Here is a 55,547-nt window from a genome sequence, read left to right on the forward strand (position 1 = left end):
AGGAGCGGCGGGATGTCCAGGACAAGGCCCCCGTCGTTGAAGGACGTCGCCCGCGAGGCGGGCGTCTCGTTCCAGACGGTCTCCCGTGTGGTCAACCACGGGCCGAGGGTCTCCGTCGCCACCCGGGACCGCGTGCTCGCGGTGATCGACGAGCTGGGCTACCGCCGCAACGAAGCGGCGCGGGCCCTCAAGACGAACCGCTCTCGCACGATCGGGGTCATCGCCGACGCCTCACCTCGGTTCGGGCCCGTGAGCACCCTCGCCGCCGTGGAGTCCGCGGCCCGTCGCGCGGGCTACACCGCGCTCGTCGCCACGATGAGCAACCCCGGCCCGCAGCTGGTCACCGACTCCTTCCGCGACTTCACGGAGCGCGGCGTCGAGGGGGTGGTCGTCATCGCCCCGCGCGTGTCGATGGCCCAGGTCGCCCAGGAGACCTCGCCGGACATCCCGCTGGTGATGCTGGCACCGGGGGCGGACACGCTGCCCGGCATCACGGTGTTCTACGAGGACCAGGAGCTGGGCGCCCGGCTCGCCGTACGCCACCTGCACCAGCTGGGTCACCGAGAAGTCGCCCACCTCGCCGGAAGCCAGGAATGGCTCGACGGGCGTGTCCGCCTGCGGGGCTGGCAGACCGAGCTCGAGGCCAGGGACCTCCCGGCCGGGCCGGTGCGGTTCGGGGACTGGTCGGGGGACAGCGCCTACCGGATCGGTCAGGAGATGCTGGCCGAGGGCCTCCCCACCGCGATCTTCGTCGCCTCCGATCTCATGGCCCTCGGCTTCGTGCGCGCGCTGAGCGAGGCCGGCGCCTCGGTGCCCCGGGACATCTCGGTGGTGGGTTTCGACGACAACGAGTTCGCGCCCCACACGAACCCGCCGCTGACGACCGTCCGGCAGTCCTTCGCGACCGTCGGGACCCGGTGCATGGAGATCCTCCTCGGCCTCATCGAAGGGCACGAGGTCGACACCACCCCGGCCGCGCCCCAGCTGATTGTGCGTCAGAGCACCGCGCCCCGCTGACTGCGGCGCCGCCCTGAGCCCTGCCTCGCCGTCAGCGAGGAGCGCGGAGGACCATCGACCGCAGGTGGAGGACGCAACTCTCGGCGAACGTTCTCGCAAACCCTTGACGCGGGTAGGGCGAACGTTCACTCTAGGGAAACACCCGGCGTTGCCGGTGGAGCAGGAACCCGGAGAGCCCCCGGCTAGGCGCGCTGATGCGACTGCCCCGTCCCCCTCCTCGGCGCACGGACGTCCCTCGGCACAGCAGCCGCGGGACACGCAGCAGCAGCAACCATGAGGAAGGGACGTGACGATGCGAGTCGCCTGCCACACCATCACCTGGGGCGGGGTCTTGGGAGCCCCGACCGGGGTCACCAGCATCAAGGACCTCCACTACCTCTCGCACGGCTCGATCACCGAGGCCGTCCGCGAGATCGGCGCCGTCGGTTACGAGGGCGCGGAGGTGTTCGACGGCAACCTCGCCGCGATCGCCGACGACCCGCAGCCGTTCCTCGACACGCTCGCCGCCAGCGGCGTCGAGCTCGTCAGCGTCTACTCCGGCGCCAACTTCGTCTACGCCGACGTCCTTCCGGACGAGATGGCCCGGCTGCGCCGCGCGTGCGTGCTGGCCCGCCGGTTCGGGGCCTCACGCCTCGTCGTCGGCGGTGGCGCCCGACGCGCCGCAGGCACCCCGGACGAGGACTACGACCGTCTCGGAGCCGCGCTCGACCAGGTCGCCGACCTCGCCGAGGAGCACGGGCTCGAGGCCAGCTATCACCCCCACCTGTCGACGATCGTCGAGTCCCCGGACGAGCTCGACCGGATCATGGCCCGCACCCGGATCGGCTTCTGCCCCGACACCGCCCACCTCGCCGCCGGTGGCGGTGACCCCGCCGCGCTGATCCGTCGGTACCCCGGGCGTCTCGCCCACGTCCACCTCAAGGACATCGACCTGGCCACCGGGGCCTTCCTGCCCCTCGGGCAGGGCGACCTCGACCTCGAGGACGTCGTGCGCGCGGTCGTCGAGTCCGGCTACGACAGCTGGCTCGTCGTCGAGCTCGACTCCACCGACGGCACGCCGGCGGACGCCGCCGCCCTCAGCCACGCGTACCTCACCGACCTGCTCTCCCGCGTCACGTCCTGACCCACCCGCGCAGCCGCCCCCATCCATCGGCACCACCCGTCGAAAGGCCCACACCATGCCCAGACCAGCCTCGCCCGGCCCCCTCACCGCCGGCATCCGGTCGCTCGCGGTCCCCGCTGCGCTCTGCCTGGCCCTCACCTCCTGCACCGCCGCGGGCGGAGGCGCCTCCGACCCCGGCGGCGACGTCGACCAGGCGTTCCTCGACCAGGTCGACGCGGCGCTCGCCGAGGTGGAGTCGCAGGTGCTGAGCACCGGCCCGAACGGGGAGGAGCCCGAGTCCGCGGACGCCGCCGAGCTCACCGACGAGCAGGTCGAGGAGGTGAAGGCGCTGGGCGCCAGCGCCGCCGTGGTCATGCACTACGCGGGCGACGACTGGTCCACCTCCCAGATCAAGGGGCTCGAGGACGAGTTCGGACGCCTCGGCATCGAGGTCGTCGCCGTCACCGACGCCGACTTCGACCCGGCCCAGCAGGTGTCCGACATCGAGAACGTGATGACCCAGCAGCCCGACGTCATCGTCTCCCTGCCCACCGACCCGGTGGCGACCGCCGGCGCCTACCGTGCGGCCGCGGAGGCCGGCGTGGAGCTCGTCTTCATGGACAACGTCCCGGAGGGCTTCGTCGCCGGCGAGGACTACGCCTCCGCGGTCTCGGCCGATAACTTCGGCAACGGCGTCATCTCGGCGCACCTGATGGCCCGCTCCCTCGGCGGCGAGGGCACGATCGGCGTGGTCTTCCACGAGGCCGACTTCTTCGTGACCCAGCAGCGCTACGACGGCTTCCGCCAGACCATCGAGGAGGTCTACCCGGACATCGAGATCGTCGAGGAGCAGGGCATCGCCGGCCCCGACTTCGCCGGCGACGCCCAGACGGCGGCGAACGCCATGCTCAGCCAGAACCCGACGCTGGACGGGCTGTGGGCGGTGTGGGACGTGCCGGCCGAGGGCGTGCTGGCCGCCGCCCGGGCCGCCGGCCGCGACGACCTCAAGGTCGCGACCCAGGACCTCGGGCTGAACGTCGGCATCTCCCTGGCCCAGGACGAGAACGTCATCGGGCTCGGCGCCCAGCGGCCCTACGAGCAGGGCGTCACCGAGGCACGCCTGGCCGCGCTCGCCCTTCTCGGCGAGGCCACCCCCGCCTACGTCGCCCTGCCCTCGCTCGGCGTCACCCACGAGAACGTCCTCGAGGCGTGGGAGACGGTCTATGCGGAGGAGGCACCCTCCGACCTCGCCGACTCCTACGTCGACTGACAGCCCCCCTACCGAGGCACGGCACAGACGCGAAGGAGCGACATGAGCCAGGTCGACGAGAGCGGGACGGCACACGACGGCACGGCCACCGAGGCACCCGCGGTCCGCATGCACGGGATCCACAAGTCCTTCGACGGGGTCCGGGTCCTGACCGACGTGGACCTCGAGGTGAGGCGGGGCGAGATCCACGCCCTCGCCGGCGGGAACGGCGCCGGCAAGTCCACCCTCATGAAGATCCTCCAGGGGGTCTACAGCAGGGACGGCGGCGAGATCGAGGTCGGCGGGCACCCGGTGCAGCTGAGCAGCACCCACGACGCCCGCGCCGTCGGCATCGGCATGGTCTTCCAGGAGTTCAGCCTCGTCCCGACCCTGACGGTGGCCCAGAACATCTTCCTCGGCGTCGAGCCGCTGGCCTCCGGCCTCATCCGGGACCGGGAGGCCGTCGCCCGGGCGCGAGAGGTCTTCGCCCGGATGGAGGTCGACGTCGACCCGACGGCCACGGTCGGCCGGCTCGGCACGGCCTACTGGCAGCTCACCGAGATCGCCAAGGCGCTGGCCCAGGACGCCCAGGTCCTCATCATGGACGAGCCCACGGCGAGCCTGGCCAAGCACGAGGCGGACAACCTGTTCGAGCTCGTCGGGCGGCTCAAGGCGCGAGGCATCTCCGTCATCTACATCTCGCACCGGATGGACGAGGTCTTCCGGATCGCCGACCGGATCACCATCCTGCGCGACGGCCGACGCCTGCTCACCGAGAGCCTGGGCGACCTCACCCCGGCCCAGGTGGTCGAAGGCATCGTCGGCCAGGCGATGGAAGGCGAGATGGCGTACCAGCAGCGCACGTCGCACCCGGCCCCCGCGGGCGGGGACGCCGTGGTCCCGGTGCTCGAGCTGCGCGGCGTCACCGCCGGCCCGCGGGTGCAGGACATCTCCTTCTCCATCGCCCCGGGGGAGATCGTCGGCCTCGCGGGGCTCATGGGCAGCGGCCGCACCGAGCTGGCCCGGGCCCTGTTCGGCATCGACCGCATCGAGGTCGGTGAGGTGCGGGTCCGCGGCGAGGCGGTGCGGCTCAGCAGCCCCCGGCACGCCATCGCCGCCGGGATCGCGATGATCCCTGAGGACCGCCGCGCCCAGGGCCTCGTCCTGGACCACTCGGTACGGGACAACCTGCTGCTCCCGGTGCTGGGCCGGTTCCGGCGGGGTCCGCTCGTCGACGACCGTGCCGCCCGCCGGACGGCCCGCGACCTCATCCAACGTTTCCGGGTCAAGGTGGCCGACGACTCCAAGGCGGTGCGCCGCCTGTCCGGCGGCAACCAGCAAAAGGTCGTCATCGCCAAGTGGCTAGGGACCGACCCAGCAGTCCTGATCATGGACGAACCCACCGCAGGGGTCGACATCGGCACCAAGACCGAGATCCTCGACACCATCCGCGCCCTCGCCGACGAGGGCATGGGCGTCCTCGTCATCTCCTCCGAGTACCCCGAGCTGCTCGCCGTGAGCGACAGGGTCGTCGTGCTGCGCGAGGGCCGCGTGCACCGCGTCCTGGCGCGGGCCGACATCCCCGACGAGCAGTCCCTCCAACTCTCCGTCCAAGGAGCCTGACCATGGCCACCACCACGTCCCCCACAACGCCGGCCGCCGCCCCCGGGAGCCGGAGCCGCAGCCCCCTGCTCGAGAAGCTCGACTGGCGCCGCTACATCATCTACATCGGCTTCGTCCTGGTGTTCCTCGTGTTCGCCGTCACCTTGAACGACAACGGCTTCCTCACGACCAACAACCTGCTCAATATCGTCCGCCAGTCCGCGATCATCGCGATCATCGCCGTGGGCATGACCTACGTGATCGCGTGCGCGGAGATCGACCTGTCCGTGGGGTCGACGGCCGGACTGGCCAGCGTGATCACGGCGATGGCGATCTCCGACTACGGACTCCTTGCCGGCGTGGCCGCAGGCCTCCTGGTGGGGGTCGTGGTGGGGTCGATCAACGGCGCGCTCGTCAGCATGCTCAACATCCCGTCGTTCCTGGTGACGCTCGGCATGCTCGGCATCGCCGTCGGCGTGGCGCAGTGGATCACCGACTCCGCCCCCCAGCCGATCCTGGACCCGACCTACAACCTCGTCTTCGGCGGCGGCAATTTCGGACCGGTACCCGGCCTGCTCGTGTGGATGGCGATCGTCGTCGCCCTCGGCGCTGTCGGCCTGGCCAAGACCCGCTTCGGGCGCCAGGTCCTGGCCACCGGTGGCAACCGGATGGCAGCGGACTTCACCGGGATCAACACCCGTCGGGTCAAGTTCCAGGTTCTGGTGATCTCCTCCGTGCTGGCCGCCCTGGCGGGCATGCTCTACGCGGGTCGGCTCGAGTCGGGACGCTTCCAGTGGGGCACCGGCGACGAGCTGTCGGCGATCGCCGCGGTCATCCTCGGCGGCACCAGCCTGTTCGGCGGGGCCGGCTCGGTCGTCGGCACGCTCGTCGGGGCCCTGCTGATCGGCCTCATCAACAACGGGCTCGTGCTCGCCGGGCTGGACACCAGCCAGCAGCAGGTCGTCCGCGGCGTCATCATCATCCTCGCCGTGGCGCTGGCGAGGCGGAAGTGAACGCCCCGCCGCTGCGTCACGGCATCATCGGTACCGGGTTCATGGCGACCGTCCACTCCCGCGCGGTCCGACGTAGCAGCGGGGTCCTCTCCCTGGTGGCCGGCGCCACCCCCGAGAGCGGCCAGGCCGCCGCGGTGTCCCTGGGCGCCCGTGCGGGAGCGGCGGACGCGGCCGAGCTCGTGGCCTCCCCGGAGGTCGACGTCGTGCACGTCTGCACGCCTAACAACACCCACGCGCCCCTGGTGCGCCTGGCGCTGCAGGCCGGGAAGCACGTGGTCTGCGAGAAGCCGCTGGCGACCTGCCCGGACGAGGCGGCCGAGCTCGCCGGGCTCGCGGCAGCAGCGGGCGTGGTGGCCGCCGTCCCGTTCGTCTACCGCTTCTACCCCACGGTCCGCCACGCCGCGGCCATGGTGGCCCGCGGCGAGGCGGGGCCCCTGTGGCTGCTGCACGGCTCCTACCTGCAGGACTGGCTATCCACTCCCGGCCGGAGCAACTGGCGGGTGGACGCCGCGCAGGGCGGGGCGTCGCGGGCGTTCGGTGACATCGGCATCCACTGGTGCGACCTCATGGAGTTCGTCACCGGGCACCGCATCACCGCGCTCGTGGCCCGGACGGCGGTCGCGCACCCCGAGCGGGCAGGCTCCGTGGTCACCACCGAGGACGGCGCCTCGGTCGTCTTCGAGACCGACCGGGGAGCCACCGGCTCCCTCGTGGTCTCGCAGGCCTCGCCCGGCCGCAAGAACCGTCTGGAGTTCTCCTTCGACGGGACGCTCGCCTCCCTGGCCTTCGACCAGGAACGACCGGAGGAGCTGTGGGTCGGCGGCACGAACGGCAACCGCACCGTGCTGCGCGACCCCGCCGCGCTCGACCCCGCGGCCGCCGGCTACGCCGTGCTGCCGGCCGGGCACCCGCAGGGCTACCAGGACAGCTTCGATGCCTTCGTCGCCGACGTCTCGCGCCAGGTACGCGGCGACCAGGTGCCCGGCCTGCCGTCCTTCGCCGACGGCGCACGCGCCGCTCGGATCACTGATGCGGTGCTGCGCTCGGCGCGCACCCGGACCTGGGTGGAGGTACCCGCATGACCGACGACACGTTCTTCGACCCGCACCAGCGGGCGACCATCGCCGCGGCTATGGCCCGCATGATCCCTACCGACGACGTGCCCGGCGCGGCCGAGGCCGGGACGATCGACTTCCTCGACCGGTACCTGTCCGGCCCCGGGTACGTCTACGCGGCGCCCGACGGCGACGGCTTCGAGACGCTGACCGGGCGACGGCTCGAGGCCTGGACCCGCCGCATCGCCGTGGTCCGCGAACGGTACGTCGCCGGCGTCGAGCTGCTGGACGCCGCCGCCCGCAGGCGCGGCGCGGACTTCGTCGACCTCGGCCCCGAGGCCCAGGACCAGGTCCTGCGCGAGGTCGAGCGCCCCGAGGGGCGCGAGGAGGAGGCGGACCTCGCCCGCAGCCAGGTCACCCTCTACGGCGCGCCCGTGGAGGTGGCCCTGCAGCAGACCAGCGCCGAGGTCGACCTCGGGTTCCTCCCGCTGCTCGCGCTGCACACGCGCCAAGGCTTCTACGCCGACCCGGTCTACGGCGGCAACCGGGACCACGTCGGCTGGCAGGTGATCGGCTTCCCGGGGCCGGCGAGCCTCGCCGAGGTCCACCAGGGCCTCTACACCACCATCGACTACTTCGCCGACAACCGGGTCCACCCCGGCACGGAGGACTGACATGACCACGACCCGTCACGACCGCACGGACGTCCTGATCATCGGCGCAGGGGCCTCCGGCGCCACGGCGGCGAAGGTCCTCACCGAGCGCGGGCTGCGTGTCGTCGCCCTGGAGAAGGGGCCCTGGCGCACCAAGGAGACCTTCAGCGGCGACGAGCTCGCCAGCATCAACCGCTACGACCTGTGGCCCGACCCGCTCCTCAACCCCCGTACGCACCGCACGGGGGCGGACCAGCCGGCCACCGAGCAGCTGTTCTGCCCCGTCCCGCAGATGGTCGGCGGGGGCACCGTGCACTGGCAGGGCTGGCTGCCCCGGTTCACCGAGGACGACTTCCGCTTCCACAGCGTCGTGGGGGGCGTCCCGGGGGCCTCCCTGGCCGACTGGCCCATCACCTACGCCGAGCTCGAGCCCTACTACACCGCGGTCGAGTGGGCCTTCGGTGTCTCGGGCCAGGCCGGGGCCAACGCCTTCGAGTCCTTCCGCTCCAAGGGCTATCCCTGCCCACCGATGCCCATGTCGCGGTACGCGGAGAAGTACCACGCCGGTGCGTCCGCGCTCGGCTGGAACTCCTTCCCGACCCCGCAGGCCGCCCTGTCCCAGCCCTTCGACGGCCGGCCCGCGACGGTCCTCAGCGCCTTCGCGCAGCAGCACGGCGACCCCACGGGGACCCGGTCGAGCGCTCTCAACGTGTTCGTGCCCCACGCGGTGGCGACCGGACGGTACGACCTGCGCCCGGACAGCTACGTCCGGGAGATCACCGTCGACGAGCGCGGGCGCGCCCGGGGCGCGGTCTACGAGGACGCGCAGGGCACCCTGCACGAGCAGCGGGCCGACGTCGTCGTCCTGGCCTGCGGGGCGGTCGAGACGGCCCGGCTGATGCTGCTCTCCACGTCGGCCCGGCACCCGCACGGCCTGGCCAACGACAACGACCTGGTGGGCCGCAACGTCACCTTCCACGAGTTCAGCTCGGCCGTGGCCACCTTCGACGACCCGGTCTACGCGTGGGCCGGCGGGGGCTACGTCAGCGCGAGCTCGTTCCAGTTCTACGCCCACGACGACGACCGCGGGTTCGCCGGCGGCGGGCACATGGCCTCGTCGGGGGTCGGCATCCCGCTGCCGATCAACTGGACCATGCCGGACCGGCCGGCCTGGGGCGCAGAGGCCAAGCGCATCGACCGCGAGCTCTTCAACCACTCGATGGCGGCGTCGATGGTGGTGCACGACCTGCCGCAGCACGACAACCGCGTCGACCTGGATGACACCGTCGTGGACGACTGGGGCCTGCCGGTCGCGCGGATCACCCTGACCCCGCACGAGAACGACCTCGCCATGGGCCGGTTCCTCATCGACCGCAGCGCCGAGATCATGGAGGCGGCAGGGGCGACCAGCGTCCAGCGGGTCTACCCCGAGCGGGTCACCGGCAACTGCTCCCACCAGCACGGCACGACGCGCATGGGCGACGACCCCGCCACCTCGGTGCTCGACCGGGACTGCCGGGCGCACACCGTCGACAACCTCTTCGTGGTCGACGGCGGCTCGTTCCCGACCGGCACCGGCGCCAACCCGACCCTCACCATCATGGCGAACGCGTGGCGGGTGGCCGACCGCATCGCCGACGGGCGCGACGCACGAACCACCAGCTGACTCAGGTCCGACCACCCGAGATCTTCGCAGGACGAGACAGGAGCCGCGCGGAGCTCGGCGGCCCGGCGTCGCGGGACAGCCCGGGCCGGCTCACCCGCCACCGAGGGGCCACGACGCACAGGTGCTGAGGCTGATCCACTTCTCAGGCGTCACCGGTGCCTGAGGGCTGCGCGGCACTCGGCAGCCCGCGACGGACCATGAACTCCACCGGGCCGGTCATGCCGACCGGCGTCACCAGCGTTCCTTCATGCTTCCGCGGCCAGACGCGCAGCACCTCGTCGACGAACCCCTGACCGACCTCTTCGACGCCCGTGAAGTCGAGGGTGACCTCCTTGAAGCGGTCGAGCCCACGCATGAGTCGCTTCGCTTCGGAGCGACTGACGAAGCGGACACCGATCCCGAACAGGCGCACGACCGTTCGAGTACGGGAGAACTGGTGGTCCTCGTCCGTGTAGGCGCCGAAGACATCGGCGATCGGAGTCGTGGTAGCGGGATCCATCTCCCAACGCACCCGGGTGCCCACATCGATGTCGCTCGCGCCGACCGCCTGGTCCTGGCGGACGTTGTCCACGGTCCACCTGAGGCCGGCCGATTCCAGGGTGAAGACGTCCACCGCCTTGGAGGTGAAGAAGATGCCTTCACCGGAGTGGTGCTCCGGGTCTGTCGTCGTCTTGCCCTTGGTGAGCTCCCCCAGCGCGTCGTACGCGTCTTCGAGGCCCAGTCGCTGCTGCAGATGGTGCAGGGCACCGCGACCGTCGTCCGACACCTCGAAGCGGATCTCCAAGCGCGAGGCCCACACAGCCACACGGACGTCGGCCGCACCAGAGTGGTCGATCGCGTTGTTGAGCATCTCGGTGAATGCGTAGCCGGCGGTCGAACGACCCTCGGGGCTCAGCCGGTCCTGCAGGACGTCGACGACGACGTCACGCCAGACGGCGTCCTCCTGCAGGCCTGCCAGCGGCAGAAGTCGCTCCCACGTGGGTTCCGTCCATCGGGGTTGCGTGAAGTCGGAACTCGACCGCCGTGCGAGGGCACTGCGAACTGCACCTGGGTCGAACACGCGGTGCCCGCCAGGCGACCTCTCGGACGGGACGACGCCGCTGTCCGCAAGCTGGCGGAGCCTGGCAGGCGTCACACCGAGCTCGCGTGCGACTTCGCCGACGCGGACCAGCCTGCTCATGCGGGGAATCTATGGGATCCAACAAGATCTTCGCACCGTTGAGGCATGGAACTTACGTGCTGGGTCAAGTTCTCAGACGGAGAGATGACCGTAACGGTGCCTGCAGGGAAGGTTGCCCCTGGCGGGGAGGCCCGCGGCCCCCCTCAGGCAGCGGACGCCACGGCGCGCTCCAAGGAGCAGAACCCGAGGTGGCCGGCCTGCGGCATCGTCGTGGTCAAGGTCAGCAGCACCGGGCCAGTCTGCCCGGCGCGGCTTTCGAGCAAGGTGACACGGCGGTCTCAGTCTCCTGCTGGCGCAGTGAGGGCGAGCCTCCGTCCAGCTGGGGCACTCCTGCAGAGGGCCTCATGACGGCCATCCCCAGGGCACGCTCAGGGCACCGGCTCAGAATCGTGTCGCCGCGGAGCAGCACGACCAGGCACGGTCGGTGACAGCCGGACCCCGTCGCGGTACGGCCGCCTGTGGTTAACCGCAAGCAGCACGTTGACGACTCCACACCAGGGCGACACAAGTGTTCGCAGCGGAGGGCGTGGGATTCGAACCCACGAGACGGGTGGTGACCCGCCCAACGGTTTTCAAGACCGTCCGCTGTACCGCCTCTAACCTGCACGTTCGCGGCCAACGGCGGCGTCGATGGCACTGGTCAGGCACGGGGTCAGGAACGCGCTACTCGCGGGGCCGTCAAGGCACGCGCAGCAGCGACAGCCGACGAGTGCCACCGGCTGTCAGTGACCGCCGGACTCTCGAAGCACCCGCAGACCCAGTGACGCGGTGGACACAGATGGCTACCACCTGTTGATCGACACCTCGGCCCTCACTCAGAGGGCCCCCAACGCCAAGCGTGACCCGCGCGCGACCATCACCATCTGCGACGCCAACCGTCGTAGCTGCGACGGGTGCCCGCCGCCCGACTCCGATGGGTCGTCGGCGTCTGCCGTGGTTGCCTACTGCTTGGTCGCCAGGAGGGCACGCGCGGCGGCCTTGCCGCTGGTGCCGGCGATCCCGCCGACGGGCGCCGTCGATGCGCCGCAGGTGTAGAGGCCCTCGACGCCTGGGACGCGGTGCTTGGACAGACGGCGGGTGGGGCGTAGGAACGACAGCTGATCGAGGCTGATGTCGAGGTACATGGGGTGCACGCCGGGCCACCTCAGCTGTTCCGACATGCGGGCCGGGGTCCAGATGTCGCGTCCGAGGATGGTGCTGCGGAAGCCGGGTGCGTGCTCCTCGACCTGGTCGATCATCTTCTCGGTGAACGCCTCGGCGTGCTGTTCCCAGCCTCCCTCGACCTCGTAGGGGGTGCTGGGGCAGGCGAGGTAGACGGTGTGCTTCCCGGCGGGGGCGAGGCTGTCGTCGTAGACGCTCGGGGTGAAGCAGTACGTCGGGGGCCGCTCGGGCAGCCGGCGGGCCTCGGCGTCGTGGAAGCCGCGGCTCAGCTGGTCCATGTCGTCGACGAGGGACTGCAGGCCGTTCCAGTCCCCTTCCCGTGCTCCCCGGTACTGCGGCAGGCGGTCCGTGGCGAGGTGCACGACCATCTGCACGGCGTTGCCGCGGTGGGCAGCGGCCAGCTCCCGTCCGGCGTCGCCCGCCAGCGGCGGGTCCAGCAGCTGCAGCAGGGCGGTCTGCACGTCGACGGCGGTGATGACCGCGGCAGCCTCGATCCGTTCCCCGCCGGCGAGGGTGACCGAGCGCGCCCGTCCGCCGCGGGCGTCGATCCGCTCCACGACGGCCTCGGTACGCACCTGCCCGCCCCAGCCGGTCGGGCGGCGCTCGAGGGCGTCGGTCAACGACTGCGAGCCGCCGCGCGCGTGCCACTGCCCGTACAGGTGGTAGGCGACCTGCCAGAACACGTAGAAGGCGCCTCCGGGCAGGTGGGGGCCGGCGGAGGAGTGGCTGGCGAAGGACGAGACGGGCGCGCGGGTGAGGTCGGAGCGGTCTGCAGGAGCGAGCCGTAGGGCGTGACCAGGTCGTGGGCGAGCCCGACCGCGCCGGACCGCCTCAGCGCCTGCAGGAGTGAGAAGCCCTTGCTGCCGGCTGCGCGGGCGGCCCCGGCGACGCTGGAGCCCCCTTCGAGGGCGGCCACCACCGTCTTGACGAGCGGGACGGCGCGGTGCATCAGGCGTCGGTAGGCCTCGGCGTCGGCCGGGTCGTGCTCGGCGATGGAGGCCACGGTGGCGTCGATGTCGCGATGGAACCGGACGACCCGTCCGTCGGCGAACATGCCCGTGGCGAACGGCTCCATCGGCAGGTACTCCAGACCCGCCCCGGCGAGGTCCAGCTCCTCCGGTATCGAGGTCATGTTGATGATGTTGTGTGCTGCGGAGTGGGTGTTGAACCGGTAGCCAGGGATGGTCTCGTCGGTGCGAGACCCCCCACCGAGCTTGTCGGAGGCCTCCAGGACCAGGACACGCCGCCCGGCCTTCGCGAGGTAGCAGGCGGCGACGAGCCCGTTGTGCCCGCCACCGACGACGACGACCGGGTCGACCCCGGCGTCGGTGGTGTTTGTGGTGCCGGTGGTGCCTCTGGTGGCGGGCGCTGGTGTCATGGCTTGTCCCCCGAGGCGATCAGGTCGGCGGCTTGGTCGTCCACCTGCCGGCGTCGGCCCCCACCCTTGCGCGGGAGGACGGCCACGGCCACCGTCAGCACGCCCACCGCTGCGGCGATGCCGAGCGAGCCGAGCGGGGGGGTACCGAGCACCGCACCGGCCTGCTGCGCCAGGACGAAGACGCCCATGACCACGACGAACCAGCCGAACCCGCGCCGCAGGGTGTCGGGTGCGATGCGACCGGTCAGGGTGCCACCGAGCACGGACCCCAGGACGGCAGCGGCGGTGACCGCGGCGGCCAGACCCCAGTCGATCTGCACGCTGGCCAGATAGCCGCCCAGGCCCGCGAACGACTTCATCGCGATGACGAGCAGGGACGTGCCGACGGCGATGCTCATGGGCAGCCCACCCAGCAGGACCAGGGCGGGGACGACGAGGAACCCGCCGCCCGCGCCGACCATTCCCGTCACCAGACCGACGACACCACCTTCGGCCAGGACCAGACCGACGCGCATCTGGCCGTCGTGCTCCTTCATCTCGCGCCGACCACGGATCATGGCCACGGCCGTGGCGAGCATCATCAGCGAGAACGCGATGAGCAGGACCGTGCCGGGGATGAACGCGGCCAGCCGCCCGCCGGCGTACGCGCCGACCATCGCGGCGGCACCGAAGACCAGACCGGTGCGCCAGCGGACCCGCCCGGCCCGGGCGTGCGGCACCAATGCCGCCAGGCTCGTCACCCCGACGACGAACAGCGAGGTGGCGATGGCCTCCTTGCTGTCCAGCCCGGCCACGTAGACCAGGAGCGGGACCGCCAGGATCGACCCGCCGCCGCCGAGCAGCCCCAGGGACACCCCGACGGCCACGGCGAGCAGGAGCACGAGCCACAGGTTCCCGTCGACGATCGCCGCCACCTGGCTCAGCTCCTGGCCGGTGCCGTGGTCGGGGTGCGGGACGGGGTGCTGGTCGGGGTGGTGGCCAGCTGTCCCATGACGTCGCGGACGTCGTAGGTGGAGGACCGGTTGTAGGGCAGCTTCATGAGGATCGAGCCCATGAGGCAGCTGTTGGACACGGCCGCGAAGGTCAGTCCCGCCCCGACGGCGCCGGCGACGACCTGCACGCCGGGCTTGAGCAGGGACACCAGGACCGAGGAGAGCACCATGGAGCCGGCGACGAGGCGGACCTGCCGCTCCAGCTCCCAGCGCTGCGCGCCTCGGCGGACCTCACCGCCCGCCTGCTCCCAGGCGAGGATCCCGCCGTCGAGGACCTGGAGGTTCGGCAGTCCGGCGCCGGCCAGCGCCTGCTCGGCCTGGGTGGCGCGGACCCCGGAGCGGCAGACCAGGACGACGTCGTCGTCCAGGTGGGCGCTGAGCTCTTCGCGGTGCTCCTTGAGGGTGTCCAACGGGACGTTGTACGCGCCGGGGATGTGCATGGTCTCGAACTCCGCGGGGGTGCGGACGTCCAGGACCCGGACCTGCCCGGAGGCGAGGGTCTCCTGGAGTGCGGCGGCGTCGGTCGTGCGGGGGCGGGGGGCGGCGGGGGTGCTCATGCGTCCTTCTCGATGTCCAGGCCGGCGGTCGCGGCGTTGTCGAAGCTGTCGTCGATCAGCACCACGTCGACCCCGGCACGGTCGAGCACGCCGGCGGCGATCGAGGCGCGGTACCCGCTGGCGCAGTGCACCAGGACCGGCCTGTCGGAGGGGACCTCGTCGAGGCGCTCGAGCAGGCCGTGCAGCGGGATGTGCGTGGAACCGGTGACGTAGCCGGCCGCGCGCTCGTCGTCGCGGCGCACGTCCAGGACCAGCGGGTCCTGCCCGTCTCGGCGGCGGGCGGCCACGTCCGTGAAGTCGACCGTCCCGAACCCGGCTGGCTCGCCGCCGCCGTCGATCCAGTCCGGGACGGCGCCGGTGGCGACTGCGGCGGGACGGTCGATGCCGATCCGCGCCAGGTCGCGCTGTGCGGCCTCGACGTCGTCCGGTGTGCTCGCGAGCAGGGTCACCGGGGTGCCCCAGGGGATGAGCCAGCCGAGGTAGGTGATGAACGACCCGTCCTGGCCGAAGTTGAAGGTCCCCGGCACGTGCCCGGCGGCGTAGGAGGTGCGGTCCCGCAGGTCCACGACCCACTCCCCGGCCTCGATGCGTCGGCGTAGCTCGGCCGCGTCGGCCGGTGCGGGCTGCGACAGGTCGACCGGGGCCGGGCCTGAGGCGTTCGCCGGGCCCATGTGGGCGTAGTAGGCCGGGTGCGCGGTCAGCGCCGCGAGCGTGGCCTCCACCCACTCCTCCACCCCCTGGGTCAGGGCGGGGTTGTCCGTCTTCTGCGAACCGATGGTGGCCGAGTCGCCCGAGGTCGGGGTCGCGGCGCAGAAGCTGCCGAAACCGTGGGTCGGGTAGATCTCCGTGTCGTCCGGGAGCTCCTCGACCAGACGGTGCGCGGAGGCGTGCTGGTGCCGGGCGAGCGCCTCGGCGTGCTCGGCGCCGAGCAGGTCCGGCCGACCGGTCGAGCCGTACAGCAGCGACCCACCCGTGAACACCACCGTCCCCTGATCGGCGTCGCCGGCGGACGAGGCGAGGGACACGGCGTAGGACAGGTGCGTGAAGGTGTGCCCCGGCGTGGCCAGGACCCGCACCACCAGGTCGCCGGTGCGGAACTCCTCGCCGTCTCGCAACGGGGTGCGCTCGAACGACACCTCGTCCTCGGCGTTGACGCAGTAGGCCGCTCCGACCTGCTCGGCCAGGGCGTGCCCGCCCGTGACGTAGTCGTTGTGGATGTGGGTCTCCAGCACGTGCGTGATGCGCACGCCGCGCTCCGCCGCCAGCTCGGTCACCCGGTCGGTGTCGCGCTGCGGGTCCACGACCACTGCGACCGTGCCGTCGCTGATGAGGTAGCTGCGATCCCCCAGGGACGGGGTCTCGATCGTGATGACGTTGATCATGAGGGCTCCTGCCGGGTCGGCGGACAGGTCGGACGGGCCGGCGTCGGGTGCTGCGGCCGCCGTCTTCGGGTGCGGTGTGTGGCTCACGGGCGTGCGCCGCTGGTGACAGGACGGCCGTCCTCGACCCATCCCTTGGTGCCGCCGCGAACAGAGACCGCGTCGAGGCCCGCGGCGCGCAAGGTGTCCGTGGCGCTCTTGCTCCGGTTCCCGCTCGCGCAGACCACGTAGACGCGCCCCTCGGAGGGGACCTCGCCCGAACGTGCAGGCACCTGCGACAGCGGGATGTTGACGGCGCCGGGGACGTGCCCGTCGGCGTACTCGCCGGGTTCGCGGACGTCGAGGACGGCGGCGGCGCCGTCGGCGTGGGCGCGGATCAGGTCGGCGAGGTCGGTCTCTCGTGTCACGGCTGTGGCTCCTTGGGGTGTCGGGTGTCTGGTACCCACCCTAACCGCAATGTCCGTACATTTACTCCGCCTGCAGCGCCTAAGGTGGCGGCGCCCATCGGACCCCCGTCACGAGCAGCAGAAGGAGGCGACGTGCCCGCCCCTCGACCCCTCCCGGGAACGGGCCCGCTGTGGGCCCGGCTCGAAGGGCACATGCGTGCCCGGATCGACGCCGGCGACTTCGACGGGCCGTTCCCGGGCGAGCACGCCATCGCCGCGGAGTACGGGGTGAGCCGTCACACCGTGCGCGAGGCGCTGCGCCGCATCCGCCACGACGGCCTGGTCCTCGCCGCCCGCGGCCGAGCCCCGCGCCTGGCCGACGACGGCGTGCTCCACCAGCCGCTCGGCGCCCTGTACAGCTTGTTCCGCTCCGTCGAGGACAGCGGGCGCACCCAGCGCAGCGTCGTCCGGGCGCTCGACGTCCGCCGCGACCCCGACGCCGCGGCACGTTTGTCCCTGCCCGCCGACGCCGACCTGACCTACCTCGAACGCCTCCGCCTCGCCGACGACGACCCCCTTGCCCTGGATCAGGTCTGGCTGCCCGCCACGCCGACCACCGCACTGCTCGAGGCCGACTTCTCCCACACGGCGCTGTACGACGAGCTGCGGGCGCGCTGCGCCATCGTCGTCTCCGGTGGCGTCGAGACCATCCGGGCGGTGCTCGTCGACGAGCGCGAAGCAGACGTCCTGCACCTGGTCGCGCCGGCACCGGCGTTCCTCATCGAACGCACCGGCCACGTCACCGGGGCGCCGTTCGAGCTCCGGCGGACCGTCGTCCGCAGCGACGGCTTCGCCCTGACCGCCGAGTACTCCTCCCAGGACGGGTACCAGCTGACCCAGGGCCGAGGCCAGACCGGGTGACGGCGCCTGCACACGTCGACCACCACAGAACGCATGGGCACCACACAAGTACCCGCTGATGCTCGCTCCAGCTGCGATCATCCGGCGTCGTGCGTCAGACGTGGACCAGGACATCCGGTCACACCGACCACCACGCAGCGTCGTTGCGTCCTTAGCACGCGACCGTCAGCCGGATCGCACGGTGACCGCGGCTGCGGCCAGGAACGAGGCCGCGCACACGCCTGCCGCGAGCAGGGAAAGCGTCCCGCCGCCCGGACCGGGGACGCCGGTCCTCATTGTCCGCTCGGTCGCGAGCCGGCGTCGCTCGGCGAGCACCGTGAACGCGCCCGCCCTGAACACGGCGACGAGCGAGACGACAAGGCCGGCGACACCCGACCCGGGCTGCTGGCGATCAGGCGTCGAAGCGCACGAACGCTTGGAGGGTGCCGTCGGCGTACTCGTGGACCTCGGTGTAGCCGAGGCTCTCGTAGAACGCGCGTGGACCGGGCTCGTCGTCCGTGAGGAGCACCTTCTGGCGCACGCTGCCGTAGGGCTCAGCGCCGCGAGGACCAGTCGCCGGCCGGTCCCGCTTCGCTGCTCGCCGGGGTGCACCAGCACGTCCTGCAGGTAGCAGATGCTCGCGCCGTCCGAGACGACCCGCGCGAGTCCCACTAGGCGGCCCACTCGGTGAGCAGTGACCACGCGGGTGGAGCCGTCCAGCGCCGCTCGCAGCGTGTCTGGGTGGTCGGCGTAAATGGTCCAGCCGACAGCTCGGTACAGGGCCACGACCTCGTCAAGGTCCAGGGACGCAGCGGCCGCGATGGTGGCCGGGATCCGCTCTACCGGCCGCACGGTAGTGCGGTTCAACCTGGGGGACCGGCTTAAACGCCCAGGGCCAATCGCTTGTTCCGCTTGAGTATCCCTGAGGGAGACGGGGTGGTGTCGTTGCGGCAACAGTCGTCCCGTGGCCGGCTCCTTCCGCCGGCAGCAGTCGCTTGTCGCAAGTTGCGCGCCGGGTCGACACGCTCGCCGAGCTCCCGCCGTAGGACGTGCACCGTCGGCCGCTCTGCAAGTGCTCGGTACTAGACCTCTTCGACCCATTCGGGCGCTGCAACTTCTGAGCCGTACCAACTGACGTTGGCTCGATGGGGTGATGTTCCTTGATTGCCGGGGGCCGGAGCGGGCGGGGTCCTAGCGTCGCAGCAGGGAGCCCGTCCGGTTCCCCGTCACGCCTGCGCTGGCGTGCACGCGGGCGGGCTCCCGCCAGCACCCTTCCCCATGGGTAGAGTCACGGGCCAGTACCCACCCCGATGGAGGGAGTCCGCATGAGGGCCGCCGTGAGCGACCTGGTCGCGCAGATCCGGGAGGACGCACGGGCGCACGGGCAGCGGACCCGACCGGGGTTCCACGCCATCGCCGTGCACCGGATCGGCACCTGGGGCGACGGGCAGCCGCGTCCAGCTCGGACGCTGGCGCGTGCCGTGCACCGGGTGCTCAACACGTTCCTCATCCGCAACGTCTACGGGATCGAAATCTACCGATCGACGGTGATCGGGCGGCGCGTGATCCTCCCCCACCACTACGGCGTGGTCCTGGGGCGATGGGCCGTGGTCGGTGACGACTGCATCATCCGCCAGCACGTGACCCTCGGGAAGGCCACGGACCTGGGTCCCGACCGAGAGCAGCCGCGCCTGGAAGACAGGGTCGAGGTGGGTGCCGGCGCGACCATCATGGGCGGCATCACGGTCGGCGCCGGGGCGAAGATCGGTCCGAACGCCGTGGTCATGCGTGACGTGCCGCCCGGGGCGACGGCGTTCGCACCCCTCACGAAGATCATGCGCCCGGCGGACCCGGTCGCGACGGTCGCCCCGGAGTCGACGGCATGACGCGGGGGGACAGGCTGCAGATCGGTGAGATCGCCGCGCGCACGGGGCTCAGCCTGAAGTCGATCCGGTACTACGAGGAGATGGGCCTGCTCACGTCGGTGCGCAGCGCCGGCGGCTTCCGGCTGTACACCGAGGACGCCGTCGCGCGGGTGCTCCTGATCATGCACATGAAGCCGCTGGACTTCTCTCTTGCGGACATGAAGGAGCTGCTCGACGCCGTCGATCCGTTCCCGGGCCAGGAGCGCGTGCCGGCGGGCAGGGCGGAGCTGCGGGCGCTCGTGCAGCGCTACCGGGACGAGGTCGACGCCCGGACCATTAAGCTGCGCAAGCGGCTGTCCGACGCCGAGGCCTTCGGCGCCCAGCTCAGCCGGCAGCTCGACGACCTCGCCTGACGGGCACGCAGGCAGGGGCAACGAGCAGCCGCCGGGGCTGGCTGGTGGACGTCAGGCGGTGGTTCCGGCGTCGACCGTCAGGACCGTCCCGGTGACGCCTGCCGCGCCGGAAGAGAGCAGGTACTCCACGGCCGCGGCCACCTCGTCGGGCGCCGCGAACCGCGACAGCGGGCTGCGGCGACGGATCTTGTCCATGTCGCCCCCGGCGAGGGTGGCGGTCATCTCGGTGTCGACGAACCCGGGGGCGACGCAGTTGACGGTGACGCCGCGGGGGCCGATGTCCCGGGCCAGGGAGCGGGTCATGCCCTCGAGCCCCGCCTTGGCTGCCCCGTAGACGGCGAGCCCGCGGAACCCGGTCCGGGCGACGATCGAGGAGATGCTCACCACGCGGCCGCGCCCCTTGGCGACCATCTGCCGCGAGACGTACTTGGTGAGCACGATCGGGGAGACCAGGTCCAGGGTGATGGCGCGCTCAATGTCGCTGTTGTGCATGGTCGCGAGCAGCCCGTCGGAGCCGCTCGCCGCGTTGTTGACCAGCCCCCACGGCACACCGTGCTCGGCGACGACGGCCCGCACCATGGCCGGGATGGCGTCGGTGTCGGACAGGTCCTGGCAGACGTGGGCGTAGTGCTCGCCGTCCTCGCCCCAGGTGGCGGGGTCGACCGGTCGCCTGCTCACCCCGACGACGCGGTAGCCGGCGCCGAGCAGCCGCGCGGCGGTCGCGCTGCCCAGGCCGCTGCTGGTGCCGGTGACGAGGACCAGGTCCCTCATCGGCGGGCCAGCTTGCCGTTGGCGGTCACCGGCAGGACGTCGACGACGCGCACGACGGCGGGTACCGCAGCGGCGGGCACCCGGGCGGCGCAGTGCTGCCGCAGCTGCCGGGCGAGGTCCGCGGGCACGTCGCTCAACGAGGTGGTGACCGCGGCGGTGAGGATGGACCCGCTCATCGGGTTGCTGCGGGAGGAGACCAGGGCGTCGGCGACGGCGGGGTGCTCGCGGAGCACCTGCTCCACCTGCTCCGGCCACACCTTGACGCCACCGACGTTGACGACGCCGCCCACGCGGCCGCGGAAGTGCAACCGGTCGTCGGCGACCTCGACGAGGTCGCCGGTGGAGACCCAGCCGTCGGCCGGGGCGCTGGGCACGTCGGGGGCGTGCACGTGGAGGATGCCGTCCCTGACCTGGAGCCTCACCCCGCCCGGGGCCTGCTCGAGGTAGCCCCGCGGGAAGCCGGCCCGCCCGTCGCCGACGGAGAACGCGGCGCCCGTCTCGGTCGAGGCGAACACGTGCGTCACCCGGGCGCGCGGGTAGGCGCGGGACAGCGCGTCGAGGAGCTTCTGGTCCGCCGTCTCCCCGCCCAGGGTGACCTGGCGCAGGTCCAGGGCGGCCGCGGCCGGGGTCTGCAGGAGCAGCCGCCACAGCGTCGGCGTCGCCGAGAGCGCGTCGACGCCGCCGTCGACCAGGGCCTGCACCCGCTGGGCGAGCGGCTCGTGGCCCGAGGCGTCCACCAGCCCCGCGCCCCCGAGCATGGCGTGCAGGACGACCTGCACCCCGGCCATCCGGGTCGGCTCGTACAGCAGCCCCCACGTGAACGGCTCGGCACGCACGTCACGACGCACGGTGCGGGCCAGGCTGGCCAGGGTGTGGCGCGTCGGCGTCGGCGTCCCGGTCGTGCCCGAGCTGTAGAGCACCCACCGGGTCGGCTCGCTGGCCCCGACGGGGTCGGCGGGGTAGCGCGTCGGCCGGCCTGCCCCCATGACGGCCTCCGGGGCGGCGGGGGCGTCGGGCAGCACCACGGCGTGCACGGTCCCCAGACCGGCGTCCGTGAGCACGGCCGCTCCCTGCGGGACGGGCGCGGTCGCGTCGACGTCGAGCAGGTGCACCTCGGTCGCGACGCCGTCGAGGCGGCAGAACGCCGCCCACACCGACGCTGCGGACCCGGTCCGGACGACGGCGGCCTGGCCCCGGTACCGCGTCAGGTCCGGTACCGAGGTCGCTGCGGGCATGCCCACCGACGTGCTCGTGACGGTGGCCTGCGACACCGTCACCGCTCGTAGACGGCGACGAACTCGCCGACCGTCCGCGGGTACACCGCGTCCTCGAGGTCGGTGAACGGGTCGTAGCCCAACGAGTCCTCCAGCCGGGTGACGAGCACCGCGAACCCGAGGCTGTCCAGGCCGGTGTCGAGGAGGACGGAGTCGTCGTCCAGCTCGGGGACGGGCTTGCCGTCGTCCGCGAGGGTCCCCCTGAGCTCGTCGAGCACCACGGTCCGCACCGCCCCCGGCTCCTGCTCTGCTGCCTGTCCGGTCATCGACGTGCTCCTTCGTCCAGCCCCGAGCGTGAGAGGCCAACCCTACTGTCACGGGAGGGACGAGTAGCAGCCAGCACAGGTGAACATCCGGTGCTCGGGCGTGCCGACAACCCGGAGCGGCGCGGACTGGACACCCAACCCTGACGTAAGGGTAGTGTCTGGTTTGTCCAGTGCGAGCCGCCGTCGTCCCGCGCCCACTGCCTCCGACCTCCGGGGTCCGCCCCGAGCACGACCGAGCACGACCGAGCACCTCCTGGGCGTCCGACCCGCGGCCCTGCCGCCGGGTGCGTGCGCCTGCGCCCGCGCGCGCCGTCCTGGCGCCCGACCCTGAGACCAGGTAGATGTCGATCCCCCCTGAGCCCACCGCCCTGCCCGACGTCGCCGTGCCGCGTGCGCTGCGCCGTCGCCCGCTCCCCCGCCCCGGCCGGCCCGACTGGCTGTCGCCGCGGGTGCTCCGCACGGAGGTCCTCGCCGGCCTCGTCGTCGCCCTGGCCCTCATCCCCGAGGCCATCAGCTTCTCGATCATCGCCGGCGTCGACCCCCGGGTAGGGCTCTTCGCCTCGTTCACGATGGCGGTGACGATCAGCATCGTGGGCGGCCGGAAGGCGATGATCAGCGCCGCCACGGCTGCCGTCGCCCTGGTCCTGGCGCCGCTGTCGCGCGAGCACGGCCTGGAGTACCTGCTCGCCGCCGTGGTCCTCGGCGGTGTCGTCCAGGTCCTGCTCGGCGCCGCGGGCGTGGCCCGGCTCATGCGGTTCATCCCGCGCAGCGTCATGGTCGGCTTCGTCAACAGCCTGGCGATCCTCATCTTCCTCGCCCAGATCCCCCACCTGGTCGGTGTCCCGTGCCTGGTCTACCCGCTCGTCGGCGCAGGCCTGCTCGTCATCTACGGCCTCCCCCGCCTCACCACCGCCGTGCCGGCCCCGCTGGTCGCCATCGTCCTGCTCACCACGCTCACGGTGGCCGCGGCGGTCCGGGTGCCCACGGTGGACGAGATGGGCGAGCTGCCGTCCACGCTGCCGTCCTTCGGCATCCCCACGGTGCCGTTCACCGTGGAGACGCTGCGGATCGTCGCCCCCTACGCCGTGGGCGTGGCATTGGTGGGGCTCATCGAGTCCCTGCTGACCGCCAAGCTCGTCGACGACATCACCGACACCCGCTCGGACAAGACCCGCGAGTCCTGGGGGCAGGGCGTCGCCAACATAATCACCGGACTCACCGGCGGCATGGGCGGCTGCGCCATGATCGGCCAGACCATCATCAACGTGCGCTCCGGCGCCCGCACCCGCCTGTCGACCTTCCTCGCCGGCGTCCTCCTCCTCCTGCTGGTGGTGTCCCTCGGCGACGTGGTCGGGCTTATCCCCATGGCCGCCCTGGTCGCGGTGATGGTCTTCGTCAGCGTCAGCACCTTCGACTGGCACTCTGTCGCCCCGGCCACGCTCCGCCGGATGCCGAAGTCCGAGACCACCGTCATGGTCGTCACCGTCACCGTCGCCGTGGTCGTGGCCAGCCACAACCTCGCCTACGGCGTCGGCGCCGGCGTGCTCACCGCCATGGTCCTGTTCGCCCGACGCGTCGCCCACCTCGCCGAGGTCACCGCCGTCACCGACCCCGACGGCCACCAGGTCGTCTACACCGTCCACGGCGAGCTGTTCTTTGCCTCCAGCAACGACCTCGTCCATCAGTTCGACTACGCCGGCGACCCACACCACGTCGTCATCGACATGTCCCGCACCCACGTCTGGGACGCCTCCTCCGTCGCCGCGCTCGACGCCGTGACGACGAAGTACGCCCGCCGGGGCAAGGCCGTCACCATCACCGGCCTGGACGAGCACAGCGCCCGCATCCACGACCGGCTCGCCGGCGAGCTGGCCGGGAGCCACTGATGAGCACCAGCACCCCCGTACTGCCCGGCCCGCCCGCGACCGGGCGGCTGCACTTCCTCGACGGACTGCGCGGGGCCCTGATGATCGTCGGCATCCCGTTCCACGCCGCGATGGGCCTGTCCGGCGAGGACTGGGTCGTCAGGAACGACGAGCAGTCCCTCCCGCTGGAGCTGCTCGCGGCGTTCCTGCACCTGTGGCGCATGCCCGCCTTCTTCGTCGTCGCCGGCTTCTTCGCCGTCCTCGTGCTGCACCGCCGCACCCCCGGGCGCTGGTTCCGGAGCCGCCTCGAGCGTCTCGGCATCCCCCTGCTGTTCGGGCTGCTGGCCATCAACCCCGTGCAGGCCCTCATCCGGGGCCGCTCCGAGCTCGGGTCCTGGGCCGCCGCCGTCGACAGCTGGGGAGAGCTCATGGTGCTGGGCGGCGCCGTTCACCTGTGGTTCTTGCGCGACCTGCTCGTCTACTGCCTCGTCCTGGCCCTGCTGGCCGCGTCCCCCTGGCGCTCCGCCCTGGCCCGGGCAGCCGACCGGGCCGTCGCCCGCGCCATGGCCTCGACGTGGCTCGCCGCTGTCGTGACGGTGGGGGCCGGCGTCGCGGTCGTCGCGATGCTGGCGGCATGGCGGCTGTCCGGCGTCGGCGGCCTCACCGAGGTCGTCCTCGGCAACCAGGTCCTGCTCAACAGCCCGTTCTTCGTCATCGGCGCAGCCCTCGCGGTCCAGCCGGGCCGGCTGCGGCAGCTGGCGGGACGCCCCCTCGCTCTACCCGCCGCGGTGGCCGCCGCCTGCCTGGTGGTCCTCGTGCTGATCGCGCGAGGGGTGCTGGGCAGCGGTGCTGTCGTCGATGCGACCGAGGCCGCGGCGGCGACCGTCGGCGGCCTCACCGGCGCCCTCGTCATCGTCGGGCTGGCCCTGCGCCACGGTGACCGCGACAGCGTGGCCGTCACCTGGGTGGTCGACTCCTCCCTGGTCGTCTACCTGCTCCACCACGTCGTCGTGCTCGCCATGGTGGCCTGGCTCATCTCGACCGACGTCCCCGCCGAGCTCGGCTTCATCCTGGTCGTCGCGGTGGCCCTGGTCACCTCGGTGCTCGCCTACGAGGCCGTCAACGCCACACCCGGTCTGCGGTACCTCCTGACTGGAAGGCGCTCTCGCGCCACGAGCCTCTCCGACGTGCTCCGCGGCCGTCGAGCTGCCACGCGGGCAGCACGGCCGGAACTGGTCACCCGCCCGGGTCAGTCGACGCCTCCACGCCTCGTGGGACGACCGCACCACAGCCCCGCCCGCAGGACTTTCGCTGGTCCGACGAGCGCAGGCAAGCAGCACGGCCGCCGTCGGCCAAGCCGTCGTTGACGTCCTCCTCGCCGTCCCCGCCGGGCATCCTCCCGTTCCACCACGAAGCATGTGCTGGCCCACGTCGGACAAGGCGCCTGTTCAAGAACTGGCGGGGCGGGACAACACCGACCTTGTCCTCATCCTGTGGATAACGACTGCCGGGCGCGTTGACGAAGAACCCAGCCCGGCAGCAAACTTCCCTAGCGGAGGGCGTGGGATTCGAACCCACGAAACGTTGTGGTTGAACGTTCAACGGTTTTCAAGACCGCCCGTTGTACCGCGTCTGACCTGCAGACTTGCCGGACTGACGGGGACCGGGGGCACAGATGGGGCACCAGTAACGAGGCTTGGGGCACCACGACGCCATCAGCAGCTGCTGCTCGACATCGGACACCAACGGACGTGCAGCGACGCAACGCGCTCGTCAGATGGCGCACCCTCTCGGGACGCGGCAGCGGACGGGGCTGACGGCAAAGCCGCGTGGGGCGCGACGTGGGTCGAGCCGCTTACCAGGGCGGTCAGTCGCGGGTCGGACACCGAGACGACGGAACGTCTGTCAGCCGTAGAGGCAGCCGTCAGCCGGGGGGCTTCAGGTGCTGCGACTGACTTGGGGAACGAGGCCCGCGCTCGCGCTCGAGCCGGTCCACGTCCGCCAGCGGAGGCAGCGAGCTGGTTGCCTCATCGCACGTGCCCGGCTACCCGCCCTCCCGGGTCGGCGATAGGCCCTGGAGGCCGTCACCTCAGGACGACCCGGCGGCGAGGGGTGTCGAGCCGCTCCCACGATTGCGACGCGCGCTCTTCCCTGGGGCCTGCGGAGCCGCTCCCGGAGGGCTCAGGGCTGCACGGGGTCGGCTGCTGCCGGCAGCCGGCCCGTGGCGACCAGGTGGTCGGCGAGGGCCCGGACCTTGATGTTGCCCTGGCTTGGAGCACGCTGGGCGGCATGAGCGAGTGGTCGGAACCGCTCCCATGGTTCAGCGCGACTTGAGAGGATGCCGGCATGGGGATTCTCGATCGCATCGGCGGCTTCGTGACTGGGCTTAGCAGCAGCGGCAGTTCCGGTGAGACCTGCCCTGAGTGCGGTTCTCCGCTCCGCAGCGACGGTGGACCCGACGACCGGGGCACCGAGCGCTTTGAGTGCACGAGCGGCATTGGCGAGTGCGGCGAGCCTGTCTGGTTCCGCGAGAGCGGGGGACCACTTATCACCCCCTGGGCGCGCGGCGGCAGTGGCAGTCCCCAGCCATGCGAGTCGTGCCAGCAAGACATGTCGGGTTCGGAGATCACCGACGCAGGGGAGGACGGCGACAACAGCAACGCTTATGTCACCTGCCGTCACTGTGGGCACCAGAACGTGCAGTGGGGCTGGGGTGGCGACTAGCCAGGTGTGCATCGTCGGTGGGATTCGTCGCCGAGGCGCGCCCTCGAGCGTCGCAGTGTGGGTGACCACCGAACGCAGCTCACCCAGCGCATCGGCAGTAGCCCGCAACGCGGCAGTTGCGCAGGCCGCCCCTGCAGGTAGTGATTGCAGGTTCTGACCTTCAGACGCCTAGCACCTCGCCGGGCGTCGTTTCAGATCTGCCCGGCGGACCGGTGGTGAGTGTGTCAACCCGATGTGGCCCCAGGGTGGCGCCCTGAACTGGCCCCATGCGGGGCGCGATGGCTCGCGCTGTCACGGTGGCCTGCGTGTCCCGCGCAGCACGGCCGCCCGGCGGGCAGGATCAGCCGCGACGCGGCTGCAGGGCCCATCGCGCGGGCGTGACGGGACGGGTGGGAGGTGACCGATGAGCGTGCCCGATGAGCTGCGCGCGCTCGGGCACCTTGGTGGGCCCGCGACGATAGCGATGCTCACCGCCCGGTTTCGTAGCGCCGTCCAGCCGTTCCCTACCCTGAAGCCTCCGGGCGGCTGGACGGCTGGGGCGCTTGAGGACGTCCTGCACGACTTTCTTGCCGAGAAACTCGAGGACCTCACAAACGCGGTGTTGACCGTCCGCGACGACGAGACCGCCACCCTCAAGGTCACGAGCCGCGTCATGAAGCGCTGGCTCATCGACCAGGCTCGCAAGACCGACACCGGCGCGATCCGTGTTCGCCTCGAGGAACTCGTCCACGAAAGCGACCTGTTCGTGAAGCCGAACGGTCAGGGGGAACGCTGGGCGCTGGTCGGAGCGGAGCAGGTTAGTAGCGTCGACATCGAGAGCCTCGTCGCGGCCGCGAGGGCGGTGCCTGGGGTGAAGCCGGTGCGGTGGCGCGACGAGAACCGCCGGGCCCCGATGGCGAGCGGCCCGGACCTGCTCCGCGTCCTCGAGGCCGTCTTGGAACGCGCTGGGGGCAGCGTGGAGAGCGGCGTGCTGGTCACCGTATTTCAGCGCCGGTTCGGCGTGACCCTCACCTCGTTCGTGCCGCTCGAGGAGGACGACACCCTGCCTGAGCGGCTGGCTGAGCCGCCGGTGTTCAACTCCGTCGAGCTTGACGAGGCCGCGGTTCGCGCTGCGCAGGCGTACGCGCAGCTCAGCGATCGCGAGCGGCGCATCCTGCTTCACCTGCACGATCACCGCGCCGTGCAGGACGCCCTGGGGGTCGGACGCACCACGGCCTACACCCTTATCGGCAAGGTCAACGAGGCGTTGCAGGCTCTGGCCGGCCAGGACGTCGACCATGCGGCCGTCGCCGCCGCGCTCGTCCGACTCGCCGAGCGTGACTTCGGTGCATACGGCGACGACCCCTGAACGGACGATGTCAGCGTTGCCACGTCAGATGCACCGTGACACAGAACTATGAGGGAGGTCAGCAGTGAGCGAGTACGAGTACCGACTGAGCGCCAAGCTCAGCAGCTACCGGGCTCCCGACGCACTGCTTGACGCCCTCGACCGCTCCGAGCAGCCCGACCCTGCTGTCGGGCAGATGTGGCGCGCCCACGTCGAGGGCACCGCCCTGCTCGTGCTCCTTCTCGACGAGTTCGCGAGCGGCTCCCTCGAGGTCGTCGTCGCCACTCCCGGCGAGACACCGCCGGTCGGCAGCGCCGTCGAGCACGTCGTCGCGCGAACCGACACTTACCAGCGGCTTACGGTGTGGCCCGGGCTGCGCGGTCCGCTGCACCAGCGCGTCCTCGACGTCCTCATCGAGGATTCCGCCGCCACGCAGGCACTCAGCACCACCCTGCGGACTCGTCCAAGAGCGGAGGCGCCGGTCGACGTGCTCGACCCGGGCGCTGAGCTGCTCGCCGAGCTGGGCGATGACCTGCACACGCTGCAGGACGCACCTGCCGTGCCGGTCCGCCCGAAGAACCCCGCCAAGCTCAGCAGCCTTCTCCCCGGGGAGCCAGGGGCACAACTGACCCTCCTGATCGAGAGCCTAGAACTTGGGCAGCCGATCGCGATGGAGCTGCTGCGGAGCAAGCGTGAGCTAACCGACGCGCAGGCCCGCAGCCTCGAACAGCGGCTCGGGCTCGCCAACGGCACCCTGCCCGCCGCAGGGGGCCTCGAGCCAGCACTAGTCGCCGAGGTCGAGCACCCCCGCTGGCGTTCGGCCGCGCGAACCCGCGCGCGACGCCAAGGCGTGCCGGAGGTTGAGGCCCGCACCAGCCTCGCCGCGGAGGCCTACGCCCTCGCCGCACGGGAGAGCACCAGCACACCCGACTGGCGCCAGCGGCTGTCGATCATCGTCGCGGGTGAGTCGTGACCCGTCCGTCGTTCGCTGCCCTGCGCCCGGCTACGCGCGAGCAGGCCGGTCGGATGATCGCCCTCCTCGAGGCCACGGACCGTGACCTCCTTGATGCCCTCAGCACCGACCCGCTCGGTGCGCTCGCCGAGCACCCGGACGTGAACCTGCGGCTAGTGCCGGAAACCGACACCGGCGCCGGCTGCACCGTCGCTGGCGGGTACCGGCACAACGAGACACCCCCGGCGTTGCTGGTGACCGCGTCGCTGTCGCGGCGCAGGCAGGCGTTCACCGCCCTGCACGAGTACGGCCACCACCTGCAGCAGACCAACCTCGACCTCGGGGTCGCGCTGCTCGAGCACGACAGCGACGAACAACTGGAAGAGGCGTCCTGCCAGGTCTTCGCCAGCCGTGTCCTGCTCCCCGACAGTCTAATCAGCAGCCTTACACCGCAGCGCGGCCCCGACGCGACCACGGTCGCGGCGTACTACGACAGCAGCCGCGCCTCCCGCGCGGCCTGCTGTGTCCGGGCTGCGGAGCTCCTCGTCGGGGGCGGCGCCGTCGTGCTGTACCGGGAGGACGGAATCGTCGACGCGACCGCCAGCACCGGGCTCATCCCACCCGCCCGCGGCAGCAACCAGGCCAGCACCCCACTCGTGGCCCGGGCACTCTCCCGACCCGGTGAGACCGTCGAGCACGACCAGACGCACATCATCTACAGCACCGGCACGTCCGCACCGCTGTACGGGCAGGCGACGTGGGTCGACGGGTACGCAGTCGCCGTCTTGCAGCAGGACAACGCCAGCTGGAAGGCGTTCGCCCCGACCCGCACTGCCCCGGGCACCTACACCGGCCCGAGCAAGTTCCTCACCTGCGACGTCTGCCTGCAGGACTACATCCGCACCGACGACCTCTGCCGCACCTGTCAGACCCCGCGCTGCCCGAGCAGGCACTGCTCGTGCCCCATCAGCGCCCGCGAACGCCCCTGCCCCCGGTGCGGCCTCACCCTGCACAAGGCCCGGTACACGGCGTTCGACGACCCGACGACGCCCTGCCGCGACTGCGCCTAGCCCCGCGCCGGACGATCCGGCACTTCCTACGTCAGACCTCATCGAAGGGGCAGCAGCCCCACGTCCCCACCGGGACGAACGACTGATGAGGAGAACACAGCATGAGCGCTCAGACGCACAACGAAAGCAGCAAGGACGACCACGGCAAGGGCAGCGACGAGACCGGGCGCCCGGTCACGTTCATCGTCAACGCCCGCGAGCACACCACCAGCGCGAAGACCATGCCCTTTGAGCAGGTCGTCGCCCTGGCCTTCCCCGACACCCCGAGCGGCCCGAACGTGCTGTTCACCGTGTCCTACCGCCGCGGGCAGGGCAACAAGCCCGAGGGCTCCCTGCTCGCCGGTGACAGCGTCAAGGTCAAGGACGGGATGGTGTTCGTTGTCTCCGCGACCGACAAGTCGTAGCCGCGACCTCAAGCGGCTCATCGACGACGGCTACGACGTCGAGATTCGTGACGGGCACCTGCTCATCCACGGCGTGCCCTATGTGACCTCCACCATGGAGGTCGCGCTGGGCACGCTCGTGAGCACCCTCGACCTTGCCGGCGACGTCACAGTCACCCCGGGCACCCACGTCGCGATGTGGATCGGTGAGCACCCCTGCCACGCCGACGGGACCGTCCTGCACGAGATTGCGCACGCGCCCGCGCCGGCCAGCGCGTCGCTGCAGATGCAGTGGAGCTTCTCCAGCAAGCCCGTCGGCAGCAGCGGCTACGCCAACTACCACGAGAAGATGACCACCTACATCGCGATGATCAGCGCCCCCGCGCTGGCCGTCTACCCGACCGTCACCGCCCGCACATACCCGGTGCAGCGGCCGGTCGGCGACCCGGCACCGTTCCTGTTCGAGGACACCTCCTCAGCCCGCGCCGGTCTCGGCGCGGTCACCGACAAGATCCGCGGGATGAAGATCGCCATCGTCGGGCTGGGCGGCACCGGCAGCTGGGTCCTCGACCTTGTCGCCCGCTGTCCGGTCGGGGAGATCCACCTGTTCGACGACGACCGCTTCCTGCAGCACAACACGTTCCGCTCACCCGGCCCGACCTCGGTCGAGGAGCTGACCGGCGGCCCGTTCAAGGTCGACATCTACGCGAAGCGGTGGGCGGTCATGCGCACCGGCGTCATCGCGCACCCCGAGCGTCTCGGCCCGCAGCACACCAAGCTGCTCGCGCAAATGGACTTCGTGTTCGTCTGCGTCGACACCGGCGCCTCCCGACGCGGGGTCGTCGAGCTCCTCGAGCGGGTCGGGTGCGACTTCATCGACACCGGCATGGGGCTGCTGCTGGACGAGGACCGCGCCCAGGTTCTCGGGCAGGTCCGCACCACGCTCAGCACCGCCACCACCCGCGAGCAGGCCCGTCAGCACCTGCCGCTGACGGGCAGCCTCGCCGACGACATCTACGACCAGAACATCCAGACCAGCGAGATGAACGCGCTCAACGCCGTCGAAGCCGTGACCCGGTGGAAGAAGGCGGTCGGCTTCTACACGGACCTCGAGTGTGAGGGCAGCGCGACGTACGTCATCGACGGCAACCACATCGTCAACACCCCGGTCCGCCTCACGGACGCTGCGGCCGATGCGGGCGAGGGCGAGTCCCTGTTGGACGGTGCGGCGTGATCGCGCAGATCCGGCCCGTCCTCGTCACCACGGTCCCGGCGCAGCCCGAACCGGGCGTGCTTTACGTCTCGGTCGAATACGCCACCACGCTGCACCTGTGCGCCTGCGGCTGCGGCCACGAGGTCGTCCTCGGCATCTCCCCGCACGACTGGACCTTGAATTGGGACGGCGAGACCGTGAGCCTGGACCACTCCGTCGGGAACTGGAGCTTCCCGTGCCAGTCGCACTACTGCATCCGCCGCAACCGGATCGTCCGGGCGGGCCCGTGGACCGACGAGCAGATCACCCGCGGGCGAGCCCGCGACGCCGCCTTCCGGCGCGGGAACCCCACACCAGCCGTGCCCGACGTGCCGTCCGCCCCCAGCGGCAGCTGGCTGTTGCGCTGGCTGCGCCGGCTCCCGCACCGCTGACACCTGCAACGGGCCGCCCTTAAGGGCAGCGGAGGCTCCTCGCCGTAGCGCGGCGAGGAGCCTCACGCATCGTGAGTGCCCGGGCACGGAGGAGCACACGGGGCACGGTCGCGTGGGATGCGGGCCGGCGCTGGGGTGCCCGTCTGCAGTCCTCAGACACTTGCCGCACCGCTTGTTGAGTAGACCGGGACTGCTGTGTCAACGACGGCCGAAATTGAAGGGACTGCTGCACGGAAAGGTGACACCTGACCTCTGACGCTCACGGCGCCTGCCACCCGCTGATCGGCACAGCTCCGTCCCGGACTGCCCCCTGCAGAGACGGGCCTTGCGGGTCTCAGCCGACAAGCAGAGGCAGATGGGACCCCTTGTCTCCTGCGCCCGAACCAACTGCAGGACTGCTCCCCGCGGCGCGGACCAGTCGACGGGTCCACAGGCTTCCCGGTCGCCAGCGCACGCTGCACATCGCCCCGACGGCGACCACCGTCGTCGTCGTGGTGCGTACGCCTGTGGATAACGGCTAGCCGTGCGTTGACGACTCCACCGCGCGGCGGCAGAGTCGTCTTCAGCGGAGGGCGTGGGATTCGAACCCACGGAACGTTTTGGTTGAACGTTCAACGGTTTTCAAGACCGTCCGCTGTACCGGCTGTGACCTGCGACCTTAATGGGTGGATTGACGTCCAAGGGCACTGCACGGGCACCGCCAATCTGGTGACAACCGCCGTCAGCCAGTGAGGGCCGAACAAGGACGGGCACGTGTGCGCCCGCCGTGCCGGAGGGCAGCACAGGCGCGACGCCGGCCGAGGGCGAGGCTTCAAGGTGAATCGCGCCCAGGTGAGGAGCCCGTCTCAGGGTGGTCCGGCGGACGGGCGATCTGGCAGGACGCGATCGTGGTTGGCGACGGCCAAGTCCCTGCTGGCCGGCCTTCGAGTACCGGTGGTCATCCGGGGCGGCCGCGCCCGCGCCGGGAAGGTATTGCTCGACGCGCGGACCTCCGCGCGGCTGGGCTGCTTGGGCGCGCCCACGCGCCTCTTGGATCGCGTCGCACAAGCGGGGGACGGCTACCCAGCGCGGCCGCGCAGCAGAGCCCAGACCGCGCACCGGCGACAGATGAACACTCCGGGCGTGCTGCCCAGCTCGGCCACCCGACGGCGTGGCAGCGTCCGCCCGCAACAGCCGCACGAGACGTGAGCCGCCGTGGGCACGACCGGGTTAGGTCGTCCCGTCATCGCATGGCCGCGACCAGCTGCTCGACCGTCGGCGCGCCGAGCAGCCCGTCCGGGGTCTGGAAGAGCCTGCACGCGAGGCCCACGGGCGCAGCCGCGTCGGCGAAGGGGTCCTCCCCGTCGACCAGGATGGTGGGGGACCCCCGGAACCGCAGACGCTGAGCGTCCTCCGGCGTGATCACGCGCTCGGCACGGAGGTCCGACACCGGCCGGCCGGCCCTACGCATCGCTTCGTGCAGGCGGTCCTCGGCCTCCTGCCAGTTCGGGCAGCCGTCGAAGTACAGCAGCGTCACGGTCATGGACGGCATCGTGCACGGCGCGCCTGCCCCGCGCAGCGCGCTGCGGTGAGTGCTCGTGATGGTCGTCGCGCCTGTGGCTCCGTCATCTCGAGGGCTTGCATCCGGTACCCAGGTACCGCCTTACCGTCGTGCCATGACAGAGACAGCCCCGGTCGATTGGGTCCCCGCCGAGTGCTCGCTGCCGACGCAGCAGCACCCCCTGCGGGTGGCCGAGCTCGACGAGCTCCTCTCGCACGCCACGGCGCTCGACCGGGTAGGACCGACCGTCCTCACGGTGCGGCTCGACGCCGCCCCCGGGACGGAGGAGCTGGTCCGTGACCTCGTGCGGCGCGAGACGGGCTGCTGCTCGTTCTTCACCTTCTCCCTGGACCGCGTCGAGCCCGCCACGCTCCTCCTGACCGTCTCGGTCCCCCCGACCCAAGTCCAGGTGCTCGACGGGATCGCGGCCCGGGCGGGCCAGCTGCCCAGGACGACGGCATGAGCGCCGCGGGCCTGCGCACGGGGCAGGTCGCCGACGCGGCCGGCGTCAACGTGCAGACGCTGCGGTACTACGAACGACGAGGGCTGCTGCAGGAGCCCGACCGGACGCTGGGCGGGCACCGGGTCTACCCGCCCGAGGCGGTCACGGCGCTGCGGGTGATCAAGGCTGCGCAGCGGCTGGGGTTCACCCTCGACGAGGTCGCGGAGCTGCTGGAGGTCGGTCGGCGCCGCGGGCGTGACCGCGGGCTCCAGGCGAGGGCGCAGGAGAAGCTGGTGGAGGTCGAGCAGCGCATCACCGACCTCGTCACCATCCGGGAGACCCTGCTCGCCACGGTGGCGGCGGGCTGCGACGACCTCCACGAGTGCGCCGGTCGGGAGTGCTGCCCCATCCCGTTCGTCCCGCTCGCCGACGTGCAGGCGGGACTCCGGTGACCGGCCAGGGACCCATCGGCGTCGACGGGGTCTCGGCGCCGGCGGACCGACCGGCGGAGCCGACCACGAGCCGACGGGACCGCCGCCTGGTCGGCGGCGCGGCAGCTGCGTGCGCGGTGTGCTGCGCCCCGCCCGTCCTGGGCCTGCTCGGCATCGCCGGCGGCGGCCTGGTGGCGACGGCAGCAACCCTGGCCTTCGCGGGCCTCGCCTTCGCGGTGGTCGTCGCCGCCCTGTCCGTGGTGGGCCTGCTGCTGCGCCGTCGCGCCCTGGTCAGGGCGTCGCACGTTCCACGCGTCGGCGCGGGCGCGGCCGCCGGCCGGGTCAGCGACCTCGGGATGCCCGAACGACCGGGGCGGGGCGAGGACGGGCTTGGGGCCCGCTCTCGCTGAAGCGGCGAAGGGTCGGCGGCCGTCGGCTCAGGCGGCTCGGGGCGCGTACATGATGACCGCGACGCCGGCCAGGCAGACCAGGGCGCCGGTCACGTCGTAGCGGTCGGGGCGGAAGCCGTCGGCGACCATGCCCCACACCAGCGACCCGGCGACGAACACCCCTCCGTACGCGGCGAGGATGCGGCCGAAGTTCGCGTCCGGCTGGAGCGTGGCGACGAAGCCGTAGACCCCGAGAGCCAGCACGCCAGCCCCGATCCACACCCAGCCCCGGTGCTCACGGACCCCCTGCCACACCAGCCAGGCGCCGCCGATCTCCGCGACGGCAGCGAGGGCGAACAGGAGCAGGGACCGGGCGACGTCCGACATCTCGTCAGGGTGTCAGGTCCTCCGCCAGGCGAGGCCTCACCCGGGAGCGGCTCTGACTGACTGTCCCCGAGGGCGACCGACCGACGGAGACGAAGGCCGTCACGGGGCGAGAGAGGGGGGCGGTGAGGCCGGGCCGCCGACCGCCACGGCGCGCCGTGGGGTGGCGGCACCCATCAGCTCACCACCGCTCGACCGCCGCTCGACCGCGGTCGGCCGCCGGCGGCCCGGACGACACCGTGTTGACGGGTGTCTCGGTCCCGGCGCAGCACGCGGAGGTGCAGCCCGAGGAGCAGCCGCCCGAGTAGCCAGCATCGCTGTCGGCGCCGACGTCCTCCGGGGTCATGAGGGTGGGCAGCGGGGCGCAGCAGTTGTCCCCGCGCCAGGCCTCCACACCCTCCTTGAGGGCCACCACGGCGATCACCAGGCCGGCGATCGGGTCGGCCCACGACCAGCCGAGCGTGGCGTTGAGGACGAGTCCGAGCAGCAGGACCGCCGACAGGTAGGTGCACAGCAGCGTCTGGGTGCCGTCGGCGACCACCGAGCCCGACCCGAGCTGGCGACCTGTGCGGCGCTGGGCCCAGGACAGCAACGGCATCACCAGCAGCGACGCCGCCGCCAGGACGATCCCCACGCGGGACGCCTCCACGTCCGCCTGCCCCAGGAGCGACCGCACTGACTCCACGCTCACGTAGGCGGCGAGCCCGAAGAAGGACACGGCGATCAGGCGCAGCGCCTGCCGCTCACGGGCCTGGGGGACCCTGTGGCGGAACTGCCAAAGGATCACCAGCCCGGAGAACACCTCGACGATCGAGTCCAACCCGAAACCGATCAGCGCGACCGACCCAGCAGCGGCGCCGGCGGTCAGGGCCACGACCGCCTCCACGGCGTTGTAGGTCACCGCCGCCCCGGCGATCAGCTGCGCACGTCGCCCCAGCAGCGATCGGCGCTCCGCCGTCAGCGTCTGTGGGACGACCTTGCGGCCGCTCACGCGTCGGCCCCCGGCCCGTACGCCGGGCACAGCAGCACCCCGTCACCCGTGGCGTCGAGCACCTTCTCCGCCGCGGCGAACAGATCCATCAGTCCCACCTCGGCCAGCGAGTACAACGAGGCCCGACCGGCCGGGCGGGACGTGATCAGGCCGCAGTCCCGCAGGCACGCCAGGTGCCCCGACACAGTCGACTGCGCCAGCCCGAGGTGCTGCGTCAGCTCAACCACACGGTGCTCACCCAAGGCCAGGTGGCGGAGGATCGCCAAGCGCGTGGGGTCACCCAGTCCCCGGAACAGTGCCGCGGCGATGTCCAGTGTTTGCACCCCTTGCGCACCCTGGACGGGGCCATTCGGGATCGGCATCTACCGATGCTAGCGCGTGTAAGCGATGTGTCACGCATTCGTCGTCGGAAGGGGCCGCCGCACGAGCAGACGACTCCCCCCCCCCCGCGTTCGGCTGCGCGAGCGCGCTTGGCTTCGCGTCGGTCGTCGGCTCGGGCTCAATGCCAACCCGACCACGCCGCCCGCGCGGGGCGACGGCCGGCCGGCCCTCGGCCGGGCTTTCCAAGCGCCCCCTTCCGGGCTAAGGTGGCAATACCCCCTAGGGGTATCAAGGAGGAGTTGTCATGGCCACACACCTGACCGACACGCTGCAGGTGGAGGGGATGCTCCGGTCGTCCTCGGAGCCCGCCGTCACCCGCAGCCTGAGACGCCGACCTGGTGTCCTAGCGGCTGACACCAACGCGGTGTCGCAGACCGCGACCGTCACCTACGACCCGTCGCAGACGTCGCTCGAGGAGCTGTCCGGCTGGGTGAGGGAGTGCGGCTACCACTGCGAGGGCCGCTCGGTCCCCGATCACGTCTGCGACCCCATGAGCGATAGCCACTCCCGCCCTCCGGCCGACGGACCGCAGGACGCCATGGGTCACGGCGAGCACGGTGGCGGCCACCACGGCGGGATGTCGATGGCCGCGATGGCCAGGGACATGCGCAACCGCTTCGTCGCCGCCGCGGTCCTGTCCGTGCCGATCCTGCTGTTCTCCCCCATCGGGCGCGAGGTGCTTGGTTTCACCGCCGCCACGCCGTTCGGGCTGCGCGACGACGTGCTCTCGCTCCTGCTGTCCCTGCCGGTCATCTTCTACAGCGCGTGGATCTTCTACGACGGCGCCTGGCGGGCGCTGCGCGCGCGGACCCTGGACATGATGGTGCTGGTCGCCGTCGCGGTGAGCGCGGGCTGGCTCTACAGCCTCGGCGTGACCCTGACCGGCGGCGGCGAGGTCTTCTACGAGGCCGCCACCGTCCTCACCGCGTTCGTCCTGCTGGGTCACTGGTTCGAGATGCGCGCCCGCGGCGGGGCCAACGACGCGATCCGCTCGCTCTTGCAGCTCGCGCCGCCGATGGCGGTCGTCCTGCGCGGGCCCGACAGGCAGGAGCAGGTCGAGGTCCCGACGGCCGAGGTCGTCGTCGGCGACGTCGTCCTGGTCCGCCCCGGCGCGAAGATCCCGGTGGACGGGGTCGTCGTGCACGGCGAGTCCGAGGTCGACGAGTCGATGGTGACGGGCGAGAGCCTGCCCGTGGCCAAGTCCGAGGGCTCCGACGTCATCGGGGCATCGGTCAACACCACCGGGACGCTCCGGGTCCGGGCCAGCAAGGTGGGCTCCGACACGGCGCTCGCGCAGATCGTGGCGATGGTGCAGGAGGCGCAGAACAGCAAGGCCCCCGGGCAGCGCCTCGCCGACCGCGCCGCGTTCTGGCTGGTCCTCGTCGCCCTCGTCGGCGGGGCGCTGACGTTCGGCGTCTGGTTCGCCGCTGGCGCCGGTGTGGAGATGGCCCTGCTCTTCGCGATCACGGTGGTGGTCATCACCTGCCCCGACGCGCTGGGGCTGGCCACCCCGACCGCGATCATGGTCGGCTCTGGCTTGGGCGCCCGACGCGGGGTGCTGTTCAAGAACGCGACCGCGCTGGAGACCTCGGCGCGCATCGACACCGCCGTCATGGACAAGACCGGCACCCTCACACTCGGCAGGCCCGAGGTCACCGACGTGGTCGTCATCGGCTTGGCCGAGCCGGACGTCCTCCGCCTGGTCGCGGCGGTCGAGCGCGAGTCCGAGCACCCCCTCGCTGGTGCTGTCGTCGCGTACGCAGAGGGACGAGGGGTCCCCTCTGCCGTGGCCGCAGACTTCCGAAACGTGCCGGGGCACGGCGCCGTCGCCACCGTCGAGGGCCGCAGGGTCCTCGTCGGCAACCGCCGCCTGATGGCGGCCCAGGGCGTCGAGCTCGGCGAGCTCGCCGCCCACCGGGACGACCTGTCAGCTTCCGGTCGCACCGCCGTTCTCGTAGCTGTGGACGGCGCGGCCGTCGCGGTCGTCGCCATGGCCGACGCGGTCCGGCCCAGCGCCGCTGCGGCCGTCGCGGCGCTGCACGAGGCCGGCGTCCAGGTGGTGATGCTCACCGGTGACAACGAGCAGACCGCGCGCCGGATCGGTGACCAGCTCGGCATCGACACGGTCATCGCGGAGGTGCTCCCCGGGGACAAGGCCGCCGAGGTCTCCCGGCTCCAGGGCGCGGGCCGGCGGGTCGCCATGGTCGGCGACGGCGTCAACGACGCCCCTGCGCTCGCCCAGGCCGACCTCGGCGTCGCCATCGGCGCCGGCACCGACGTCGCCATCGAGACCGCCGACGTCGTCCTTATGCGCTCCGACCCGCTCGACGTCGCCACGGCGCTGCGGATCGGCCGGGGCACCCTGCGGAAGATGCGGCAGAACCTCGGCTGGGCGATCGGCTACAACGCCATCGCCCTGCCTATCGCGGCAGGGGTGTTCGAGCCGGCCTTCGGGCTGGTCCTGCGCCCGGAGATCGCGGCGCTGTCCATGTCCGGCTCCAGCGTCCTGGTCGCCGTCAACGCCCTGCTGCTCAAGCGGCTGCGCCTTCCGGAGCCCGCGGACGCGGTGAGGGCAGGGTCCCGACCGGTCACCGAGGCCAGATGAGGACGCGGGCGACGAACCATGACGAGCCGGTGACCCGGACGGTGAGCAGGTGGCGGCGGCACCCCGTCCTGACCGCGGCCGGGTGCCTGCTGCTGCTGACGGTCGTAATCGTGGTCTTCCGGGCCGTCGGCACCCAGCAGAGCGTCGCCCGGACACGGGCGTACTGGTCCGAGCCGCAGGGCGAGCCGGACGGGCTGCTCTACGTCGCCCTCGGCGACTCCGCCGCCCAGGGCGTGGGTGCGAGCAGCCCTGACAAGGGATACGTTGGCCTGCTCGCCGAGCGGCTGCGCACCAGCACCGGCCGGCCCGTCCAGGTGGTCAACCTCAGCGTCTCCGGCGCCCGCGTGGCCGACGTGGTCGAGGAGCAGCTGCCCCAGCTCGAGGGACTGGAGCCGGACCTCGTCACGGTGGCCATCGGGGGCAACGACGTCCGCCGCTACGAGACTGACCGCTTCGCCGCCGACGTCGACCGCCTCGTCGCCGGGCTCCCGCCAGGGACCTACGTCGCGGACGTCCCGTACTTCATGCACGGTCGCTGGGAGACGGACTCCGCGCAGGCGGCCGGCACGGTACGGACGGCAGCGGGCGAGGCCGGACTGGTCGTGGTGCCCCTCAACGACCGGCTCCGCGCCGAGGGTTTCCGCGGGATGTTCACCCAGACCTCGGGCGACCTGTTCCACCCCAACGACCGGGGGTACGAGATCTGGACGGACGCGTTCTGGACGGAGATCTGCCGCTCGTCGCTGTGACGACGGGCCGCGGGACAGCGTGCGTCTAGCGAGCCTGCTCGTCCTGCGGTGCGTGCTCCACGGTGGTCTCGCGACCGGGCCGCAGCCGGGCGCTGACGGCGATGTAGACCACGGCCAGCACGACGACGAGCAGGGCGACGAGCTGGTTCACGCGCAGCCCCAGCACGATATTGGCCTCGTCGGTGCGCAGCAGCTCCAGCGCCGCGCGAGCGGTGCCGTACATCGCCAGGTAGAGCGCGAAGGCCCGGCCGTGGCCGAGGCGGAACCGCCGGTCGGCCCACATGACCACCACCGCGGTGAGGAGGCTCCACAACGACTCGTACAGAAACGTGGGGTGGAAGGTCTCCGCCTCCGGGTAGGCCGCCGGCCGGTTCTCCGGATTGATCCGCAGGCCCCACGGCAGGGTGGTCGGCGTGCCGTAGATCTCCTGGTTGAAGTAGTTCCCCCACCGCCCGAACGCCTGCCCGACCGCCATCCCGGGAGCCAGCGCGTCGGCGAACGCAGGCAGCGGGATCCCGCGTCGGCGGCAGGCGAACCAGGCCCCGAGCGCTCCCCCGAGCAGTCCCCCGAAGATGGCCAGGCCGCCCTCCCACAGCCGGAGCGCCTCCCACGGGTCCTGCCAGGTGTAGTCCTGCAGGTGGGTGAGGACGTGCCACACGCGGGAGCCGACGATGCCTGACGGGACCGCCCAGGTCAGGACGTCGACGACGGTGCCCGGGCGGCCACCCCTGGCGATCCATCGCCGGTCCGCCAGACAACCGCCGGCGAAGATGCCGGCGATGATGAACAGTGCGTAGGCCCGGACCGGGACGACCCCGAGGTACCAGGTCCCCTGCGGAGGGCTTGGGATCCCGGGGTCGGCCGCGAGGGCGAGGAGCCCGGTCACGAGGACCTCCTCGACCAGACGGCCAGCATCCACGTGTAGAGCAGCACCGCGGAGCAGGCGAGGACCAGCCACGTGCGGTCGCCGCCGGGGACGTAGTGGCTGCTGATGTGGCCGAGGAAGACGTCCATCCACCGGTAGTGCGGCACGCCGGCCCGGAACATCAGGTCCGGCGCCATCGCCACCATGTGGAAGCCGAGGACGGAGAAGAGCTGCGCGGGCGCGGGCCGTCCCCGGACCCGCAGGTACGCCGCGTTCCAGGCCACGGTGGCGATCACCCCGACCAAGAAGTGGGTGGACCAGTGGAACGAGGCGTCGTGGCCGGTGTAGGTCCGGTAGAGGACCACCTCTGCGGCGACGAGCCCGACCGCCTGCAGCGCGAGGCTCGCCGGGCGCAGGCAGCGCGGGCACGCCCGTCCGGTCACCCGGGTCATGAGGTGGCTCCCACGATGGTGTCGACCTCGAACGCGTTGTCGGGCCAGGCCGGGTCGAGGGTGGAGTAGCGGACCACGCCTTCGGTGTCGACGACGGCGTAGCCGATGCCCGGGCCTCCGTCGACGGGCTCGGGCAGGTCCACGGCGTGTGCGAGGCGTCCGACCTCGTCCACGACCAGGTCGACGCCCGCCGCCGCGGCCGCGGACGCGGGGCCGCTGGAGGTGGCGCCGGGCTCCTGCACGACCAGGACGACGTGGGCCGCGGCGGGCAGCGTGCCGCGCCAGTCCTGCAGGACGTCCCCCTCGGGGGCGGCCCGCACGAACAGCAGCACCGTGGGGCCCCGCCCGCGGGTGAGCCCCGGCAGGGACGGCTCGACAGTCGGCCAGCTCAGCAGCAGGCCGTTGCGCTGGTTGGCGCGGTCCGGCTGGTCCCGCGGCCCGGGACCGCGGGAGCCCACGAGCACCGCCGCCACGAGCAGCAGGCACATCAGCACCCCCCCGACGGCGACGCTCGTGGGGCGCATCACGGCATGCCGGCCACGTCCGCGAGGACGGTCCACGTCCCGCCGTCCAGGCGGAGGACCTCCTCCGCCGTCGCGGCCAGCAAGGTGCCGTCGGCCGACGCGGAGAACGCGGTCGGCGGCGCCCCGATCGACCCCTGCGACACCCAGGCGTCCCCGGCGAGGTCCCAGACCACGCCCTCCACGTCTACCCCGGTCACGGTCGGTCCCGCGCCCTCGACGTGGACAAGGGTGGTGGGTGGGGCCGGGGCGAACGCCTCGAACGTACGACCCGAGTCCCGGCTGACGAGCAGGCCGTCCGCGGTCGTCGCCAGAAGGCCCGCGCCGTCACGCAGGTGCTCCAGGTCGGCGACCACGTCCAGCTCGGCGCCCACCGCCCAGGAGCGCCCGCCGTCGCCGCTGGTGAGCACCGCGCCCGAGAGGCTGTCCCACCCGACGACCTCCTCGCCGGACACCGTCAGGGCGTGGAAGTCCGCGTCCCCCTGCAGCGACACGGCGGTCCAGGTCTCACCGGCGTCGGAGCTCTCGACGAGGCCCAGGTGGGACGGGAGCCCCTCGCGGGCGTCGGGGTGGCCGCTGCCCAGCAGGCGGTCCCCGTCGATGGTGAAGCCCATGGTGTCCTGACGGCGGTCGGCGACCCGCTGCGGCTCTGCACCATCCTTCACGCGGAACAGGCCGGTGTGGGTCGCCACGAGGACGTCGCCGCTGGCCCGGTCGACCCCGAGCCCGTGGACGTGACCCATCCCGGGGTCGTCGGTGGCACCGGAACGGTCGGCGGCGGCCGTGCCGCCCGTGCCCTCCTGCTCGCCCGAGCACGCGGCGAGCAGGAGGACGGCGACCGCCCCGAAGGCGGTCCGGGCGACGACCGGCCGCAGGCCCGCTGACGGGCGAGAGCGGTCCTGGGGTCGCATCAGGAGTCGAGCAGGTCCTGCATGCGGGCGATCTCCGACTCCTGGGTGTCGACGATCGCCTGCGCGAGCTCCTTCGCCGCGGGGTTCTGCCCCTCGTCGTGCTCCGTCTCGGCCATGGCCACGGCACCCTCGTGGTGCTCGACCATCATCGACAGGAACATCTCGTCGAAGGCAGCACCCTCGGCCGTCTCGAGCTCGGCCATCTGCTCCGGGCTCATCATCCCGGCCATGCCGCCGCTGTCCATGCCCTCCATCTCCATGGACATCTCCATGTCCTCGGCGGGCACCTCGGCGCCCCACGCCTCGAGGAACGCGGTCATGGTGAGGATCTCGGGCTCCTGGGCCGCGGCGATCTCCTCGGCCAGCGCGAGGACCTCGGGGTCCTCGGCCCGGTCGAGCGCGAGCTCGGACATCTGCACTGCCTGCCGGTGGTGGGGGAGCATCCCCTGGGCGAAGGTGACGTCAGCCTCGTTGTTCTCTCCCTCCACCTGCTCGGCGGTGGTGGGCAGGTCGGCGGGGGTCGCCCCGCCTGCGGTCTCGGTGGCGGCGTCCCCACCGCAGGCAGCGAGGACGATGGACAGGGTCACGGCAGCCGTCAGGGCTGCCGCACCGCGAAGCGGCGTGGTCATGGGTGGTGCTCCTCAGGTCATGGGTGGGTGTGCGAGCGCAGGCGTCGACAGACGCCGTGGCGTCGGCTACACCCGGATGACGCAGAGGGCGATGCGGGGAGGGGGTGGAGCAGGGGCGTGGTCGCCCACCCAGGACACGACACGGGCGACGGTGACCCGCGACCGGCCCACGACGAGCGGGCCGCGTCGGCTGAGCAGGTGCGCCAGCGTCAGGACGGCGATGCCCACGAGAGCCACCACGCACCCGGCCAGCAGGTCGTGGTGGTCCGCGGGGTGCGGCGACGGCGGCGGTGCGCCGTTCGACCCCGGCTGCGGGGTGTCCCCTGCGGCAGGGGCATCCACGAGCGTCGTCATCACCGGGTCGGCGGGGTGACCCCAGGCGTGGCCGCCCGAGACGGACACGCCCGACTCGGCCGACACGGTCCCCGTGCTCTGCTCGTCCGCACCCGCGGACACGGCGAAGAACCCATGCATCGTGAGGAAGCCGGCGACGAGGACCACGAGCAACGCCAGACGACCCGGCAGGGTCATCTGGGTCTCTCGCGGTCGTGGTCGTCGCACACGTCGAGGGTACGACTGCGTGAGGTGACCGCGAACTGGGTCAGACCTACCCCATGGCGCCGCGCCTCGACCAGCGCGGCGACGGCATGGTGATCGTGCGGCGCCGCCGCGCCGGTCGGCGCCCGTCATTGCTGCGTCTGGTGCCTCGGACGCGCCGACGTCACGTAGGCGTCGGTGCACGGCAGCCGGTGTCCGGGTCCGCACATCCAGCGAGGAGCCGCCCGGCAGCCGAGCGGGACCCGGACCGCGACGCCCGGGTCCCGCCATCAGCGCGTCTGCCGGCCTGCGGTCAGCTGTGCCCGGGGGCGGTGCACTGCGATCCGCCCTGCTCGGGTTCACGGCAGCCGCCGTCACCGGTGATCTCGCCAGGGGCGGCCGCGGTGAAGGTGCCGCCGGCGGGGTTGGGTGCGCCGGTCCGGGTCGCCTGCGCGACCACGGTCCCTGAGGAGTCCAGCAGCTGGGCGACCGCGAGGGCACGCAGCTCGAGGAAGCTGCCGGTGCAGGTGCCGGTCCCCGTAGCGGTGGCGGTGAACGTGCAGATGGTCCGGTCGCGGCTGCCGGGGACCACCTCTGCGTCCCCCTCGCCCCGCTTGACCACCACCGAGTACGCGACGCCGGCATCCAGGCCGGTGAAGCGCAGCGACTGCTGCCAGAGCGAGGTCTCCTCGGAGTCGCCCGAGGCGCCCTTGACGTAGTTGATCCGGCCGCCTCCGTCGGCGCTGGACGAGCCGACGGCGTCGAAGTCCAGGCGGTTGCTGCTCTCGTGCGCAGCCGACGCGGTGGGGGCCAGGGCGAGGACGGGCAGGGCGGCCAGGAGGGCCACCGCGCTCAGGCGCCGGGTGTGTCGCAGGACGTTCATGGGGTCTCCAGGTGAGGGGTGAGGGGTATGCGGTCATGCACTGACACGGACGGTTCGGAGGATCGGTTCAGCCACGGCCGGTCGGGGTCCGGGACGGGGAGGACGTCGAGGGTCCGGGCGTCAGCCCACGCTCAGGGTGAGCATCTGCATGACCGGCATCTCGCCGTCGAGCACGGGCAGGTCGGCCCCCTCGACCGCAAGGAACTCGTACTCGCCGGGCGTCGTGTCATCGACGTGCAGCATCGGCCAGTAGTCCCCGGTGAGCACCGGCTCGTCCAGCTCGACCACGAGGTCGGTGGTGGATCCCTGCTCCACCTGCAGCGTCCCTACGACCGGGCCGGGCTTGCCGTCCAGGTCCTGGTGGACAGCGATCCAGCCCTGCTCCGCCCCCGCGAGCTCGACGGAGGCGACGGTCAGGGTCGTGCCGTCGCCGGACTGGTCTTCGGCGGTGACCGCACCCGTGACCGCACCGGCGGCGGGGGCTGAGGCTGGGGCGGGGCTGGCCGATGGGGCGGCGGGGCTGCTGGCGGCACCGGTGTCGTCGGTGCCGCAGGCGGCGAGCCCTGCGACGAGCATCAGGCCGAGCGCGACGGTGCGGGTCGTGGTCCGGGTCATGCGTGGTCTCCTTGGTCAGCGGACGGTGAGCGTGCCGGTCATGGACGGGTGGACGGTGCAGGTGAAGTCGTAGGTGCCCGGTGTCGTCGGCGCGGTGAAGCGACCAGGCTCGGCGGCGTCGAAGCTGCCGGTGTCGAAAGAGCCGTCGACCGCGGTGACCGTGTGCGGCTCGGCGTCACCGTCCACCACGTCGACCACCTGGCCCGGTGCGACGGTCAGCGGCGCGAACGCGAAGCCCTCGACCACGTAGCTGACGCCGTCAGGGAGTTCGACTGCCCCGGCGCTCTCGACGGTCTCGACGCTCTCGGCGGTCCCGGCGGTCTCGCCGGCCGGCGCGGAGCCGCACCCGACGAGCAGTGCCGCCGCCGCGACAGAGACGAGCGTGAGGGACAGGGGAGCGTGTCGGTTCATGGTGAGAGACACGGACCGTGGGTCCAGATGGTTCACCGGCCCGACGGTGAACCACCGAAGGTCCTGAGCCGTGTCTCCTGCCGAGACCGCTCCCCACCACCCGGAGGCACCATGGCCCTCGTGCTCCGTGTCACGACGTCCGCGAGCCCGGCGGACCTGACCGGCGCCCGCCCCGTGGCGCACCGCGACCCCAGCCGGTGACCAACGACGTGTCGCACGACGCCGAGCTGGTCCGCGTGCTCTACCAGGAGCACGCCGGGCCCCTCTTCGTGTTCTGCGTGCGCTACACCGGCGACGCCCAACGCGCCGAGGACGTCGTGCAAGAAGTCTTCGTCCGGGCATGGCGATCGCTGTCCCGGGTGGACCTGGAGACCCGCCCCGTCCGCCCGTGGCTGCTCGCCGTGGCACGCAACCTGCTCACCGACCTGCACCGGGCGCAGACGAGCCGGCCCGCGACACTCGACGAGGCGGTGCTGGCCCAGCTGCCCGCCCCCGACGAGCTGGACCGTGCGGTCGAGTCGTGGCGGGTCGCCGCCGCCCTGCAGCAGCTCAGCGCCGCCCACCGGGAGGTGCTCGTCCACGCGCACTGGCTGGGCCGCAGCGTCGCGGAGACCGCGACGGCCCTCGGTGTCCCACCTGGCACCGTGAAGTCCCGGACGTACTACGCGCTGCGCGCGCTACGGCTCGCGCTGGAAGAAGGAGATGCACCATGACCAGCCACGAGGAGCAGCGTCGGGCCCTCGGCTCCTACGTCGTCGGGGCCCTCGACCCCGCCGAGCGCGCCGAGATCGAGGTCCACCTGTCCGGCTGCGCGTCGTGCCGCGAAGACCTCGCCGGGCTTGCCGGGCTGCCCGGCCTGCTGTCACGGCTGTCGGTCGACGAGGCCCTGGGCACGAGCCTCGTCCCCCCGCCGACGCTCCTGCCCCGGGTGCTCGACGCGGTCCAGGACGAACGCCGTCGCACCCGCACCGCCGTACGGCGATGGCGCGCCGCCACCGCAGGTCTCGCCGCCGTCATGGTCGCCGCCACCCTCGCGGGCGTGCTGGTCCTGGGGCCCGACCGGGACGCGGCACCCCCGCCCCAGCTGTTCGTCGCGGCGGCCGGGGTGGGCGCCGAGGGCAGCGCGTCGTTCGAGGACCGGGCCTGGGGAACCTCCGTCCGGCTGCAGGTCACCGGGCTGCCCGAGGACGCCGGCCCCTTCCTGGCCTGGGCCGAGGACCCCGCCGGACGCCGGACCGCGGTCGCCACGTGGGGTGCGACCCCGAACGGGGCCGCCGACGTCACCGGCGCCACCGCCGTGACCCGCCAGGAGCTGTCGCTGCTGGTCGTCACGACGGCCGACGGAGAACCTCTCTTGCGGCTAGAACCCGAGCCGGCCGCCGCTCACAGCCCGAGCAGGAGGACACCGACGTAGGCCACGCCGCCCACGAGCACCCAGCTGACCAGGCCCAGGACCAGGGCCCGACCGCCGGTGCGGACCAGGCTCGGCAGGTGGATGCCGGTGCCCAGGCCCACCAGCGCGGCGGCCAGCAGGACCTCCTGGACCGTCTTGGCCCCGGCGAGGACCGGGGACGGCAGCAGGCCCGTGCTGCTCAGGGCGATCGCGGCGAGGAACCCGGCCACGAACAACGGCAGGAGCGGGGGACGACGACCGGTGGTGGACGCCGAGCGGGAGCGGCGGCGCCGCTGGGCGACGGCAACCAGGGCCACCAGCGGAGCGAGCATCACGACACGGCTGAGCTTGACGACCACGGCGGCCGTCAGCGCACCAGGGACCCGGTCGGCGGTGGCGACGGTCTGGCCGACGTCGTGGACGCTCGCGCCCACCCAGCTGCCGAACGCGACGGGGTCCAGGCCCAACGGTCCGCGCAGCAGCGGCAGCAGGAAGATCGCCACGCTGCCGCACAACGTGACCAACGCGATCGCGACGGCGGTGTCGTCCTCGTCGCCCTCGGCGACCTCCTCCATCGCAGCAACGGCCGACGCGCCGCAGATGGAGAAGCCGGTCGCGATGAGCAAGGACCGGGGTCCGGACACCCCGAGGAGCCGGCCGAGCAGCCGGGTCCCGGTGAACGTGACCGCGACGGTCACCACCACGACCGCGAGACCCCCCAGGCCCAGGTCGACGAGCTGGGGCAGCGCCAGCTGCAGCCCCAGCAGGACCACGGCCACGCGCAGCAGCCGCCGGGACGCGAACCTCGTCCCGGCGTGCAGGGGCGCCCGGTGCAGGCCGAGGTTCACCGCCAGCGCACCCAGGACCACCGCCACCGTGGACGCGTTCAGCCCCGGGACCAGTGGCGCCACCGCGAACGCCACCGCCGTCGCGGCCGCGACGACCACCAGCCCGGGGACCAGCACCACGAGCGCACCCCACCGTGGCGCCGGGGCTCGTGTGCTCATGACACCTCGTCAGGTCCGGGGGCTGGTCCGTCGGTGTCGACGCGGGCGCGATGCGCCGCCGGGCGGCAGTCTGCACGCCCCGATGGACATGTCCCACATCCTCACGTCTCAGGGGCCGTGTCGGACCGCCCGGTGGGCCGGGCTCGGAGACCACGACGCAGGGCCCACCGAAGACGGCCCTCCGCGCGGCCGGGCGACCCGAGCGGGACAGCACGATCGGACTCGCCAAGGCCCGCTCAGCCGCCGGTTCCCAGGCACTCCTCAGGCACTGGCCTCACGCACGGACGCCACCGGTGGCCGTGGTCACAGCTGACCCAGCAGCACCAGCACCCCGACCCCGCTCACCTCGACGGCGACAGCACCGGCGACAGCACCGGCGACAGCACCGGCGCGGGGACCCCGTCCCGCGCCGCCCGCTCCGTCCGTGCCCACGACACCCACGCCAGCACCGGCACCAAGGCCCCGAGGACCAGGCACAGCACCGAGGCGCCTATCCGCAGCCCCGCCTCGCGGGGCACGCCGAGCGCCTCCAGGGCCACGCCGCCGACCGTGAGCGCCAGGGCCGTGCGCACCCATGCCAGGTACGTGCGCTCGTTCGCCATGCTGCACCGGGCGTCCGGCTCCTCGCCGTGGTCATAGACCCACGCGCGGATGCGTCGCGACGAAGACGGGCGTGCCACCCCGACACCGTAGGACCGTGCCCCCCGGACCTCCGGCTGCAGGAGATAGCGAGCCGCGCCGGACCGTGGCAGCGTCGACGCTCCACGGTGGAGGGCGACGCCCGGGAGGCGGTCGAGATGACACGGGTCGACAGGATCGCTGCGCCGTGGGGCAGCCGGACCCCATACGGCCCCGGCGAGCGCTGGCCCGTGAGGACCGACACGTTCCTCGCCGACGGGCTCGCCCCCGAGGACGTGGACCGCTGGGTGCAGTCGGCGACGATCCTGCACTCCAACGGCGACGGCCTCGACATCGCCGTCAAGGACGGCTCGATCGTCGGCGTGCGGGGCCGGGCGCAGGACCGGGTCAACCACGGCCGGCTCGGCCCCAAGGACCTTTACGGCTGGCAGGCCAACGCCTCACCGGAGCGACTGACCCGCCCCCTCGTGCGCCGCCGCGGCGAGCTGGTCGAGACGGACTGGGACACCGCGATGGACCTCGTCGTGCGGCGCAGCCAGGAGCTGCTGGAGGAGCAAGGACCCAGCGCGCTCGGCTTCTACACCACGGGTCAGCTGTTCCTCGAGGAGTACTACACGCTCGGGATGATGGCGCACGGCGGCATCGGCACCAACCACGTCGACGGCAACACCCGCCTGTGCACCGCGACGGCCGCCGCCGCGCTCAAGGAGTCGTTCGGCTGCGACGGGCAGCCCGGCTCGTACACCGACATCGACCACGCCGACGCGATCGCCCTGTACGGGCACAACATGGCCGAGACCCAGACCGTGCTGTGGACGCGCGTCCTCGACCGGCTGGCCGGGCCGCACCCGCCCCGCATCGTCTGCGTGGACCCCCGCCTCACCGAGGTGGCACGGCACGCGGACGTCCACCTGGCCCCCCGGCCCGGGACGAACGTCGCGCTCATGAACGGCCTGCTGAGCGAGATCCTGGCCAACGGCTGGGTCGACGAGGCGTACGTGGCCGCCCACGCCGTCGGGATCGACGAGCTCCGCGAGCAGCTCGCCCCGTGGTCGGCCGAGATGTCCGCGCGCATCTGCGACGTCCCGATCGAGGCGCTGCGCGAGGCTGCGCGGATCGTGGGGACCGCAGAGCGGCTGGTGTCCACCGTGCTGCAGGGGTTCTACCAGTCCAACCAGGCCACCGCCGCGGCCGTGCAGGTCAACAACGTCCACATCCTCCGCGGCCAGCTCGGCGCCCCCGGTCGCGGCATCCTGCAGATGAACGGCCAGCCCACGGCCCAGAACACCCGCGAGGCCGGCGCCGACGGCGACCTCGCCGGGTTCCGCAACTGGAGCAACGACGCACAGGTCGCCGACCTGGCGCGGGTCTGGAACATCGACCCGATGCAGATCCCGCACTACTCGCCACCCACCCACGTCATGCAGCAGCTGCGCTACATCGAGGACGGCTCGCTGCGCTTCTGGTGGGTCCAGGCGACCAACCCGCTGGTCTCGCTGCCGGAGCTGCAGCGGGTGCGGTCGATCCTCTCCCAGCAGCGGCTGTTCCTCGTCGTGCAGGACATCTTCCTCACCGAGACCGCCCAGATCGCCGACGTCGTGCTCCCCGCAGCCACGTGGGGCGAGAAGGAAGGGACGTTCACCAACGTGGACCGGACCGTGCACTACTCCGGCAAGGCGGTCGAGCCACCGGGCGAGGCGCGACCCGACCTCGACATCTTCCTGGACTACGCCCGCCGGATGGGCTTCCGCGACAAGGACGGCGACCCTCTCGTGCACTGGCACGACCCGCGCTCCGCCTTCGAGGCGTGGAAGGAGTGCAGCCGGGGCCGGCCGTGCGACTACAGCGGTCTGAGCTACGAGAAGCTCCAGGGCGGGTCGGGGGTCCAGTGGCCCTGCACCGACGACGCGCCCGAGGGCACGGAACGGATCTACGCCGACGGCGCCTTCTGGAGCAGCCCGGACTACTGCGAGAGCTACGGCCGGGACCTCGTGACGGGGGCACCTCTCAGCGAGACGGAGTACCGGGCGCTCAACCCGGATGGCAAGGCCGTCCTCAAGTACGCCCGTTACGTCCCGCCGCACGAGCTGCCGAGCGAGGAGTACCCGCTGCAGCTGACCACGGGGCGGACGCTGTACCACTTCCACACCCGCACCAAGACGGCCCGGGCGCCGCAGCTGCAGGCCGCCGCGCCCGAGGTCTGGGTCGAGATGTCCGAGCAGGACGCCGGTGCCCACGGCTTCCAGGAGGGGGACCTGCTTGAGGTGGCGTCGCCGCGCGCGGCCGTCCGGGCCCGGTTGCGCATCAGCGGCATCCGTCCGGGCGTGGTCTTCCTGCCCTTCCACTACGGCTACTGGGACACCCCCGCCGGCCACGAGCCGGACGGTGGCGCCCGCGCGGCGAACGAGCTGACGATCACCGAGTGGGACGCCTGCTCCAAGCAGCCGATCTTCAAGACCGCGGCGGCGCGGGTGACGCTGGTGCGCCGCGGTGACGGGACACCGTCGGCAGCGCCGACCACGACCGCGTCCCGCCCGAGCAGGGGCGGCGTCCCCGCCACCAGGGGCGGTGAGTCAGCCATGGCCGAGGAGGACGTCCGTGCCCACGCCGGAGGGCTGGCATGAAGATCGGGCTCGCGCTGCGAGAGCTCCACCGCTCCGAGGACGAGCTGGCGCACAAGCTGCTCCAGGTGTCCGACCGTCACAAGGTCGACCACGACGTCTTCTACCTGGGCCAGGAGCTCGCCCTGTGGTCCCAGCAGCACGTCCGCGCGCTCAGCGAGGCAGCCGCCCGCTACGACGTCCGCCTGGACCCCGAGCCACGGACGGAGAGCCGGGTCGCGGCCAGGGCCAGGGACGCGGTGAGCCAGGCGGTGGGCCGCGCCCCGCAGGCTGGCCTGCTGCTGCTGCTCGACATGCGCGAGGTCTACGTCCGCGCCAGCGGCGTCTCGGTCGACTGGGAGCTGGTCGCGCAGGTCGCCCAGGGGGTCAGGGACCACGACCTGCTGCAGCTGGCGAAGACCTGCCACCCGGAGACGCTGCGTCAGGTGCGCTGGGCCGACAGCAAGCTTAAGGAGTCCGCGACCCAGGTCCTCTGCTCGTGAGCGACCCCGCCGCCGCGGTCCTGCCCGGGGGGCAGCTCTCCACGAGGATCGTCCTCCGCCCGGTCGCGACCCCCTTGCCGCTGGGGTTCCTCGGGCTGTTCGTCGCCACGTCCGCGTTCGCCTGCCTCCAGCTCGGGTGGCTGCCACCCGAGCAGGGCCGGGGCGTCGCCGTCGCCGCCCTCGCCCTCACCGTCCCGCTGCAGCTGCTGGCGTCCGTCCTCGGGTTCCTCGCCCGGGACCCCGTCGCGGGCACCGGGATGGGGATCCTGGCCGGCACCTGGGCCGCCGTCGGGTACCTCACCTTGACCGCGCCGCCCGGGACATCCAGCGCCGGCCTCGGCGTCGTCCTCCTCCTCTCGGCCGCCAGCCTCCTGGTGCCGGCCGCTGCCGCGACGAGCAAGCTCGTCCCGGCAGCCGTCATCGCCCTGTCCGCGCTCCGCTTCGCCGTGACGGGCATCGCCGAGCTGACCGCCTCACGCACCTGGTACGACGTCGCAGGCACCGTCGGCCTGCTGCTGGGCCTGCTCGCGCTGTACGCCGCGACCGCCCTCGAGCTCGAGGACGTGCAGCACCGGACCGTGCTGCCCCTGCTGCGACGCGGCCCGGCCCAGCAGGCGCTCCAGGGAGACGGTGCGGACCAGACCGACCAGCTCCGCCACGAGGCGGGGGTCCGCAACCAGCTGTGACGAGCGCCCACCCGACCGACGACCCTGAGCCCCAGGAGCCGACGTGACCCACCGTCCTGACGTAATCTTCTTCGACGGTGCTGCCGAGGACCACGAGCCCGCCGGCCGACAGCACCGGCGGGTCGACACCGAGGCTCCGCCTCGAGCGTCAGGTAGAACCGCGCGGACACCCCGACCGGCCCGGATCAGCCCAGGTGGAGGGCGGCCGGCCACGTCAGCCGGAGGGGCCGCGCGAGGGCGAGCACCGCGGGGAGCCGTCGGCGTGGGATTCGAACCCACGAAACGTTGTGGTTAAACGTTCAACGGTTTCCAAGACCCTCCGCTCTTTCTTGTCAAGATGCTCGCCGTCCGCTGTACCGCCTCTGACCTGCAGGTTCGTCGCCGTTCTGGGTCGCGAGGGCACTGCTCAGGCACGAGCCAGCACCCACAGCCGACAACGGCCGTCTGCAGTCGGTGACCACCGGACACCGCCGTTCTCCGTGCAAGGACCGGGCCGACGGACGCCGGCTGCTGTGTCCGCGTGGGGGTGCTGCCGACGGCATGAATACGACACGGCGGCTGTACCGGCCGGCGCAATCACCATGCGCGGTCTGCTCGGAGACAACAGGCCCAGCTCCTGGGGCAGCCAGCCGCCCATACGTCCTGGGAGCGAAAGAGCCTCGGCGGGACCGTCGAGGCGCCGCGAGTGAGCCGTCAGAGCGATTCAACCAAGTCCATAACTGGAGTTGCACCAAAAATGCGGCGGTAAGGACCTTCGCTCACCTGCTTCAGGATGGCGACCTCGACGAGGCGGTCCACGGCAGATTTTGCGGTGGGGCCTGAAACGCCATATTTCTCCGCGACGAACGGCATGCTTATCATCGGCCAATCGATGAGGTCCTCGACGATCTGCACCACCACACCACTCCAGTGGCGACTATTAAGTGCGGCGCGGGATTCGGACAACCAGTCCATAAGCTGATCCACGACACTCACCGCGCGACGGGCCTGCTCACAGATCGCAAGACAGAAGAACTCGACCCACGGGTCCCACTCCCCCGTCTGACTGACTCGGAGCAGGTGGTCCTGATACTCCGTGCGGCGCTTCAGGAACCACGGGGACAAGGTGATTGCTGGCTCCTTGAGGTCACCTGACTGCAGCAGCTGCAGCGTCGCTACCAGCCGTCCGACTCTTCCGTTTCCATCTCCGAAGGGATGCAGGGACTCGAACTGGTAATGGGCGACCGCCGCCTTCAGCGGTCCCGGCAAGAAGCTGTCCGCATTGATCCAACGCGTCCATTGCTCCAGACCGGACGTGAGGCGATCGTCAGGCGGCGGGGGTATGTACCGTGCTTCTCGAACGGTACAGTCCCTCGGCCCGATCACGACCTGATGTCGGCGCACTTGTCCCGCGTCCTTGACGGGGACCCGCGAACCCTCCGCCAATATGCCCTGCAGGTCGCACAACATATTGACCGACAACGGGCGCTCGGTGACCCATTCGAAGGCGGCATTAGCCATCCGCTCATAGGCGCGAATCTCAAGGACCTCGGCTGAAGTCGGTCGCGTCTGCGGCAGCCGCGCCTCGAGGACCTCAGGCAGGGCCGCGTAGGTCCCCTCGAGCGCAGATGTGTCGAGCGCCTCCCTGATGAGAGCTGGCTGGATGAGCAGCCTCGGGTTGGGAAGGCTGGCGCAGGCCTGTCGTAGCTGGCCGAGTGCGCCAGTGGCCTGAGCGACCGCCGCCCAAGCCCGGGGCGACACCTCAGGCACCTGGGGCAGGGGGTTCGGGAGGTATGCGAAGTACTCGTACGTCCGCAGCCGTTCGTCAGTCCCGCTGATCGGGACGAGCTGTCCGACGGGGCTACTACGGAGTGCTTCAAGGTCCACAACGTTAGGTTACTGCCAACTGGACCTAATGTGTGGCCGCCAAGGTGTGCAGGGGCCTTAGATCACAGTTGTGTAACTTAGGACCTCGACGCCATGTCCCAATGTTGCGGGGCCAACGTTAGGTCGCTCCTACCGAGGCGCATGGCATCGGTCACAGCCTGGGGTCCACCGGCTCGGACTCCAGCGCGAGCACCGCAAACACGGCCTCGTGGACCCGCCACAGCGGCTCCCGGGCCACGGCGCGCTCGAGGGACTCGACGCCGAGGGCGTACTCGCGGGCGGCCATGGACCGCTTATGCCCGACCTGCCGATCGCGCAGGCGCTCGAGGTTGCCCGGCTCGGTGTAGTCGGGGCCGTAGATGATGCGCAAGTACTCCCGGCCGCGGACCTTGATGCCCGGCTGGGCCCAGCCGCGCCTGGCCTTGACGAGGTTGGCCAGCGGCTTGACGACCATGCCCTCACCGCCGGCTGCGGTCATGTCCTCCCACCAGGTCGTGCCCTCGACCAGCGACGCGGCGTCGTCGGTGTCGACGAGGAGCCGTCGGGTCGTGCGGACGAGCTCCGGGTCCGCCTCGACGAGGCGGTCGGCGATGCCCAGGTGCCAGAGGTGGTCGTGGTCGGCCCAGGTCCGTCCCTCGGTGGCGAGCAGCTGGAACGGGGCCAACTGGACGCCGGTCAGCCCGTCGGTCGGCCAGACGTAGCGCCGGTAGGCATCGGTGTAAGCGAGCGCGTTGGCCGCGCGCGAGCGGGTGCGCGCGAGCAGGTCGGCGACGTCGACGCCTGACGGCGCCTCGCCGTCGAGCGCGCGGGCGGCGACTCGCTCCAGGACGTCGACTGCGGCGGGGACCGCGGCGCGCGCGGCGGCGCCGACGGCGGCGTACTGGTCCCGCAGCAGCGCCTCAGCCTTCGCCGACCAGGGCAGCAGCTCCGCGTCCAGCAGGAGCCAGTCGGTGTCGAGCTCCTCCCACAGACCTGTCGCAGTCACGGCGGCACGCAGCCGGGCCAGGAGCTGCTCGGTGAGGCCGCGGTCGAAGAACGGTCGGCCGGTACGGGTGTGCACGGCGCCGCTCGCGCCGTCGGTGGCGCCGAACCGGGTGCGGGCGGTGTCGGCGTCGCGGCAGACGAGAACGACGGCGCGGGAGCCCATGTGCTTCTCCTCGCACAGCAGGCGGGTGACGCCCCCCTTGGCGTAGAAGTCGAACGCCGAGACGGGGTGCTCGAGCAGCTCCCCGTCCGGTGCGGTGGCGGTCGGGGCCATGGTCGGAGGCAGGTA

At 72.0% G+C, this 55,547-nt stretch carries 56 protein-coding genes and 1 pseudogene (1 of these 57 only partly in view); 29 read left to right on the forward strand and 28 right to left on the reverse strand.

Annotated features, from left to right (window positions below; all coding sequences use genetic code 11):
- Positions 1–12: 12 nt before the first annotated feature.
- The 8 genes from WCS02_RS00285 to WCS02_RS00320 all read left to right on the forward strand — a co-directional run bounded on the left by WCS02_RS00285 (position 13) and on the right by WCS02_RS00320 (position 9,357).
- Positions 13–1,017: a LacI family DNA-binding transcriptional regulator gene (locus WCS02_RS00285; RefSeq protein WP_340288016.1), complete on the forward strand. Its 1,005-nt coding sequence runs from the start codon at positions 13–15 to the stop codon at positions 1,015–1,017.
- Between the two features lie 292 nt (positions 1,018–1,309).
- A complete protein-coding gene (locus WCS02_RS00290) occupies positions 1,310–2,140 on the forward strand; it encodes a sugar phosphate isomerase/epimerase family protein (RefSeq protein WP_340288303.1) in 831 nt (276 codons plus the stop codon).
- A gap of 55 nt (positions 2,141–2,195) precedes the next feature.
- Positions 2,196–3,389 (forward strand): substrate-binding domain-containing protein, encoded by a 1,194-nt coding sequence (locus WCS02_RS00295; RefSeq protein ID WP_340288018.1) that lies wholly within the window; start codon positions 2,196–2,198, stop codon positions 3,387–3,389.
- Between the two features lie 42 nt (positions 3,390–3,431).
- Positions 3,432–4,991, forward strand: coding sequence for a sugar ABC transporter ATP-binding protein (locus WCS02_RS00300; protein WP_340288021.1), 1,560 nt, complete (start codon positions 3,432–3,434; stop codon positions 4,989–4,991).
- A 2-nt stretch (positions 4,992–4,993) separates the two neighbouring features.
- Positions 4,994–5,983 (forward strand): ABC transporter permease, encoded by a 990-nt coding sequence (locus WCS02_RS00305; RefSeq protein WP_340288025.1) that lies wholly within the window; start codon positions 4,994–4,996, stop codon positions 5,981–5,983.
- On the forward strand, positions 5,980–7,065 hold the full coding sequence (locus WCS02_RS00310) for a Gfo/Idh/MocA family protein (RefSeq protein ID WP_340288028.1): 1,086 nt from the start codon (positions 5,980–5,982) through the stop codon (positions 7,063–7,065). Before WCS02_RS00305 ends, WCS02_RS00310 begins: the two co-directional genes overlap by 4 nt.
- Positions 7,062–7,712 carry a gluconate 2-dehydrogenase subunit 3 family protein gene (locus WCS02_RS00315; RefSeq protein ID WP_340288031.1) on the forward strand — a complete coding sequence of 217 codons (651 nt, stop codon included), beginning with the start codon at positions 7,062–7,064 and terminating at the stop codon, positions 7,710–7,712. The genes WCS02_RS00310 and WCS02_RS00315 overlap by 4 nt, the downstream gene beginning before the upstream one ends.
- 1 nt (position 7,713) lies before the next feature.
- Complete coding sequence (locus WCS02_RS00320) at positions 7,714–9,357, forward strand: GMC family oxidoreductase (RefSeq protein ID WP_340288034.1); 1,644 nt, start codon at positions 7,714–7,716, stop codon at positions 9,355–9,357.
- A gap of 142 nt (positions 9,358–9,499) precedes the next feature.
- On the opposite strand, the gene WCS02_RS00325 is transcribed toward WCS02_RS00320, so the two are convergent.
- The 7 genes from WCS02_RS00325 to WCS02_RS00355 all read right to left on the reverse strand — a co-directional run bounded on the left by WCS02_RS00325 (position 9,500) and on the right by WCS02_RS00355 (position 16,411).
- On the reverse strand, positions 9,500–10,537 hold the full coding sequence (locus WCS02_RS00325; protein WP_340288037.1) for an STAS-like domain-containing protein: 1,038 nt from the start codon (positions 10,535–10,537) through the stop codon (positions 9,500–9,502).
- Between the two features lie 941 nt (positions 10,538–11,478).
- Positions 11,479–12,402: a phytoene desaturase family protein gene (locus WCS02_RS00330; protein ID WP_340288305.1), complete on the reverse strand. Its 924-nt coding sequence runs from the start codon at positions 12,400–12,402 to the stop codon at positions 11,479–11,481.
- A complete protein-coding gene (locus WCS02_RS00335; protein WP_340288040.1) occupies positions 12,315–13,076 on the reverse strand; it encodes an FAD-dependent oxidoreductase in 762 nt (253 codons plus the stop codon). Before WCS02_RS00335 ends, WCS02_RS00330 begins: the two co-directional genes overlap by 88 nt.
- Positions 13,073–13,990, reverse strand: coding sequence for a sulfite exporter TauE/SafE family protein (locus WCS02_RS00340; RefSeq protein WP_340288043.1), 918 nt, complete (start codon positions 13,988–13,990; stop codon positions 13,073–13,075). The genes WCS02_RS00335 and WCS02_RS00340 overlap by 4 nt, the downstream gene beginning before the upstream one ends.
- Positions 13,991–13,995: 5 nt before the next feature.
- Entirely contained in the window at positions 13,996–14,625 is a 630-nt protein-coding gene (locus WCS02_RS00345) for a rhodanese-like domain-containing protein (RefSeq protein ID WP_340288045.1), read from the reverse strand.
- Positions 14,622–16,094 carry a rhodanese-like domain-containing protein gene (locus WCS02_RS00350; protein ID WP_340288048.1) on the reverse strand — a complete coding sequence of 491 codons (1,473 nt, stop codon included), beginning with the start codon at positions 16,092–16,094 and terminating at the stop codon, positions 14,622–14,624. Before WCS02_RS00350 ends, WCS02_RS00345 begins: the two co-directional genes overlap by 4 nt.
- Positions 16,091–16,411 carry a rhodanese-like domain-containing protein gene (locus WCS02_RS00355; RefSeq protein WP_340288051.1) on the reverse strand — a complete coding sequence of 107 codons (321 nt, stop codon included), beginning with the start codon at positions 16,409–16,411 and terminating at the stop codon, positions 16,091–16,093. The genes WCS02_RS00350 and WCS02_RS00355 overlap by 4 nt, the downstream gene beginning before the upstream one ends.
- A 132-nt stretch (positions 16,412–16,543) precedes the next feature.
- Here WCS02_RS00355 and WCS02_RS00360 point away from each other — a divergent pair, with 132 nt between their 5' ends.
- Complete coding sequence (locus tag WCS02_RS00360; protein ID WP_340288054.1) at positions 16,544–17,311, forward strand: GntR family transcriptional regulator; 768 nt, start codon at positions 16,544–16,546, stop codon at positions 17,309–17,311.
- 576 nt (positions 17,312–17,887) lie between these two features.
- Here the strand turns inward: WCS02_RS00360 and WCS02_RS00365 are convergent.
- Positions 17,888–18,391 (reverse strand): annotated as a pseudogene (locus tag WCS02_RS00365) (hypothetical protein); the annotation flags it as partial.
- A gap of 224 nt (positions 18,392–18,615) precedes the next feature.
- On the opposite strand from WCS02_RS00365, the gene WCS02_RS00370 reads away from it, so the two are divergent.
- Together WCS02_RS00370 and WCS02_RS00375 are read left to right on the forward strand one after the other, a co-directional pair.
- Entirely contained in the window at positions 18,616–19,176 is a 561-nt protein-coding gene (locus WCS02_RS00370; protein WP_340288057.1) for a serine O-acetyltransferase, read from the forward strand.
- Entirely contained in the window at positions 19,173–19,568 is a 396-nt protein-coding gene (locus WCS02_RS00375) for a MerR family transcriptional regulator (RefSeq protein WP_340288060.1), read from the forward strand. The genes WCS02_RS00370 and WCS02_RS00375 overlap by 4 nt, the downstream gene beginning before the upstream one ends.
- A 51-nt stretch (positions 19,569–19,619) precedes the next feature.
- Here the strand turns inward: WCS02_RS00375 and WCS02_RS00380 are convergent, their stop codons facing one another.
- From WCS02_RS00380 to WCS02_RS00390, 3 genes are read right to left on the reverse strand one after another with little or no spacing between them, the layout of a single operon-like run.
- Positions 19,620–20,339, reverse strand: a complete 720-nt coding sequence (locus WCS02_RS00380) for an SDR family NAD(P)-dependent oxidoreductase (protein WP_340288063.1) — start codon at positions 20,337–20,339, stop codon at positions 19,620–19,622.
- A complete protein-coding gene (locus WCS02_RS00385; protein WP_340288066.1) occupies positions 20,336–21,610 on the reverse strand; it encodes an AMP-binding enzyme in 1,275 nt (424 codons plus the stop codon). The genes WCS02_RS00380 and WCS02_RS00385 overlap by 4 nt, the downstream gene beginning before the upstream one ends.
- 2 nt (positions 21,611–21,612) lie before the next feature.
- Positions 21,613–21,879: an acyl carrier protein gene (locus WCS02_RS00390; protein WP_340288069.1), complete on the reverse strand. Its 267-nt coding sequence runs from the start codon at positions 21,877–21,879 to the stop codon at positions 21,613–21,615.
- Between the two features lie 341 nt (positions 21,880–22,220).
- On the opposite strand from WCS02_RS00390, the gene WCS02_RS00395 reads away from it, so the two are divergent.
- The 8 genes from WCS02_RS00395 to WCS02_RS00430 all read left to right on the forward strand — a co-directional run bounded on the left by WCS02_RS00395 (position 22,221) and on the right by WCS02_RS00430 (position 31,844).
- On the forward strand, positions 22,221–23,765 hold the full coding sequence (locus WCS02_RS00395) for a SulP family inorganic anion transporter (protein ID WP_340288072.1): 1,545 nt from the start codon (positions 22,221–22,223) through the stop codon (positions 23,763–23,765).
- Positions 23,765–25,111, forward strand: coding sequence for an acyltransferase family protein (locus WCS02_RS00400; RefSeq protein WP_340288075.1), 1,347 nt, complete (start codon positions 23,765–23,767; stop codon positions 25,109–25,111). Before WCS02_RS00395 ends, WCS02_RS00400 begins: the two co-directional genes overlap by 1 nt.
- 1,760 nt (positions 25,112–26,871) lie before the next feature.
- Positions 26,872–27,816: a hypothetical protein gene (locus WCS02_RS00405; protein WP_340288078.1), complete on the forward strand. Its 945-nt coding sequence runs from the start codon at positions 26,872–26,874 to the stop codon at positions 27,814–27,816.
- A gap of 64 nt (positions 27,817–27,880) precedes the next feature.
- Positions 27,881–28,768 (forward strand): hypothetical protein, encoded by an 888-nt coding sequence (locus tag WCS02_RS00410; RefSeq protein ID WP_340288080.1) that lies wholly within the window; start codon positions 27,881–27,883, stop codon positions 28,766–28,768.
- A 53-nt stretch (positions 28,769–28,821) separates the two neighbouring features.
- Positions 28,822–29,817, forward strand: coding sequence for an ImmA/IrrE family metallo-endopeptidase (locus tag WCS02_RS00415; RefSeq protein WP_340288083.1), 996 nt, complete (start codon positions 28,822–28,824; stop codon positions 29,815–29,817).
- A gap of 101 nt (positions 29,818–29,918) precedes the next feature.
- Complete coding sequence (locus WCS02_RS00420; protein WP_340288086.1) at positions 29,919–30,221, forward strand: multiubiquitin domain-containing protein; 303 nt, start codon at positions 29,919–29,921, stop codon at positions 30,219–30,221.
- Positions 30,196–31,434, forward strand: a complete 1,239-nt coding sequence (locus WCS02_RS00425) for a ThiF family adenylyltransferase (protein ID WP_340288088.1) — start codon at positions 30,196–30,198, stop codon at positions 31,432–31,434. Before WCS02_RS00420 ends, WCS02_RS00425 begins: the two co-directional genes overlap by 26 nt.
- On the forward strand, positions 31,431–31,844 hold the full coding sequence (locus WCS02_RS00430; RefSeq protein ID WP_340288091.1) for a ubiquitination-like system serine protease family protein: 414 nt from the start codon (positions 31,431–31,433) through the stop codon (positions 31,842–31,844). Before WCS02_RS00425 ends, WCS02_RS00430 begins: the two co-directional genes overlap by 4 nt.
- 1,222 nt (positions 31,845–33,066) lie before the next feature.
- Here WCS02_RS00430 and WCS02_RS00435 read toward each other — a convergent pair.
- Positions 33,067–33,366, reverse strand: a complete 300-nt coding sequence (locus WCS02_RS00435; RefSeq protein ID WP_340288094.1) for a DF family (seleno)protein — start codon at positions 33,364–33,366, stop codon at positions 33,067–33,069.
- 133 nt (positions 33,367–33,499) lie between these two features.
- Here WCS02_RS00435 and WCS02_RS00440 point away from each other — a divergent pair, with 133 nt between their 5' ends.
- From WCS02_RS00440 to WCS02_RS00450, 3 genes are read left to right on the forward strand one after another with little or no spacing between them, the layout of a single operon-like run.
- Complete coding sequence (locus WCS02_RS00440) at positions 33,500–33,847, forward strand: hypothetical protein (protein ID WP_340288096.1); 348 nt, start codon at positions 33,500–33,502, stop codon at positions 33,845–33,847.
- Positions 33,844–34,278 carry a MerR family transcriptional regulator gene (locus WCS02_RS00445; RefSeq protein WP_340288099.1) on the forward strand — a complete coding sequence of 145 codons (435 nt, stop codon included), beginning with the start codon at positions 33,844–33,846 and terminating at the stop codon, positions 34,276–34,278. Before WCS02_RS00440 ends, WCS02_RS00445 begins: the two co-directional genes overlap by 4 nt.
- On the forward strand, positions 34,275–34,667 hold the full coding sequence (locus tag WCS02_RS00450) for a hypothetical protein (RefSeq protein ID WP_340288102.1): 393 nt from the start codon (positions 34,275–34,277) through the stop codon (positions 34,665–34,667). Before WCS02_RS00445 ends, WCS02_RS00450 begins: the two co-directional genes overlap by 4 nt.
- Positions 34,668–34,694: 27 nt before the next feature.
- On the opposite strand, the gene WCS02_RS00455 is transcribed toward WCS02_RS00450, so the two are convergent.
- From WCS02_RS00455 to WCS02_RS00465, 3 genes are all read right to left on the reverse strand, one after another.
- Positions 34,695–35,033, reverse strand: a complete 339-nt coding sequence (locus WCS02_RS00455) for a YnfA family protein (RefSeq protein WP_340288105.1) — start codon at positions 35,031–35,033, stop codon at positions 34,695–34,697.
- Between the two features lie 178 nt (positions 35,034–35,211).
- Positions 35,212–36,021: a cation diffusion facilitator family transporter gene (locus WCS02_RS00460; RefSeq protein WP_340288108.1), complete on the reverse strand. Its 810-nt coding sequence runs from the start codon at positions 36,019–36,021 to the stop codon at positions 35,212–35,214.
- The gene (locus WCS02_RS00465) at positions 36,018–36,383 is read right to left on the reverse strand and encodes an ArsR/SmtB family transcription factor (protein WP_340288111.1); all 366 of its coding nucleotides are present in this window, start codon (positions 36,381–36,383) and stop codon (positions 36,018–36,020) included. The genes WCS02_RS00460 and WCS02_RS00465 overlap by 4 nt, the downstream gene beginning before the upstream one ends.
- Before the next feature lie 263 nt (positions 36,384–36,646).
- Between WCS02_RS00465 and WCS02_RS00470 the strand changes: the two genes are divergently transcribed.
- Together WCS02_RS00470 and WCS02_RS00475 are read left to right on the forward strand one after the other, a co-directional pair.
- Positions 36,647–39,007, forward strand: coding sequence for a heavy metal translocating P-type ATPase (locus WCS02_RS00470; protein WP_340288114.1), 2,361 nt, complete (start codon positions 36,647–36,649; stop codon positions 39,005–39,007).
- Complete coding sequence (locus WCS02_RS00475; RefSeq protein ID WP_340288117.1) at positions 39,004–39,756, forward strand: SGNH/GDSL hydrolase family protein; 753 nt, start codon at positions 39,004–39,006, stop codon at positions 39,754–39,756. The genes WCS02_RS00470 and WCS02_RS00475 overlap by 4 nt, the downstream gene beginning before the upstream one ends.
- Positions 39,757–39,781: 25 nt before the next feature.
- Here the strand turns inward: WCS02_RS00475 and lgt are convergent, their stop codons facing one another.
- From lgt to WCS02_RS00520, 9 genes are all read right to left on the reverse strand, one after another.
- The gene (gene lgt, locus WCS02_RS00480) at positions 39,782–40,642 is read right to left on the reverse strand and encodes a prolipoprotein diacylglyceryl transferase (RefSeq protein ID WP_340288120.1); all 861 of its coding nucleotides are present in this window, start codon (positions 40,640–40,642) and stop codon (positions 39,782–39,784) included.
- Positions 40,639–41,073, reverse strand: coding sequence for a hypothetical protein (locus tag WCS02_RS00485; RefSeq protein WP_340288123.1), 435 nt, complete (start codon positions 41,071–41,073; stop codon positions 40,639–40,641). Before WCS02_RS00485 ends, lgt begins: the two co-directional genes overlap by 4 nt.
- Positions 41,070–41,597, reverse strand: coding sequence for a hypothetical protein (locus tag WCS02_RS00490; RefSeq protein ID WP_340288126.1), 528 nt, complete (start codon positions 41,595–41,597; stop codon positions 41,070–41,072). The genes WCS02_RS00485 and WCS02_RS00490 overlap by 4 nt, the downstream gene beginning before the upstream one ends.
- Positions 41,597–42,505 (reverse strand): F510_1955 family glycosylhydrolase, encoded by a 909-nt coding sequence (locus WCS02_RS00495; protein ID WP_340288129.1) that lies wholly within the window; start codon positions 42,503–42,505, stop codon positions 41,597–41,599. Before WCS02_RS00495 ends, WCS02_RS00490 begins: the two co-directional genes overlap by 1 nt.
- Positions 42,505–43,134, reverse strand: coding sequence for a DUF305 domain-containing protein (locus WCS02_RS00500; protein ID WP_340288132.1), 630 nt, complete (start codon positions 43,132–43,134; stop codon positions 42,505–42,507). The genes WCS02_RS00495 and WCS02_RS00500 overlap by 1 nt, the downstream gene beginning before the upstream one ends.
- Before the next feature lie 66 nt (positions 43,135–43,200).
- Positions 43,201–43,695, reverse strand: coding sequence for a hypothetical protein (locus WCS02_RS00505; protein ID WP_340288135.1), 495 nt, complete (start codon positions 43,693–43,695; stop codon positions 43,201–43,203).
- A 289-nt stretch (positions 43,696–43,984) separates the two neighbouring features.
- Positions 43,985–44,554 (reverse strand): hypothetical protein, encoded by a 570-nt coding sequence (locus tag WCS02_RS00510; RefSeq protein ID WP_340288138.1) that lies wholly within the window; start codon positions 44,552–44,554, stop codon positions 43,985–43,987.
- A 120-nt stretch (positions 44,555–44,674) separates the two neighbouring features.
- Positions 44,675–45,169, reverse strand: a complete 495-nt coding sequence (locus WCS02_RS00515) for a DUF7282 domain-containing protein (protein WP_340288141.1) — start codon at positions 45,167–45,169, stop codon at positions 44,675–44,677.
- A gap of 15 nt (positions 45,170–45,184) precedes the next feature.
- Complete coding sequence (locus WCS02_RS00520; RefSeq protein WP_340288144.1) at positions 45,185–45,580, reverse strand: cupredoxin domain-containing protein; 396 nt, start codon at positions 45,578–45,580, stop codon at positions 45,185–45,187.
- A gap of 197 nt (positions 45,581–45,777) precedes the next feature.
- On the opposite strand from WCS02_RS00520, the gene WCS02_RS00525 reads away from it, so the two are divergent.
- A complete protein-coding gene (locus WCS02_RS00525; protein WP_340288147.1) occupies positions 45,778–46,293 on the forward strand; it encodes a sigma-70 family RNA polymerase sigma factor in 516 nt (171 codons plus the stop codon).
- Entirely contained in the window at positions 46,290–46,994 is a 705-nt protein-coding gene (locus WCS02_RS00530) for an anti-sigma factor family protein (RefSeq protein ID WP_340288150.1), read from the forward strand. The genes WCS02_RS00525 and WCS02_RS00530 overlap by 4 nt, the downstream gene beginning before the upstream one ends.
- Here WCS02_RS00530 and WCS02_RS00535 read toward each other — a convergent pair.
- Both WCS02_RS00535 and WCS02_RS00540 read right to left on the reverse strand, forming a co-directional pair.
- On the reverse strand, positions 46,964–47,980 hold the full coding sequence (locus tag WCS02_RS00535) for a YeiH family protein (RefSeq protein WP_340288153.1): 1,017 nt from the start codon (positions 47,978–47,980) through the stop codon (positions 46,964–46,966). The two genes, WCS02_RS00530 and WCS02_RS00535, sit on opposite strands and share 31 nt — an antisense overlap.
- A 341-nt stretch (positions 47,981–48,321) precedes the next feature.
- Complete coding sequence (locus WCS02_RS00540) at positions 48,322–48,660, reverse strand: YidH family protein (protein WP_340288156.1); 339 nt, start codon at positions 48,658–48,660, stop codon at positions 48,322–48,324.
- 117 nt (positions 48,661–48,777) lie between these two features.
- Here WCS02_RS00540 and WCS02_RS00545 point away from each other — a divergent pair, with 117 nt between their 5' ends.
- Genes WCS02_RS00545 through WCS02_RS00555 form a run of 3 tightly spaced genes read left to right on the forward strand, consistent with a single transcriptional unit; the run spans position 48,778 to position 52,408 of the window.
- Positions 48,778–51,243, forward strand: a complete 2,466-nt coding sequence (locus WCS02_RS00545) for a molybdopterin oxidoreductase family protein (RefSeq protein WP_340288159.1) — start codon at positions 48,778–48,780, stop codon at positions 51,241–51,243.
- A complete protein-coding gene (locus WCS02_RS00550) occupies positions 51,240–51,722 on the forward strand; it encodes a hypothetical protein (protein WP_340288162.1) in 483 nt (160 codons plus the stop codon). The genes WCS02_RS00545 and WCS02_RS00550 overlap by 4 nt, the downstream gene beginning before the upstream one ends.
- Positions 51,719–52,408, forward strand: a complete 690-nt coding sequence (locus WCS02_RS00555; protein WP_340288165.1) for a hypothetical protein — start codon at positions 51,719–51,721, stop codon at positions 52,406–52,408. Before WCS02_RS00550 ends, WCS02_RS00555 begins: the two co-directional genes overlap by 4 nt.
- 693 nt (positions 52,409–53,101) lie before the next feature.
- Here WCS02_RS00555 and WCS02_RS00560 read toward each other — a convergent pair.
- The gene (locus WCS02_RS00560; protein WP_340288168.1) at positions 53,102–54,157 is read right to left on the reverse strand and encodes a Fic family protein; all 1,056 of its coding nucleotides are present in this window, start codon (positions 54,155–54,157) and stop codon (positions 53,102–53,104) included.
- Positions 54,158–54,425: 268 nt separating this feature from the next.
- Positions 54,426–55,547, reverse strand: the end of a protein-coding gene (locus WCS02_RS00565; RefSeq protein WP_340288171.1) for a polynucleotide kinase-phosphatase. The gene runs 1,476 nt beyond the window's last position; 1,122 of the gene's 2,598 nt are visible here — the last part of the coding sequence; the start codon falls outside the window, past its right edge; its stop codon occupies positions 54,426–54,428.

Source organism: Aquipuribacter hungaricus (assembly GCF_037860755.1).
Classification (GTDB): Bacteria; Actinomycetota; Actinomycetes; order Actinomycetales; family JBBAYJ01; genus Aquipuribacter; species Aquipuribacter hungaricus.

What these genes read in the sequence shown, in the direction of transcription:
- WCS02_RS00285 (WP_340288016.1), top strand. Translation starts at nt 13, where the DNA reads ATGTCCAGGACAAGGCCCCCGTCGTTGAAGGACGTCGCCCGCGAGGCG.
- WCS02_RS00290 (WP_340288303.1), top strand. Translation starts at nt 1,310, where the DNA reads ATGCGAGTCGCCTGCCACACCATCACCTGGGGCGGGGTCTTGGGAGCC.
- WCS02_RS00295 (WP_340288018.1), top strand. Translation starts at nt 2,196, where the DNA reads ATGCCCAGACCAGCCTCGCCCGGCCCCCTCACCGCCGGCATCCGGTCG.
- WCS02_RS00300 (WP_340288021.1), top strand. Translation starts at nt 3,432, where the DNA reads ATGAGCCAGGTCGACGAGAGCGGGACGGCACACGACGGCACGGCCACC.
- WCS02_RS00305 (WP_340288025.1), top strand. Translation starts at nt 4,994, where the DNA reads ATGGCCACCACCACGTCCCCCACAACGCCGGCCGCCGCCCCCGGGAGC.
- WCS02_RS00315 (WP_340288031.1), top strand. Translation starts at nt 7,062, where the DNA reads ATGACCGACGACACGTTCTTCGACCCGCACCAGCGGGCGACCATCGCC.
- WCS02_RS00320 (WP_340288034.1), top strand. Translation starts at nt 7,714, where the DNA reads ATGACCACGACCCGTCACGACCGCACGGACGTCCTGATCATCGGCGCA.
- WCS02_RS00325 (WP_340288037.1), bottom strand. Translation starts at nt 10,537, where the DNA reads ATGAGCAGGCTGGTCCGCGTCGGCGAAGTCGCACGCGAGCTCGGTGTG.
- WCS02_RS00335 (WP_340288040.1), bottom strand. Translation starts at nt 13,076, where the DNA reads ATGACACCAGCGCCCGCCACCAGAGGCACCACCGGCACCACAAACACC.
- WCS02_RS00345 (WP_340288045.1), bottom strand. Translation starts at nt 14,625, where the DNA reads ATGAGCACCCCCGCCGCCCCCCGCCCCCGCACGACCGACGCCGCCGCA.
- WCS02_RS00370 (WP_340288057.1), top strand. Translation starts at nt 18,616, where the DNA reads ATGAGGGCCGCCGTGAGCGACCTGGTCGCGCAGATCCGGGAGGACGCA.
- WCS02_RS00375 (WP_340288060.1), top strand. Translation starts at nt 19,173, where the DNA reads ATGACGCGGGGGGACAGGCTGCAGATCGGTGAGATCGCCGCGCGCACG.
- WCS02_RS00380 (WP_340288063.1), bottom strand. Translation starts at nt 20,339, where the DNA reads ATGAGGGACCTGGTCCTCGTCACCGGCACCAGCAGCGGCCTGGGCAGC.
- WCS02_RS00390 (WP_340288069.1), bottom strand. Translation starts at nt 21,879, where the DNA reads ATGACCGGACAGGCAGCAGAGCAGGAGCCGGGGGCGGTGCGGACCGTG.
- WCS02_RS00395 (WP_340288072.1), top strand. Translation starts at nt 22,221, where the DNA reads ATGTCGATCCCCCCTGAGCCCACCGCCCTGCCCGACGTCGCCGTGCCG.
- WCS02_RS00400 (WP_340288075.1), top strand. Translation starts at nt 23,765, where the DNA reads ATGAGCACCAGCACCCCCGTACTGCCCGGCCCGCCCGCGACCGGGCGG.
- WCS02_RS00405 (WP_340288078.1), top strand. Translation starts at nt 26,872, where the DNA reads ATGAGCGTGCCCGATGAGCTGCGCGCGCTCGGGCACCTTGGTGGGCCC.
- WCS02_RS00415 (WP_340288083.1), top strand. Translation starts at nt 28,822, where the DNA reads ATGATCGCCCTCCTCGAGGCCACGGACCGTGACCTCCTTGATGCCCTC.
- WCS02_RS00420 (WP_340288086.1), top strand. Translation starts at nt 29,919, where the DNA reads ATGAGCGCTCAGACGCACAACGAAAGCAGCAAGGACGACCACGGCAAG.
- WCS02_RS00435 (WP_340288094.1), bottom strand. Translation starts at nt 33,366, where the DNA reads ATGACCGTGACGCTGCTGTACTTCGACGGCTGCCCGAACTGGCAGGAG.
- WCS02_RS00440 (WP_340288096.1), top strand. Translation starts at nt 33,500, where the DNA reads ATGACAGAGACAGCCCCGGTCGATTGGGTCCCCGCCGAGTGCTCGCTG.
- WCS02_RS00445 (WP_340288099.1), top strand. Translation starts at nt 33,844, where the DNA reads ATGAGCGCCGCGGGCCTGCGCACGGGGCAGGTCGCCGACGCGGCCGGC.
- WCS02_RS00455 (WP_340288105.1), bottom strand. Translation starts at nt 35,033, where the DNA reads ATGTCGGACGTCGCCCGGTCCCTGCTCCTGTTCGCCCTCGCTGCCGTC.
- WCS02_RS00465 (WP_340288111.1), bottom strand. Translation starts at nt 36,383, where the DNA reads ATGCCGATCCCGAATGGCCCCGTCCAGGGTGCGCAAGGGGTGCAAACA.
- WCS02_RS00470 (WP_340288114.1), top strand. Translation starts at nt 36,647, where the DNA reads ATGGCCACACACCTGACCGACACGCTGCAGGTGGAGGGGATGCTCCGG.
- WCS02_RS00475 (WP_340288117.1), top strand. Translation starts at nt 39,004, where the DNA reads ATGAGGACGCGGGCGACGAACCATGACGAGCCGGTGACCCGGACGGTG.
- WCS02_RS00485 (WP_340288123.1), bottom strand. Translation starts at nt 41,073, where the DNA reads ATGACCCGGGTGACCGGACGGGCGTGCCCGCGCTGCCTGCGCCCGGCG.
- WCS02_RS00490 (WP_340288126.1), bottom strand. Translation starts at nt 41,597, where the DNA reads ATGCGCCCCACGAGCGTCGCCGTCGGGGGGGTGCTGATGTGCCTGCTG.
- WCS02_RS00495 (WP_340288129.1), bottom strand. Translation starts at nt 42,505, where the DNA reads ATGCGACCCCAGGACCGCTCTCGCCCGTCAGCGGGCCTGCGGCCGGTC.
- WCS02_RS00500 (WP_340288132.1), bottom strand. Translation starts at nt 43,134, where the DNA reads ATGACCACGCCGCTTCGCGGTGCGGCAGCCCTGACGGCTGCCGTGACC.
- WCS02_RS00510 (WP_340288138.1), bottom strand. Translation starts at nt 44,554, where the DNA reads ATGAACGTCCTGCGACACACCCGGCGCCTGAGCGCGGTGGCCCTCCTG.
- WCS02_RS00515 (WP_340288141.1), bottom strand. Translation starts at nt 45,169, where the DNA reads ATGACCCGGACCACGACCCGCACCGTCGCGCTCGGCCTGATGCTCGTC.
- WCS02_RS00520 (WP_340288144.1), bottom strand. Translation starts at nt 45,580, where the DNA reads ATGAACCGACACGCTCCCCTGTCCCTCACGCTCGTCTCTGTCGCGGCG.
- WCS02_RS00530 (WP_340288150.1), top strand. Translation starts at nt 46,290, where the DNA reads ATGACCAGCCACGAGGAGCAGCGTCGGGCCCTCGGCTCCTACGTCGTC.
- WCS02_RS00535 (WP_340288153.1), bottom strand. Translation starts at nt 47,980, where the DNA reads ATGAGCACACGAGCCCCGGCGCCACGGTGGGGTGCGCTCGTGGTGCTG.
- WCS02_RS00545 (WP_340288159.1), top strand. Translation starts at nt 48,778, where the DNA reads ATGACACGGGTCGACAGGATCGCTGCGCCGTGGGGCAGCCGGACCCCA.
- WCS02_RS00550 (WP_340288162.1), top strand. Translation starts at nt 51,240, where the DNA reads ATGAAGATCGGGCTCGCGCTGCGAGAGCTCCACCGCTCCGAGGACGAG.